Below are 57062 nucleotides of genomic sequence, written 5' to 3'. Positions count from 1 at the left end.
GATCCGGGCAGAGACGATGAGATAATCCGCCCAGGGTGCGGCGATCACAGCTGTCTTCTCGCCACTCAAGACGTAGTCGCCGTCGTCGTGGCGCGCGGTAGTCGTCACCGTCGCCAGATCGAAGCGCGAGCCCTTTTCGGCCCAGGCCAGAGCCCAGATCTTCTTCCCCGCGATGATGTCGGGGATAAAGCCCTTCTTCTGCGTGTCGGATCCCGCCTGCTCGATCAGGCCGCCGGCAAGCACGACCGTTTCAACGAACGGCTCGACCACGAGGTGGCGGCCGAACTCCTGCATGATGATCATGGTCGACAGCGGTCCACCACCGAGACCGCCGACGTCCTCGGAGAACGGCGCCGCGAACAGACCGAGTTCGGCGAAGTCAGCCCATTGTTCGCGGCTAGCGCCTTCTTCGCTTGCGACGATCTTGCGACGCGCGTCAAAATCATACTGGTCGCGCAGCAGACGCTGGACGCTCGATCGCAATAATTCCTGCTCTTCCGTGAACTGGATATCCATCCGATCCTCTTGTGGCGCTGTTGCTAGAGACCGAGCACTGCCTTGGCGATGATGTTGCGCTGGATCTCGTTCGACCCGCCGTAGATGCTGAGCTTTCGCGAGTTCAGGTACTTTTCCGACGCGGTGTGTCCATAGTCCGGCCCAGGCATGAAATGGTTCGCGCTGACCGGATGCTCTCGGATCGCCAGACCATAATTGCCGGTGGCACGGTGAGTCAGCTCGGTGATGTTCTGAAAGATCTCGGTGCCGCGGATCTTGAACAGCGAGGCCGCCGGCCCCGGATCGATCCCGCGCGCCATCTGCGCCACGACCCGCAACTCGGTCGCTTCCAGCGCCAGCACGTCGACCTCAACGCGGGCGATATCCCTGATGAATTCGAGATGGGCCGGATCCTCCTCCCATATCTCGGCCTTCACGATCCGCTTCAGCCGCTCGATGTAGCGCGTCGAGCGGCCGATCCCGGCCATGCTGGTGCGTTCATTGCCGAGCAGGAATTTCGCGTAGCTCCAGCCCTTGTTCTCCTCGCCAATGAGGTTCTCTACGGGAACGCGAACGTCTTCCAGGAAGACATCGTTGACCTCGTGGGAGCCGTCGATGGTGATGATCGGCCGGACCGTAACACCGGGCGACTTCATGTCGATCAGCAGGAACGAGATGCCGGACTGCGGTTTGGCGGCAGGATCGGTCCGCACCAGGCAAAAGATCCAGTCGGCGTGCTGGGCCAGCGTGGTCCAGGTCTTGTGGCCGTTGACGATGTAGTGGTCACCGTCACGTACGGCCTTGGTGCGGACCGTGGCAAGATCGGAGCCGGAGCCCGGCTCGGAATAGCCCTGGCACCACCAGTCCTCACCGGACAGGATGCGCGGCAGAAACTTCTTCTTCTGCGCTTCGTTGCCGAACGTATAGATGACCGGGCCAACCATAGTGACGCTGAACGCCAACGGCGGCATCGTGCCGGCGCGCGTGGTCTCCTGCTCGAAGATGAAGCGGCGCGTGATCGACCAGCCGGGCCCGCCATATTCCTTCGGCCAGAGCGGCGCGATCCAGCCCTTCTTGTGCAGGATGCGATGCCAGAGGAGCATCTGCTCCTTGGAAAGATCAGTCTCCGGATTCGGAACGCGCATCTCCGCCGGATAATTCCCGGCGATGAAGGCGCGCACCTCGTCGCGGAAGGCGGCATCCTCCGGTGACAATGCGAGCTCCATCGGACCTACTCCTACCACTTCTCGCCAAAGGGTCTGATTTCCAGCTCAAACGTCCAGGCGCTCTTCGGCTGCTGATAGAGCTGCCAGTAGGACGCCGCGACCGACGACGGCGGCATCAGGAGGTCGGGGTTGTCGAGCGCATTGGGACCGAGCGCCTCGATGCGGCGCTGCCGCACCCATTCGGTATCGACACCGGAGTCGATGATGAGATGCGCGACGTGGATGTTCTTCGGTCCGAGCTCGCGCGCCATCGCCTGCGCCACGGCGCGCAAGCCAAACTTGGCGCCGGCGAAGGCGGCAAAGCCGCTGCCGCCGCGCAACGACGCGGTCGCGCCGGTGAAGAAAATGTTGCCCGCACCGCGCGCCGTCATCAGCCGCGCCGCCTCACGCCCGGCCAGGAAGCCGGAGTAGCACGCCATTTCCCAGACCTTGCGGAACACGCGCTCGGTAGTCTCCAGGATCGGGAAATTTACGTTGGCGCCAATGTTGAAGATGCAAACTTCCAGCGGCGCATGCTTGTCGGCGTCGTTGAGGAAGGCAGTGATTTCCTCCTCCTTGCGCGCATCGAGCGAGCGGGCATGGATTTCGCCGCCGGCGGCTTCGATCTCCTTGACGAGTGGCGCAAGCTTATCGCCGTTGCGGCGACCGGCGAAGATGGTGAAGCCCTCGGAGGCGAACTTCTTGGCGATCTCGCCGCCGATGAAATCACCGGCACCAATGACGGCAACCGTCTTGTTTCTCTTTTGCATGGTGTTCTCCGGTCTCTTGCTTGAGTGAGTTGTTCTGCGGACGGCGCGTCAGCCTCAGCTGCGCAGCGATTCCGCGAGCTTGTGCTTCAATAGCTTGCCCGTTGATGTCGCGGGCAGCGCGTCCATCAGGATAATCTCGGACGGGCGCTTGTACGAGGTCAGTTGCGGAGCAACATGGGCCATCAGATCCTGTACCGTGACGGTCGAGCCCTTGATCAGCTGCACAAAGGCCACGATCTCTTCATTGCCCTCGACTGGCCGTCCGACCACGGCGCACTGCACCACCGCATCGTGCGTACTCAACACTGCTTCTATCTCAGCCGGATAGACGTTAAATCCGGAGCGGATGATCATCTCCTTGGTCCTGCCAACGATGAAGAGGCAGTCGCCCTCGAAGCGCGCTAGGTCGCCGGTGTTGAACCAACCGTCGGCATCGATCGCCTTCGCGGTCAAGTCGGGAGCGCGGTAGTAGCCACGCATCACATTCGGGCCACGAACATGGAGCTCACCGACCTCAGCGTTGGCAACGGTCTTGCCGTTCCGAGCGACGAGCTTTGCCTCAAGGCCTGGGAGAACCGTTCCTACGGCGTGGTCGGCCCTCGGGTTATCGAATCGGACGCCGGAGATGCCCGGCGAGCACTCGGTAATGCCGTAGCCGTTAAGGAGCGGCAGGCCGAGTTCCTGCTCGACACGAGATTTGAGATCCAGATCGAGCGGCGCTCCCGCCACTGCAATCAGGCGAAGCGCACCACGATTGAACTTCGGCAAGCCTGCGTTGCGCCGGTATTCAACCAGCCGCTGGTAAGTCGCCGGCACGCCATTGAGGATGGTAATACCCTCCTCCGCCATCGCTTTCGCGAGGGCGGCCGGATCGTACTTTGCGACCAGGCGCACGGTGCCGCCAACCATCAAAGTCATGGTGAGCAACGAAATGCCAACGATGTGCGAGATCGGCAGTACACAATATTGCACATCGGCCGACGTCATCTTCCGCCAATTGGCAGTGCCCTTTGCGCTGAACAGGAGATTGCGGTGAGTTAGCATCACGCCCTTGGGCGTGCCCGTGGTCCCCGATGTGTAGATGAGGACCGCAACCTGGTGCGAGCCTTCGGTCTCGACCGGCTCTGGCGCGGTCGTCTCATTCAGCGCGGTCACGCCGATGCCCTCGAGCGGGCCGACATCCTGTATGCTCGCGCCATACCGCGTGGCGTGGTCGGATGCTTCCTGCGAAACATCGGTGGTAAAGAAAGCCCGACGAGCGCCACTGTGATCCTTGATCTGGTCAATCTCGCGTGGCGACAGCCGCGGATTGACGACGATCGCCCATGCATCAAGCCGGCTTGCGGCGAGCAGCAGACAGGCGAGCGGAATGGAGTTTTCGCTGACGATCATCATGCGGTCGCCGGCGCGGATTCCCAGCGCCCGCAACGCCCTCGCGACGCCGCCCACGCTCCGATCCAGCTCGCGATAGGTCAAGCTTGCCTTGTCATCGATCAAGGCAAGACGATCCGGGGTCAAGTCGACATGCCGGTCGATCACCCCGTGGATCCGGTTTGGCAAGCCTTCAAGATGTTCTGCCACCGTCTGCGTCGAAGCCACCACTGAAACCTCCCTGCAATGGCCCTTTGGGCCCTATTCTTTCTTGCTTCCGGTCCGGATCAGGCGGTCTTGCGCCGCTCCGTGGCTAGTTGCGCGACGATCTCGTCCTCCACCTCGCGCAATTTGTCCTTGCCAAAGAAAATCTCGCTCCCGACGTAAAAGGTCGGCGATCCGAACGAGCCGCGAGCCACGGCATCACTGGTGTTCTCGATCAGCTTCTTCTTGACGTCGTCCTGCTGTGCGCGCACCGCAATGCGATCGATATCGAGTCCAGAGGACAGGAACGCCTCGCGGAAGACCTGCGGATCGTCCATCTTCTTGGGCTCGACCCACATGTGGTGATAGGCGGCGCGGAAATAGGGCTCGAACATTCCCTCGAACTGGGCCGCAACGACGCCGCGCATCAGCGTTAGCGTGTTCACCGGGAAGAACGGGTTCGACTTGAATTTCGTGATGTTGTGGCGCCGTAGAAAGCGCTCAGTTTCCAGCGCGTTGTATCCGGGCTTGTTCTTGATGCCGTGCAGGGACTCGGCTGGCGACATATTGCCAGTCGCCTTGTAGACGCCACCGAGGAGCACGGGAACGTAGTCGAACTTCACGCCGATCCGCCGCTCGATCTCCGGCAGCACCAGTTCGGCGAGATAAGCGTTGGGACTACCGAAATCGAAATGAAACTCGACCTTAAGCGGAACAGCCATGGCACGCCTTTCCTTTTCGACTGGCAGCCCCCGCAGACCGCCCCGTTAATCGCATCGAGATGCTACGTTCTATTTTAGAACTGTCAATATGATACTCATCATATGATCTAAGGTTTGTAGCGGTTAGTGAGGTATCGTATTGAAATCATGTCCGTTCTAATTTAGAATTTATTTTGAAATGCTGTGGCGAATTGCTGGAGACGCGAATGAAATGGGACGCTCTCGAGGAGGAGCCTTGTTCGCTCGCCCGCACAGTGGCCGTGATCGGCGACCGCTGGAGCCTGCTCATCCTGCGCGAATGCTTTCTGCGCATCCGCAGGTTCGATGAATTTCAGGCGTCGCTGGGAGTTACCCGGCATCTTCTCGCCGATCGGCTGAAGAAGCTGGTGCGCTTCGGCGTGCTTCGCCGGATTCCCTACCAGGACTCGCCAAAGCGCTACGAATACATCCTGACGCAGAAGGGTCTCGACCTTTATCCGATCATCATGTCCATCGTGCACTGGGGCAACATCCACATGGTCGACGCGCGCGGGAGGCCGATGCTGCATGAGCACAAGAACTGCGGAAAGTTGTTCGACCCAGTCATGGTCTGTTCGGAATGCGGTGAGCCGCTCACGGCCAAGGCAGTTCACGTGCATCCTGGCCCCGGCGCGCGACAATCGTCGCCGGTACGTGCGAACACGCTAACAGGCTCCAGGAGAACCGTTCGATCTGGTTAGGTCACTAATAAACATCAGGCCCTCTCTGCAACAATGCAAAATCGCGACCCCTGCAATGGTGTGGACGTGATCTCCAGGTGATGCCCGAGCATCCCAGCGGCTTGTCGCACAATGTAGAGGCCTACCCCATCGCTACCGCTCGAGAAGTCCGTGCAAGCGAACAAATCAAAGACTTGCGGAATCTCGTCGCCGGGATATGCCGATAGCGGCGTCATAGACTTCGATGAGGACGTTCTTGCCGGCAGCACGGCATCAACGAGAACGCGACCGCCAGGGTGAGTGTACTTGACCAAGTTACGCACCAGATTTCGCAGGATCGCACCGAAGAGCAACCTATCGCTCTGAATCCGCTACCGGGCAACGAGACCAATCGGATCGTGTGGGCCACCGCATGGCCACCCATGACCGGCGTCGGACGACCTGCAAAACTACCGTCGCTCTCTGTCAGGCTCGGCGATCGGTGAAGCCTTGTGTGTTCAGTCAGGATGAACCATCCTGGCATTACCGAGCAGGACAGCCGAATAATCTTCCGCAGATCCGCCAATGTTCACTTGCTCGAAGTAGTTGTACCAACCAGACGCGGTGATCTGACGCTCGAACTCGCGCTGAAATTCGACGCTCGGCACGCGATAGACGCAAAAGAAGTCGCACGGCGCGCGGCGATCGGTCTCAGGCGCGTTCTTGCCGTAGGCGATGACGTCGACGCCGGCAGATTTCAATCCGTTTACGGCCTCGATGACCTTGTTGACGAATTCGGTTCGCTCGGTTTCGGAGCATTTGCTCCATGCGGGAGCGTAGTTGTAGAGCTCGACGAAAACCCTGCTGCATGATGACACCTTACGAGAGCGTGGGCCGGTTAGAGTTTTCCCATGGCCGAGCGGCGGGCTCTCACGCCCTCCAGCTGCTCGACCGGCATCAGATACTTCAGCGCGTCGGTCGTTTTGGCCAATGTCGCGGGATCGGCCAGTTCAGTTCGCCCGGTTCCGAAAGGGGGTTGCGGCGCATACTCGAAGGACAGCTCTGCCACTCGACCGACGGGCTCTCCCGCGAGGTGGCCGACTATGGCAAGACCGAAATCAACTCCCGCAGTCATGCCACCGCCGGTCGCACGATTTCGGTCGATCACATACCTGGCGTCGGTCGGGATCGCGCCGGCGGTCCCGCAATGTCTGCTCTCGCGACGCTGTTGGGGCTAATGAGGTAAGCCGCATCCCGGATGTTTGTGGTCCGTGGCAACGGGAGCGTCGCCGCGCCGCGGTGAGAAGACAAGTGTCACTAACTGGTACCTGCTCGCATTCGATCCCGGCTTCCCGGGGGCGACCAAGAGGGACGTACTCGTGGCGGCGCTGCCTGCCTGATGACCTAATCCCCGAGCCAGCAATATTGGTCGGTGGCGTCAATGGCATCTTGCCGTGGCCTGGAATCGTGAGTTCATTGCAGTGACCGGCGTGCGTCCCTCCTGCCGCCGCCGAACTGGAAAGGATACACCATGAGGAAAACGTTATTGGCTCTCGCTGCGGCCGCGACTTTGGCCGTCTCCGCAGCCTCGCCCGCGTTTGCTGGTCCGCGCTATGATTACGGACCCGGCGGCAATCCGTATCCGCGCACTTATCCCGGCCCCGGCGGCTATCCGTACTGGTCGGGCTATGTCGATGCCCCGGTTGGCGAACCAATGCCTCCTTGCTACTGGAAGACCCAACGCTTCTGGGACGGGCATGGCTGGCGGGAGCACCGCGTGCGGGTCTGCGGCTAATAAACGGCCGAGAGGCCCATGCGAATCCGACACGGTGCGGCGACATGGCTCAAATACGTTGCCGTAGGCGATATCGGCCGCGGGGGTCGTCACAGTAGGACGGTCCTTTCACCCGATCCAAGCTGGCCGCTTGCCGTGGTCGCGGCTTGCCGGCGCCGCAGACTCCTAACGTCTTCAGCGCGCCGGTCGTGCACTGCTCGAAACCAGCCGCAGGAGCGGATAGCGTGGCCGCCGCCAGCATGAGGGTGATCGTCGCCGCCGAAGATGCCCAGAATAGGCGAAGGTGCCCACGTCTAGGCGCGGGCAATGTTACGTCCGCGCGCGACCTCCGGCTTGGCGGCAGCATGCCGAGCGGCGCGCGCAAGGAGTTTTGCCGCCACTTCTCAGCTAATGACGCCTTTCGCGGCGCATGGTCTGGCGATCAAGTCGCACCACTTTTGTGTACTCGCCGGAATCGTTCGCCAATTTCGGCGAGCGACGACGCAGGAGGAAGGCAGCTCCGCAAAGCGTCTCCTTTCTCCACACAATGCGGCAGATGAAAATTGCGGGATGGCCATCGAACGACAGCACAAATTCGTTGGCAAATATGAAGTACGGCGCGGAGATGCAGGCCCCCAAGGCGCTGATATCGCGCACCACGCATGGATGAGTCCCACGAATTCCATCGAATGACAGCAGCGCCGCCCGGTTCATCGGTATGCGGCTCAGTGCGCGACGTTCCATCATGGCCAGATGCTCCAAATGAGAATGCAACTTCCCATCGGACGCGACCGCAGCGATTGCGATCGCGCTTTATGAAGTCGGTTTCCCGGTCCCGCCGACGCCCGGAAAACGGCAGCACCTGCAAAGCTGATCTGGTTGATTTAAGCTAACAAGCAGCATTGTTGTCTTATTAAAATTGGATCGAAGTTCGTGGTTAATTCAGACGCCGACTTTACAAACGGACGTTCGTGTTTCGAAGCGGAGGTCGGCTTCACGAGATCCATGGGCGAAATGCGCAGGGAGCGTCTGCCCCTCGATCGTCGGCGTCACGCCGACGCCCTCCAGGCGCTCGCCATCGACTCGGACATTTTCGAGAATCCGCGGCCGCTGCTCCTGGAGCAGCAGTGTTTACTGCCGAGCAAGAATTTCCGATGGGCGATGAGGTCTCGGTGAGCGTCGCTGGCACGATGCAGTCGGAGCGGAGAACACGGCCTTCGATCATTCAAGATACGAGCCGGGCCGCACGTCGCCGCCAGCTTAAATAGAGCCGTGACAGCCTCCTTTGTGACCCAAGCGTGACCCAGCGCTTACAAGCGACCTGTGTCTTCGCGAGGATCGGTCTAACCCACTGATATTTTTGGGAGATTGGTGGGCGCTCCAGGGCTCGAACCTGGGACCCGCTGATTAAGAGACACGCTGCCACTATTGATTTTTCAAGAGACTCTTTCCAACTGAGCCAAATTCTGTCCATTGCAGATCGACGGCTTACATCAAAAAATCCAACCGCAGGCGAGCAGGCAACCCGCCACAAGGAATGGCAGTCCTCATTGGCAATGGCCAAGATCATTCCTGCGCGCTTGTCCGCTTTGCACCAAAGCGGCCCTCTCCGCCAGGTCGCCGTTCCTTACCTGACCCCGCCGCGACTTGAACCTCAGTGACCGCATCGCAGACGTAAGAACGAGCGGGATTTTAGAAGCCGTCCAACTCGTCTGGAGTTGGTGCAACAACTGACCGGCACACATCGGGGAGCCCGCGCAGTTTGAAGTAACCTCATTTCGCAGCGCTAATCTCTTGTTTGTCTAGAGAAACTGCGATGACGAAGATGTCTTTAATGGCCGCCAACGCGGCGACGACAGCGATCGTGTTGCTGGCCTCGCATTTCGCAGCGCACGCGCACGATCATAACGGCCCCGAACTAGCAGTCGCCGACCCCGAATGGGACAGTAAGGATGGCTGTCTCTTATACACATTATTGAAGTACCAGTTCTCCGAGTTCGAGATCGACCTCAGCCAGCAGGAGCTGCGCAGGCGTGGTGAGTTCATCCATATCGAACCTCAGGTCTTCGACCTTATTGTTCATCTGGTGCGCAACCGTGATCGGATTGTAAGTAAGGATGAGTTGATTGAAACTATTTGGCACGGTCGAATCATTTCCGAAGCAGCGCTCAGCAGCCGAGTTAACGCAGCCAGGCGGGCGCTTGGTGATAACGGCAACGACCAGTCGCTCATTCGTACACAACACAAACGTGGCTTCCGATTCGTCGGACACGTTCAAACAGTCTCAGCGTCGGAAGCGGATGGTGAAAACGCTCAGCGTCCTAGCGAGCGAAGTATCGGTTCGGAAAGCAAATCCACCACTGTTTCCGTCGCGACCGAAGTGTCCAACCTCGACAACATCGTCTCGGAAACAGTTAGGGCCGAGGCTGTTGCGCGCTTATCAATCGCCGTAATGCCGTTCGGGAATATGTCTGATGACCCCGACAACGATTACTTTAGCTACGGTCTAACGGAAGATATCATTCGTCTCCTCGCTCGGAACAGGTGGCTCTCGGTCATTTCGCGACACTCAACCATCGGCTTCCAGGGGCGGATGGTCGACGCGCGGGAGATAGGCGAACAGCTGAGCGTAAGGTATGTGCTTCTCGGCAGCGTACGAAAAAATCGCGAGACGGTGAGGATAACGGCGGAGTTAGTCCGGGCAGCGGACGGGCAGCAACTGTGGTCGGACAAGTATGATCTGCAGCTTGAATGCATTTTTGATATTCAAGACGAGATGGCGAGACAGATTGCTGCAACGATCGAACCCGAGTTATCCAAGGTCGAGCAGCAACTCGCTGCTCGCAAGCCTCCCGAAAGCCTCGACGCATGGGACTGCTACCAGCGCGGTCTATGGAATTTGTGGCGCTTTACTACTCCGGGATTTGATTCTGCTGAAACGTATTTCAAGCGTGCCATCGCGGAGGATCCATACTTTGCTCGCGGGCATGGCGCTCTCAGCTACGTAAACATACAACGTGCGTTTCTAGACGAACCGAAAGACCGCTTAGCGCGACTTGAAACCGCTTTGCGGCAGGCGCAAACGGCAGTAGCCCTCGACGACCTTGATTGCTTTTGCCAATGCGCCCGTGGTCGAGTCCTGTGCCTAACTCGTCACAATGACGAAGCACTGGCGGCTCTCGACCTTTCCTTGGAGCTAAACCCGAGTTTTGCCCAGGCCTATTTTGCACAAGGCTTTAATTTGCTGTGGCATGGCCGAGAGACCGATGCTGAGACCTTACTCGACCGCGCGACCGTGCTCAGTCCACGGGACAACCATCTTTGGAGTTTCCATCACGTTCGCGCTTGGACCCACTTTTCCTTAGGCGAGTACGATATAGCAGTCGAGTTCGCGCGACGGGCAACTCGGCTAAGCAATGCTACATATCAAGCGTTCGCCCCACTGGCCGCCTCACTAGGCATTCTCGGTGATAAGACACAAGCGGAAGCTGTTGCTGCTGATCTGCTTCGGCGCAAGCCCGGCTACACTACTGAAACTGCTCGTCAGGAACTTTTTTATTGCAATGATCCGGACCTTATCGATCGTTTTATTCGCGGTCTAAGTAATGCAGGCATTTCGCAGCCCCGAGCTTAGAAACGCACGCCCGCGTAGCCACCTCGAGTTTTGACCCATCCGCCCGCATCACGAGCCTTGGCTTAAGTCCCATAACGTCCCTGGCTGTGTGAAAAGCCACGAGCCGCCTGCAATGATTGGCGACCACGGCCGCGTGCCGACCTATCCGTTTGCACACTGCGAGGTCCCTGGAAGGCGGCTCCTTTTAAAGGAGCCGCTGAGTTTCGAAGTCGAACTATCGATCGAATCGCAAGCAGCGCGGCTGCTTGGAAGCGATTTGCTCTCTCTCCCCGTATCTTCACGCGATTGAGAGCGCTGCGTGATCGCCCCGCTGCCCTTTGCCTGCCTCAGCAAAAAATCCACGGCATCTAAAGAAATTCCGGATGCGGGCGTCAAGCATGCGCGGGCAAGGGCGCGTAAATCGATCTGACATTTGGCGAGCGCAAAGCCAGCAAGAGCCGAGTGAGAGGAAGATTTACGAATCTTAACTCGGGTTTGTCACCAGAGGAGAACAAGATGACGACGACGAGTGCAAGCGCGAAAATCAATAATGGCGTCAACGTCGAGGCGTTGTTAGGTGCCCGTATGGCACTTGAGCAAGCGCCTGAGGCGGCTCAGTTCAAGTGGCGAGCGAGCTGCGAATGGGTGAATGGCACGCACAGCCGCTCCGCTATTGGCAGTTTTTTTGGGCTCGGAGCCGAGCAGTCCCGCAACAAGACGTTCACCGTCGAGGCAGATCACCCGCAGGTCTTTGCCGCCGAAGACAGTGCCCCGACTCCTGTCGAGCTTGTCCTTTCCGGGCTCGCGAGCTGTCTCACGGCAGGTGTTGCTGCGATTGCCCAGCGCCGCGGCATACAGCTCCATTCGGTCAGGGCATCGCTCGAGGCCGACATGGATATTCAGGGAATCCTGGGCATCGACGACGAGGTGCGCAATGGCTTCGGCGCCATCCGCGTCCACTTCGATATTCGCGCCGATGCGAGCGAAGACGACATCAAGGCGTTGGTAGCTCAATCGCAGAAGCGGTCCGCCGTATTCGACATCGTGACCAATCCAACGAACATCTTCGTAACCGCTAACTGAGGACGACGGTTGGAAAAAAAGGAGCGAGTGCTTTGGAGTTCGCGACCGCCATCATTATCGGCGCCGGCCAATCCGGATTGGCCATGAGCTGGCATCTGAGCACGCGTTCGATCGACCACGTGGTCCTTGAGCGCGGCGAGGTAGCCAACTCATGGCTGACGGAGCGGTGGAACTCGCTGCGCCTTCTGACGCCCAACTGGCAAACTCGACTGCCAGGATATGCCTACCGCGGTGATGATCCCGACGGATTCATGACGATGTCGGAGGTCGTCAGTTTCCTGCAGGGATACGCCAGGCTTTCGTGTGCTCCAATTGTGACGGGAGCGCGCGTCACCCGGGTAAGGCAGCAGGAGGTCGGTTACGAGGTCGAAACCAACCTTGGTCCATGGCGCTGCCGCAAGCTCGTGATCGCAACCGGCGCCTGCAACCTTGCCTCGATCCCGTCGCTCGCTGCGGGTTTGCCTGCCGCCGTGACCAGCCTCACCCCACTGCAATACAACAATCCCGCTCTCCTACCTAATGGCGGCGTGATGATCGTCGGTGCCTCAGCAAGCGGCATTCAGCTCGCCCGGGAGATCCGAGCGGCCGGCCGCAGAGTCTTACTTTGCGTCGGAGAGCACGTCCGGCTGCCGCGGACCTACCGCGGACGGGATATCCAGTGGTGGATGGACACCATCGGTGCCATGGATGTTCGGTACGACACCATGGTCGAGGATATCGAAAGAGCGCGGCGACTGCCGTCGCTTCAGCTCATCGGAACGCCTGAGCGCGTCACGATCGATCTCAATAGCCTGCGCAAGGCGGGCGTCGAGCTCGTGGGTCGCCTTGTCGGACTTTGCGACGGCAAGGCGCAGTTTTCGGGATCGCTCGCCAATCATTGCGCGCTGGCCGACCTAAAAATGAACCGTCTTCTCGCCAGCATCGATGATTGGGTGAACACGAGCGGACTGGCGCAGCAGTTTGCCCCGCCTCATCGCTTTGAGCCGACGGATGTCGGGTCGGAAACCAGGCTCTGCCTGGACCTAATCCGTGGCGGTATCGGTACGGTGATCTGGGCGACGGGCTATCGCCCCGACTACTCCTGGCTGGACGTCCCCGTGCTCGACGGCAAGGGACGCATCCGTCACGACGGCGGGATTGTTTCTGCGCCGGGAATGTACGTCATGGGCCTGCCATTCATGCGCCGGCGCAAATCGTCTTTCATCGATGGAGCGGGCGCCGATGCTGCCGATCTCGCCGCCCATCTGAGCCAGAACCTCAATCGCGTTGCTGCCTGAGAGCAATTGCCATGAACGGTCTCCACGGTCTCAACTCACATTATGACGCGGTAGTTATCGGCGGACGCTGCGCGGGCGCGGCCACCGGCCTCCTGCTGGCCCGGGCGGGTGCAAAAGTCCTGATGGTCGATCGGCAGCCCTATGGCGCCGATACGATGTCGACGCACGCCCTGATGCGGTCCGCTGTTATGCAGCTCGAACGATGGGGATTGATTCCGAAGTTTGCAGCGGCGGGAACGCCTGAGATTCGATCGACCACGTTTCACTATGGCGACGAGATCGTTCGAGTGGATATCAAGCGGGATCACGGCGTCGATTTTCTGTTGGCGCCGCGACGCACCGTGCTCGATCCGTTGCTCGCCGATGCAGCCCGCGAAGCCGGCGCGGCGGTTCGCTATGGCACCGCTCTTTCCGAGTTGCAATTTGCATCGAACGGCCGGGTTATTGGCGCCTCACTGAGAGATGGAAGCGGTGCGTGCACAACCGTCCGCTCGGATATCGTCATTGGCGCGGACGGCCGCCAGTCGACCGTTGCGCGGCTCGTCAATTCAAAAACACTGGTCGAAGGCTTCAATGCCTGTGGCATCGTTTTTGGCTACTTTGCAGACTTGAACAGCGATGGCCTGCATTGGCATTTCGCAAGGAATGCCGCGGCAGGAGTGATTCCAACGAACGCTGCTCACTGCGTCTTCGCGGCGGTTCCGGCTTCTCAATTTGTCGCGACATTTCGCGGCGATGTGATGCGCGGATTCCTCCAGGTGCTGGCAACGAGCTTTCCCGAGCTGCGCGCCGACGTTGGCAGAGCCACGCTGGTCGGCCGTCTGCGGAGCTTTGCGGGCGCAACGAGCTACCTTCGACAATGTCATGGTGCAGGGTGGGCTCTGGTCGGCGATGCCGGCTATTTCAAGGACCCCTTGACCGCGCACGGAATCACGGACGCTCTTCGCGATGCGCAATTGCTATCGCGAGGGATCATCGACGGCGGCAACCGCGGCCTTGAGAGCTACCAGCGCGAGCGCGACGAACTGTCCTTGCCGCTTATTCGCGCCACCGATGCAATTGCCTCGTTCTCGTGGGACTTCGACGAAGTCAAGCAACTTCATGCCGATCTGAGCGCGGCAATGAAAGCGGAAGCCAATCACATCGCGAACTTGTCTCAACAACCGTCCCTCGCAGCATAGGAGCACGAGAAATGTCGACCGACTCACCCTGGACCCGAACGCTGGCCGGCCGACCCGTGCCAGGTCGCCGCGCTGAAAGGAGCCGCACGACCTCGATGCGCGATATCGAAATGTTCACCGAGATGACGGGCGACAAGAACCCTATCCATTATGACGTGGAACTGGCGACCGCGTCACCCTTTGGCGGACTTATCGTACAGGGCGGGGTCACGACCGGTCTCATGAACGCCGTCGTTGCCGAAGATCTCCCGGGACCGGGCACGGTATTTCTCGAAACAAACTGGCGTTTCGTCAAGGCCGTACGGATCGGAGAGACGATTACCGCAAGCGTCAAAGTCGAGCACGTCCGGGACGACAAGCCGATCTGCAAGTTGGAGACCGTCGTCCGCAACGCAAGCGGAGAAGATTGCGTGGTCGGAACCGCGATAACCTACACGATGCCGTTGTCGCGGCGCGTGGCTCGCTAGGCGAAGCGTGCCGTAGCCAGGTGATGGGTCGGTCGTGCGGACTCAATGCAACAATTGCAGTGACACCGGCGCAGATCGGTCCTGCGGTCTCGCTTAGGTGAATGACGAATGCAGCGGCCTCGTATCACAATCGGGACAATTGCCTTGACCGGTTTGGCGATGGCTGGGTTTGCCGCAAATTCGTTGCTTTGCAGGTTAGCCCTATCTCAGGCCGCGATCGATCCTGCCACCTTCACCCTTGTTCGGCTCGCGTCAGGCACGTGCGTACTGTGCCTCATCTTGTCGCTTCGCCGGAAGCCTGAACAGCCGGCGGGATCGTGGCCAGCATCTGTTACGTTATTCGTTTATGCGGCTGCGTTCTCCTTTGCATATGTCTCCCTACCAGCCGGTACGGGATCGCTCCTTTTGTTTGGCGCGGTTCAGACTACAATGGTCGGCTATGGGCTCGTTCGCGGTGAACGTCTATCCACCTTGCAGTCGTTCGGACTGACAATTGCCGTCGCCGGACTGGCGGCGCTCGTAGCTCCCGGTGCATCGGCACCGTCTGTAATGGGCGCCTCCCTCATGCTGACTGCCGGCGTTGCATGGGGCGCTTACTCCTTGCTCGGCCGTGGTGTTGCGGATCCCATTGGCGTGACGGGTGGCAATTTTCTGCGCTCCCTTCCAATCGCAATCTGTCTTTCCCTGTGCGCCCTTTCGTTTGGCACGCACATCACAGCCATCGGGCTCGCCTGCGCAATCCTATCTGGCGCGGTTGCGTCCGGGCTTGGCTATACGGTCTGGTACGCGGTGCTCCCGGGGCTCACGCCCGCGCAAGGCGCCTCGGTGCAGCTGAGCGTTCCAGTCATTGCGGCATTGGCAGGCGCCTTGGTGCTAGGAGAAGCAATCTCCCTTCGCCTTTCCATATCTTCGCTTGCAATACTTGGCGGAATTGCACTGGTGTTCGGCAGTCAAGAACGCGCGCCATCTCGTAGCAGATAAAATACGCCCAAGTCTGCTCAACCTCCGAACTAAAGGAGCTTGGAACCGATAACGCCGCTCGCCCAGCTAAAAAAATAAGACTTCCGCATTCGCCCGCGGCCGAGGCGGACGAATTGGCCCGCTCACGCAAAGCGTGGAGGGGTAGCCGCGCGACTGCCTGCACCTACACATTACGGACCAAATGACGAAGCGGTCGTAGGCGCCAGGATCCCGGGCAGGAAAATGCCGACGAGGCCAAGCGCCGGCCCGGCGAGTGAAGCCCAGATGGCGGCGAGCAGAATTGATCTGTCCACTGTTGGATCTCCAGGTGAATTCTTTTGGGCGCGGTCGGCTCAGGCGCCAAAGACGACGAACGAGCTTGCTATCGGGTATTGCCGCGGTCAATGCGGGTCCCGAGGTGATGCGCCACCGAACTCCGAAGCGGATGACTTTTGCGGTGCACGCTGGCGCCCTACCGTCACCGAGCCACTAGCGGCACGTAGTGTTCGAGCTCGGGATCCGGAAAATGTACGCTCCGACCGAGCTCCGCAGAGCGATAGAGGCCCATGAGCATTTCCATAACCCCGACACCGTCATCGAAGGTCTCACTAGGACTGGCACCGAGCCTAAACGCTTCGACCATATGACGGTTTTCGTCCGTATAACCGTAGATGCCAGCTTCGTCCTCGACCACCGGCATCAGGCCTTGTTCGGCATTCTGCTTCTCGACGAAATCCTCGCCTTCCGACCCGGCGAGCGTGCGCGACAGGAAGACCTTGAGCCCGGTCGAAAGTGACGAGAACTCCATTGAATACTCGGGGCCGAGCAATTCGAGCTGGATGCGCAGGCCAGCGCCGACATAGGCCCAAGAAGTCGTCGCCTCGATCATCAATTGATGCCCATCGGCATCTTCCATCGTGAGGATTCCGCGTGCGAAATCCTCGACAGGACGCTTCGCAAAATCGACGCCCATTCGCGTCTTGAGATCGGCGGCATAGCGAGGCCGCGTCCATTTGAGATTGGCCGTCGTGGCACTGGCGCTGATCAGACGCAAGGACTCGCGCTTTGCACCGGGCGCGGTCAACATGAAGCGTGCGACTTCGACCGAATGGCACATCATATCGGAAAGCACGCCGCCGCCCTGCTTTTCGCCTTGCCAGAACCATGGCTCGTGCGGCCCGGAATGCTCCTCTGCCGCACGAGCGAGATAAGGGCGACCGCTCCCAGGCACGGCCCGCCGCCATATGATGTCCTTGCCGCGCATAACCGCAGTCGAAAATATCTGGTTCTCTAGATAACCGTGGAGCAAGCCGGCATCTTCGGCAAGCCTGCGCATTTCCCGCGCTTCAGCAAGGGTACGAGCCAACGGCTTTTCGCAGGCAACGGCCCGCAGAGGAGCTCCCGCCTTGGTCACACGGTGAATCTCGCGCATGATGTCGAGACGAGTGTCGTTCGGCGTCAGCAGCCAGAGCGCATCGATCTCGCCGGACAGGGCCATCGTCTCGATGCTGCCGAACACATGCGCCTGTCCAAGGCCAAGACTGCGCGCCGTGTCTGCGATGCGCGCACGACGCTCAGCAGAGCGGCTGTACACGCCGCCGACGCAGACATTGCGTACGCCGAGCATGGACTGCAGATGGAACGCGGCGATAAAGCCACTGCCGATGAGCCCGACACGCAGTATCGGAAGTTCGGTGAGCTTCTGCATATCAGACCTCCTTCAATGATGGCATGGGCTGGATCAGTTCGGCGCTTTCGGTTGCCGCCCCGGAATCGCGGCCAGCAGTGCCTGCGTATAAGGATGCTCCGGCCGATTGAGCAGGTCTGCGGTCGGTCTGATCTCGACGATTTCGCCAAGGCGCATGACGGCGATCCGATCGCAGACCTGGGCCGCGACATTGAGATCGTGGGTGATGAACAGCACCGCCAACCGCAGCTTCTCCTTCAGCGTCTCGAGCAGGGCGAGCACTTGCGCCTGGACCGAGACGTCGAGCGCCGACACAGGTTCGTCCGCGACCAAGACCTCTGGGTCGAGCGCCAGCGCGCGCGCGATGCCGATCCGCTGGCGCTGCCCACCGGAAAATTCATGCGGAAAGCGGCGCGCTGCGGCCGGATCGAGCCCGACGAGGGTCAAAAGCTCCTCGGCACGAGCGAAGGCCTGTGCTGCCGGAACCCCGTGCGCCATTGGACCGTCGGCGATGATCCGTCCGACGCGGCGGCGCGGATTGAGCGAGGAAAACGGATCCTGGAAAACCATTTGTATGTGCTTGCGGGCGGCCCGCAGACGCGCTCCGCGAGCCTCGAAGAAATCAAGTTCGCCGATGCGGACCACCCCTGCATCGGCGTCGGTGAGACGCATCACCAAGCGTCCAATCGTGCTCTTGCCTGAGCCCGATTCTCCGACCAGGCCGAGCGTTTCGCCTCGCCGGATTTCGAAGCTCACGCCCTTGACGGCCGCGACCTCGGTCTGCACTCCGAACCACGCACCACCTCGATACGTCTTTGCAAGCCCGGTCGTGGCGCAGGCAATTGGTTCGTCCGTGACTTGCGCCCGAACTGGCGGAACCCCGCCGGGTACGGCCGCGAGCAGCCGACGTGTATAGGGATCCTTTGGGCGCCTTAAAACGTCTTCGACCGGCCCCTCTTCCACGACCCGCCCCTTCTCCATGACCGCGACGCGGTCTGCTATGTCGGCGACGACGCCGAAATCATGAGTGATGAAAAGCACCGCCATGCCACGCCGCTGCTGGATGTCGCGGATGAGCCGAAGGATTTGCGCTTGTGTGGTGACGTCTAGCGCCGTTGTCGGCTCGTCTGCCACCAGAACCGACGGCTCGAGCGCCAGCGCCATTGCGATCATGGCGCGCTGACGTTGCCCGCCCGACAACTGATGCGGATAGCTGCGGATGATGCGGTCCAGATCGCGCAAGCCCACCTCCTCGAGGAGTGCGCGCATACGCACCTGCCGTTCACGCGGCGTGAGCTGCTCGTGCGCCTCGAACGCCTCCATGATTTGTTCACCGATCTTGATAACAGGATTGAGCGCCGTCATCGGCTCCTGGAAGACCATCGCAATACGCCGCCCACGCAACGTCCGCCATTCTTTGGGCGCCAGCCTCAGCAAATCGCGCCCTTCGAACCGAATGGCCCCTGCGACTGGGCGAATGACTTGCGGCAGCAGGCCCATCGCGGCAGAGGCGCAGACCGATTTGCCGGAGCCGGACTCGCCGACAACACAGAGTATCTGTCGCGCGTGCAAGGCAAGGGAGACGTCTTCGACGGCGAAGCTACGATCAGCGCCGGCGGGGAGCGCCAGTGTCAGCTGTTCGATAGATAGGATCGGTTCGACTATGTCGTTCATTTTGTCCGATCCAACATTGCGATCCATCCTCGTCCCGATCACGCCGCCAACGCGATGCCATCCTTGCGATGATCCGACGCCCCGAACATGACGCCCCGCGACACATCGATGTGCACGGCCTGGCAGCCTCCCAAGGGTTCGTCGACCCAGATCACACGATGGCCGCGACCGATTAAATCATCAGCGACCGAGGCAGGAACCGTGGGTTCGAGCGCCACCGCACCGTCGAATGCAAAGCTGCGCGGTGCATCCGAGGACTTCTGAATGTCCCAACCTCGGTCGAGCATGCCGCTCAGGATCTGCATATGTCCTGTCGCCTGATATTGTCCGCCCATTACGCCAAAAGCCATGACCGGCTTGTCGCGCCTTGCCAATAGACCAGGAATAATAGTGTGGAATGGACGCTTTCGTGGCGCAATGGCATTGGGGTGCCCATCGACGAGCGCGAAATCCCGAGCCTCGATTCTGCAATAGCACGCCCGAGCGAGGAGCGTAGATGCCGCTTCCGAAAGCAAAAAACAGCGAATTGATAAGAGATACCATGTTGCCGTCGCGATCGGCGACTGCGACGTAGGCTGTATCACGATGAACGGGCATGTCGAAGTCCGTCGGTGCGCTCGCACATTCGCGCCTGATGCGGGAGCGTAAGGTCGCGACCGATCCCTCCGAGAGTAGGGCGTCGATATCGAACGGGCGGAAAGAGGGATCCGCGACGAGCGCATCGCGCTGCCGGTAAGCCGCCTTGGTCGCCTCGGCCAGAAGATGGATGCGGTCCGCTTCGCCGAGCGCGGGATCGGCCATATCGAAGCCGGCTAGGATTCGGGCGATCAACAGCGCTGCGACGCCTTGCCCGTTCGGCGGGCATTGCCAGATTTGGTGATCACGATAGTCGGCACTGATAGGCGTCACGTATTCCGACCGGGCACTCACCAGATCCTCGAGCTCCATCAGTCCGCCCAGCGCCTTCAAAATTGAGACGATTTCTTCAGCGACGGCACCCTCGTAAAATGCGGCCCGTCCCTTACGAGCGATCCGGCGCAACGTTGCGCCGAGGGCCGGATGGCTGAGCTTTCCGCCGACGACGGGCGCAGCGCCACCGGGCAGATATATAGGCCCACCGGTCTGATGCCGTTCGATGCGATTGGCATAGCGTGCCCAGTCCAGAGCAGCGCGCGGAGTCACCACGAAGCCTTTCTCGGCCGCGTGGATCGCGGGTGCCAAAATCTCGTCTAGACCTTTTGAAGCATAATCGCTCGAGAGTCGGCACCAGGCATCGACCGCCCCGGGAACTGTGACGGCATGGGGCGAGTCATCAGGAATCGACGCCAATCCCAATTGCCGGAACCAGCCCAGCTCTGCCTTCGCCGGCGCTCTGCCCGAACCATTGATGGCGACGGGTTTGCCTGAAGCGGGAGCATAAATCGCAAAACAGTCACCACCGATGCCGGTCATGTGCGGATCAATGACGCCCTGAAGGGCGATCGCAGCAATCGCGGCGTCGACGGCGTTGCCGCCGCTACGCAGGATTTCGACCGCAGCCAGCGTGACTGCGGGGTGAGAGGCCGCGACCATGCCCTGGTCGCCGACCGCCAGAGAGCGTCCCGGCACCATGAAATCGCGCTGTCCCCAGCTCATGCCCTTCTCCGTTCGTTGGTATGAGGCCGATTGAAGCTCGCTGCCGCGTGGAATGAGATCGGGCCGGCGCGTGTTGCAGCGACAACAAGGGCATAAAGCGGCGTCATTGATGCGCCGGTCGCAAGACCAAGAGTGACCGGCTGTCGAGCGCGCAGCTGGGCGACGACAATCGCGGCCGCGCGCTCCGCGACGGCATCCGCATTGCCGACAACCTCAATTCTCGACGGATATTCTGTCATGCCGCAACATCTGCCGCCACGGCGGGAAGTGCTAGCGGGCCCGCGTCCCTGCCGATGCCAAACAGCGAGCGGTGAACGAGGTCTATCGCACTGCCGATTGCGCCGATCAGCGTAGCGCGATTGCCGAGCGCGCTGAGCTCGATACGAACAGGCTCGCGCATGCATCGTTCGAGATACTCATCTATCCGCAGCTTCAACTCGGGCCGCGCGCCGATGCTACCACCAATAATGATGATTTCTGAATCGAGAATACTGTGCACGGCCAGAATCGCACTCGCAAGGATCCGACTGACCTCGTCGATTGTTATTCGTGCCGCCTCGTCGGTCTCGAGCCGATCGAAGACATCGCGCACCGTGCCGCCTGGGACACCACCAAGCCCGAGATAGCGCTCGACAATCCCGACGCTGCCGATGGCGGTTTCCAGCGTACCCAACCGAAGACCGCGCGTATCGTAGGGGTCGCCTCCGAGTGGCAGGTAAGCGATCTCGCCCGCCGCGCCACGCGCGCCGCGCACAAGATATCCGTCCGAAAAGATGCCCATGCCGATACCGGTGCCGACGGCGATGAAGGCGAAGCTGCGGGCCTTGCGGCTGCTGCCGCGCCAGTGCTCGCCGATCGCGGCAAGATTGACGTCGTTCTCGATCGCGACGTCGATGCCGAGACGCTCGCGCAATGCAGTCCGCACATCCAGACTATCCAGTCCGGGGATGTTGGGCGCGATGACGATGCTGCCCGAGGCCGGGTCGATGATGCCCGGACTCCCCATCACGCCACCACGCAAGCGCTGGGCCGGTACAGATGCACGCTGGAGAAGAGACTCTTGCATGCGCCCGATCTGAGCGACCACGGCAGCACCACCGTCGCCGGAGGTCGGTTCGATGCTCTCGGCGACGATCTCTCCCTGCAGATCGGCAAGCGCGACGTGCAGTTTCGTGCCGCCAAGGTCGACGCCCAGCACGAACGCAGCGTCGGGCCGCAGCGCGTAGGTAACTGCACTTCTACCCACGCTGCCCTGGATTTGCCCGTCCTCGCGCACCCAGCCGTCCCGTTCGAGATCGCGCATGACTTCGGAAATTGTTTGTTTGGACAGGCCTGTGCTGCGAGAGAGCTCGGCGCGCGAGACCGCTCGATCACGCAGCAGGCGCTCGACGACTAGGCGCACGGATTGCTGTCGCGCAACGGGCGATGACGGGGCGTCTGGCATATAAGCTCAATCCAATTCGTCAGCCTCTCGAACTAATGGCGACTCACGCCTTCCGTCAAGAGGGAACAGAAGCGTTATTCTCGCCGTCGACGGTGCATTTCGTACAACATTATTGCGCACCAAAGGTCAATTCGTTCGATATGTTTACAAATTGAGATTGGTGTGCTTGTCTTCTTCGAGAGCCTCGACAGAGAAGCCTTGGAAGAAAGGAATTCCGTATGAAGCGGATGGGCACGGCGTTGGCGGCAATTCTGATGATCGGATCGGGCCTTGTCGCGGCCAGTGCCGCAACACTGCGGGTCGGCATTCAGGACGATCCCGATGCGCTCGACCCGGCACTCAGCGGCACTTATTCGGGCCGGTTCGTGTTTGCGGCGCTGTGCGACAAACTTGTCGATATCTCCCCCGACCTCAAGATCGTGCCACAGCTCGCAGAGGCGTGGGAGTGGGCCGCGGACGGCAAGTCGATCACCTTTACTCTGCGCAAGAACGTCACGTTCCACGATGGCGCCACGTTTGATGCGGCGGCGGTCAAGTTCAACATCGAGCGCATGAAGACGATGCCGGATTCGAAGCGCAAGGCCGAACTGGCGCCGATCGTGAGCGTCGAGGCCCTTGCGGGCGACAAGGTCAAGTTCAACCTGTCGGAACCATTCGTGCCGCTGCTTGCCAATCTCAGCGATCGTGCCGGCATGATGGTATCGCCGAAGGCCGCCGCGGAGAAAGCCGGCGACTTTGCAGCCGCGCCAGTCTGTGCGGGTCCTTATCAATTTGTCGAGCGCAAGTCGCGTGACCTCATTCGCCTCAAGAAGTATCCTGGCTACTGGAACGCTGGAGCGGTCGGCTACGACGAAGTCGTCTACTACTACGTGCCTGACTCAACCGTGCGATTGTCGCGGGTGCGAGCGGGCGATCTTGAGCTCGCGGAACGCGTCGCGCCCACCGATCTCAAGACCGTGCGCGACGATCCCAACCTCACTCTGCATTCCGGAAAGGGGCTTGCGGTTTCGCATCTGATGTTCAATGTCGGCGCAGGCGCCAAGGCCGATACACCACTCGGCAAGAACGCGACGCTACGGCAGGCCTTTGAGCTTGTGATCGATCGCAATGTCATCAATCGCGTTGCCTTCAACGGCGAGTTCCTGGCGGATAATCAGATGATCCCCCCGTCATCTCCGTTCTACGATACAGCCCACAAGGCGCCGGCTCGCGACGTTGCCAAAGCCAAGGCATTGATTGCATCGGCCGGAATGACCCGCGTCCCTATCGAAATTCAGTACGAGAATACGGCCGGCGACTCCCGGGTCGCACAGATCATGCAGTCGATGGCGGCCGAGGCCGGTTTCGACGTGAAACTGCTGCCTATGGAAACGACCACCGCTATCGAGCGCTACATGAACGGCAATTTCGAAGCCTACATCGGCAACTGGAGCGGCCGTGCTGACCCGGACCCAACACTGGTCGCATTCTTCAGTTGCGCAGGCTCTCAGAACGTCAACAAATACTGCAACAAGGATCTCGATGCGATCCTGACCGAGGCGCGAGGCGAGGCCGACGAAGCCAAGCGCAAGACTCTCTATGCGAAAGCGACTGACATTTACCTAACGGCACTCTCGTCAATTCCCCTCTATCACCCTAACTGGTTCTTTGCTGCCCGCAAATCGGTCGGTGGGATCGTCATGGTACCAGACGGGCTCTTGCGCCTGGTGGGTGTCAAGCCAGTGAATTGATGCGCAACGTCTCGCGCTTTCCTCAGGTGAGGACCAATCTGCTCCAATGAAGACCCTGCTTCTGCGCCGCCTTGCCGTCCTACTACCGACCTTATTGCTCGTGTCGATGATGGTGTTCGGTCTGCAGAAGCTGCTACCCGGCGACCCGGCGCTGGCGCTCGCCGGGGAAGAGCGCAATCCCGAGGTCGTAGAATATCTTCGGCAGAAGTATCGCTTCAATGATCCGATTCCGGTGCAATATGCCATCTGGCTAAAAGCCCTGGCGCACGGCGATTTCGGCACTTCAGTCCGCACCCGACTGCCGATCGGCACCATGCTGGTGGAAAAACTGCCGGTGACCATTGAGCTCGCGATCCTGTCGATGCTGGTCGCGCTACTCGTCGGGCTGCCGATCGGGATCTTCGCGGCGCTGGGACGCGGGACGCCCCTCGACTATGGTGCCAGTCTTTTCGGACTCGCTGGACTTTCCATTCCGCATTTCTGGCTGGGGATCATGTTGATCCTTCTATTCTCGGTGAACCTCGGCTGGCTGCCGGCCGGAGGTTTTGTTCCGCCTTCTGAAAGTGTCGGCCGCAACCTGATTTCGATGCTTATGCCTGCTTTGGTGCTCGGCACGGGCACAGCGGCGATCATGATGCGCCATGTCCGCAGCGCAATGATCGAGGCGATGAAGCAGGATTATGTCCGCACCGCTCGCGCGAAAGGCGTCCGCGAAAGCACCATCGTGCTGCACCATGCACTGCCGAATGCGCTGATCCCGGTGGTCACGCTGGGCACGTTGCAATTTGGCGAGTTACTGGCCGGCGCGGTGTTGACCGAGCAGGTCTTTTCGATCCCCGGTTTCGGCAAAATGGTCGTCGATGGGGTATTCAGCCGCGATTATGCTGTGGTTCAGGCGGTCGTTCTCTGCACGGCGGCAGTATTTCTCCTGATGAGCCTGATTGCCGATGTGGCCTATGTGCTGCTCAATCCGAGGCTCAGGTCGTGAGCACGATTGAGACGGCGCCGGTCTCCGCTCAGATGCGCGCAGGCAAGCGCTCGGAAATTCGTCGCTTGCTGCGCGAGCCATCCGCCATGATCGGTGGCGCGATCATCCTGTTCTTCGTCGTGCTGGCGGTGTTCGCAACATGGATCTCGCCCTATGATCCGAATGCGCCGGACTGGATGGCGATTCGTGCCGCCCCGAATACACAGCATTGGTTTGGCACGGATGACCTCGGCCGCGATGTGCTGTCTCGGGTGATTTTCGGAACACAGGCATCGCTCGCCGCCGGCATGGTTTCCGTGACTGTTGCGGTGCTGATCGGCCTTCCGTTCGGTCTCATTGCTGGCTATTTCGGTGGTGTCGCCGATATGGTGATCTCGCGCATTGCAGATGCTCTCCTCGCGTGCCCGTTTCTCGTGCTCGCGATTGCGCTGGCCGCATTCCTGGGTCCTAGCCTCCAGAATGCGATGATCGCAATCGGCATTTCCGCGATCCCAGTCTTCGTCCGCGTTGCACGCGCCGAGACACTGGTTGTCCGCACCGAGGACTATATCGCGGCAGCTCGCGCTCAAGGGCTCGGTCATTTCGCTATCCTGACTGGGCAGGTATTGCCGAATGTGCTCGCACCGACAATCGTCCAGGCAACCCTCACGATGGCGATTGCAGTGTTGGCCGAGGCGAGCCTCGCCTTTCTTGGACTTGGTCAATTGCCTCCGGCTCCCTCTTGGGGCGCCATGCTCGATGTAGCCAGGCAGTTCCTCAGCGAGGCGCCATGGATGGCATTCTGGCCCGGTCTCGCAATCATCGCTCTTGTAATCGGCTTCAACCTGATCGGTGATGGCCTGAATAGTGTACTGAACCCCAGGCAGTAGATTATCAACGCAACCGGGCGCCGCATCGGCCTCATGTACTCGCCCGCCAGCCGCCGAGGTCAGCGAGGGGGACTGCCACCCGCTCTCCATTTCCGGAGCTGCTCGGAATAGCCGATACAGAATTTATTGGTCTTCCGGTGCACACACCCCACCTAACTAGTTGAAAAATTTGAACTCTCGCTCTCATCCATCAAAGGAAGTTTAAGTTAGCTCCAGCCAAGAAGATCGAGGCTGATCAATCGGCAACTGCTTTACGCCAATAACTACCCTTCTATGGGGTCCTGCCGTGCATCGGTTATAACGCATGCCGCCTTGATGCAAAAACTAGATCGCCACTGGTGTAAGCAAGCGAGAGCGAACTTAGCGAGCGCATGCCACCTGATTGTTAGCTACGAAGATCTCCCTCAGCGTGAGCAGCAATGGACCTCCGACAGCTCGAATATTTTCTCCGAGTCGCGCAACGCAAGAACATCTCGCTTGCCGCAGCCGAGCTCAATATTGCACAACCCACACTAACCAAGAGCATTAAGTTGCTCGAGGAGCAGCTCGGCGTCAAATTGTTCGAGCGTCTGCCGCGTGGCGTCGTGCTGACATCGTTCGGGACCACGCTGCTGCGCCACGCCGAGGCTGTGCATGTCCAGATGAAGGATGCCGGTCACGAGATTGCCGCGCAGCGTTCTGGCGCCGTCGGGACCGTCGCGATCGGCGCCGGCCCGACATGGCTCCGACGATATCTTCCGGCGGCGCTCGCACGCACGATCTCGTCACATCCGTCGATCCGCGTCCGCGTCGAGGCCGGCTTCGACGAGTCGCTATTCCGTGCGCTGAGGCAAGGCGAATTCGACTTCGTCGAATTCCGCAGCCCTTATCTGCACCATCCCGAGGAGGATGACGGGCGCGGCTACGGCTTGATTGGCGGAACTATCGATGCGGTCGCTTCGTTGCTGCACGGACTGCGCATCTTGCGCGCGCATACTTTTCTTCATTTCATGCTTCTTCGACGACGGTATGTCCCGGCCAAACAGTCAAATTGAAAGCGCAAAATGGCGCACCGCGAACCCGTGGGCTCGTGTCGGAGTGGCACCGCCTCAACTCTGGCCGGGCTACGTAATCCGGACCCCGCTCGGTTGTTTGTTTGTGACCGGGCATCCTATATAATGATCCGTAAGGCAGCTTGTTTGGAGGATCGCGATGAGGGCTTTCATCCTTGCCTGCGTTGCGACGATCGTAATCGCTGCGATTGGAGTTGCCGTGCTCGACAGCTTACAGCAACCCGTCGCAGAAGCCTTTGCAACGAGTGGCGTGCGTCTGTAGGCAGACGCCGCCAGCCCTATTCGGCTGCGGATGTAGCACGACGCGTTTGCCGCTGAGAATCGTTCGGGCCGCTCCGTGCCGATTGCTGCTCGAGCCACAGGCTGTGGTGCTCGCGCGCCCAATTGATATCCACCTCACCTGATCCCATCGCCTCGAATGCCCCTTCCATCCCGATCGTGCCGATGTAGATGTGAGCGAGCATCGCGGCGATAAACAGCACAGCCACGACGGAGTGAACGATCTGGGCAATCTGCATGCCCTCGATTCCCGTCAGGTAGAAGGGAAACATGAGCTGATACCCGGTCGCGGCGACGAGGCCGCCGCCGATCACAACGATCCAGTAGATCCCCTTTTGACCGGCGTTGAAGCGGCGTGCCGGCGGATGATCGTGTCCGAACAGCCCGCCTCCGCGCTTGATCCACTCCAGATCCACCTTGTTCGGGATGTTGCCGCCGATCCACATCAGAAAGATCAGCACGACGCCGATTGTGAAGGGGAAGCTCAGGTAGTTGTGGGCGAATTTCGCCCATTGCGACCATCCCGAGAAAGCGTCAAATCCAATCAGCGGAAGCAGCAGCGGCCGCCCGAACGTGATGTTCAGTCCCGAAATCGCAAGGATGACGAAGCAGGTCGCGGTCATCCAGTGCACGAAACGCTCAAATGAATTGAATCGCACGATGGTTCGGCCTGATCGTCCACTTTCGAGGCGAACCATGCCGCGCGTCAAATAGAAGATCACGAGCACCGCCAGCATGCCAAGCATGGCAACGCCACCGATCCACCGCAGCGCGACGTCGCGGAATTCACGCCACTCGCGGCCGGCCGGTTGCATCAGCACGCTGGAGCGCTGGTCGGGAATGCTGACGCGCCCCTGGATCCGGTCCATCTCTTGAAGCAACTGGCGTTCGTTGACCGAGTTCGCCGTCGGATTGATCTGCTGGGCCGCCGACGGCGCCGGAACTGCCATGATCAACAGAAGCAACGCCCACGCACCGACGGCTGGACCAATGAACCTTGCAAATGAGGACATGAGCTCCTCCTCGGCATTTGTACCGCGTCGCCCGCGGCGTGCTTCAGGACTCGATCGTCTCGCGATAGGCGGTCTTCCAGCCCCACGCGCCCGAGCCATAGCCACGCTTCAGCACACGCTCCTTATAGATCTGGGCAATGATCTCGCCGTCACCGGCGAGCAGCGACTTGGTCGAGCACATCTCGGCGCACAGCGGCAGCTTGCCCTCAGCGAGGCGGTTCGCACCGTATTTTTCGTATTGCTCCTTGCTGCCATCGGCCTCGGGGCCGCCGGCGCAATAGGTACATTTGTCCATCTTGCCGCGCGAGCCGAAATTACCGATCTTCGGATATTGCGGCGCGCCAAACGGACAGGCGTAGAAGCAGTAGCCGCAGCCGATGCAAAGGTCCTTGGAGTGCAGCACCACGCCGTCGGCGGTGGTGTAGAAGCAGTTCACCGGACACACTGCCGCACAAGGCGCATCCGTGCAGTGCATACAGGCCATCGAGACCGACCGCTCGCCCGGCTTGCCGTCGGCGATGGTGACGACCCGGCGCCGATTGATGCCCCAGGGGACCTCGTGCTCGTTCTTGCAGGCCGTCACGCAGGCGTTGCACTCGATGCAACGGTCGGCGTCGCAGAGAAATTTCATACGTGCCATCGTCGTTGCTCCCTAAGCCGCCGCGATCTGGCAGAGTGTGACCTTGGGCTCCTGCATGCCCGTCGCGGGGTCGTAGCCGTAGGTGGTGATCGTGTTGGCGCTCTCGCCGAGCACGATCGGGTCGGTGCCCTTCGGGTAGTTGCCGCGAAGATCCTTTCCCGCAAACCAGCCACCGAAGTGGAAGGGCATCCAAGCGACGCCCTTGCCGACACGCTCGGTGACGAGCGCTTTCATCCTCGCCCTCGAATTGTTCTCGGCGCCAGTGACCCAGACCCAACCGCCGTCCTTGATGCCGCGATCGGCGGCATCGCCAGGATTGATCTCGATGAACATGTCCTGCTGCAATTCGGCAAGCCAGGGGTTGGTGCGGGTCTCCTCACCGCCGCCCTCATATTCGACCAGACGGCCTGACGACAGGATGAGCGGGAACTGTTTTGCGATTCCCTTCTCCACCGCAGCCTTCTGCACGGAGAACCCGATATTTGGCACGCGGAACTGCTTGGCGTCGGGCAACGTCGGATATTTAGCCACAAGATCGACGCGCGGCGTGTAGATCGGCTCGCGGTGAACCGGAATCGGATCGGGCAAGCCGAACGCATTCATCCGCGCCTTGCCGTTGCCGTAGGGAACACAGCCATGCGCCAGCGCCACGCGCTGGATGCCGCCCGACAGATCGAGAGCCCAAGACACCGTGTCCGGATTGGCCGGATTGATCTTGTTGATTACGGCCATTTCCGCTTCGGTGAGGTCGGTGTCCCAGCCGAGCTTCTTCAGGCTCGCCAGCGTGAATTCCGGATAACCGTCCTGAATACCTGACCCCAACGAGTACGAGCCGTCCGCGAGCAGGCTGACTTTCCGCGTCGTGCCGTCCGGCAGCTTCTCCTCACGCTCGATGCCGAATCGCGGCCGGAACGTGCCGCCCCCATCCATGACGTGCAGATGTGTGTTGTAGAGCAGCGGTGTGCCGGGGTGCTTCACCTCCGGAGATCCCCAGCACGGCCAGGGTAGACCGTAATAGTCGCCGCCGACCTCGGGATCGTCCTTCGGCGCCCGCATCGTCAGCATGTCGAACTTCGCTTGGTACTTCATGTGCGCCTTGAGCCGCTCGGGCGATTGCCCGCAATAGCCGGTCGACCAGCTGCCGCGGTTCATCTCGCGCAGGACATCCTCAGCTTCAGGAAGATTGTTCTCGACCTTGATTTTCTTGAACATCTGGTCCGCGAAGCCGAACTTTTTCGCCATCAAATAGATGATCTCGAGATCATCCTTCGATTCGAAGATCGGCTTCACAATCTGCTCGCCCCATTGCAGCGAGCGGTTCGAGGCGACGCGCGACCCCTTGCACTCGAATTGCGTGGCGACCGGGAGGATGTAGACGCCATCCTTGCGTCCGGCTTCGACTGCGAGGGAGGCCCAGGTCGTCGGATGCGGGTCGGCGATGACGAGCAGCTCGAGCGCCTTCAGGCCATTGAGGGATTCAGGAACGCGTGTGATGCTGTTGGAGGCGTGTCCCTGCACGAACACCGCCTTTACATTATCCTTCTGCGCGACCTGATCTTTCGGCAGCGTCACCGCCTCGAACCAGCGGGTCAGCGGGATGCCGGGGGTCTCCATGATCTGTTTGGTATCGAAGCGCGACTTCAGGAATTCGTAGTCGACCTCCCAAACCCGCGACCAGTGCTTCCAGATGTGTATAAGAGACAGATGCAGCTCGCCCGAACATTGGCGGTGCCGACGGTCTTCTGAGTCTGGCCCATGGCCCAGATCAGCGTCGCCGGCTTCTCGGTGGCGAACATCTTGGCGACGCGCTTGAGCTGCTCGCCGGGAATGCCGGTCACGCGCTCAACTTCTTCCGGAGGCCACTTCTCAACCTCCTTCTTGAGGTCGTCGAAACCGTAGACGCGCTGCCGGATGAATTCCTTGTCCTCCCAACTATTCTGGAGAATGTGCCACATCATGCCGTAGAGCACCGGGATGTCGGTGCCCGGCCGCATGCGCACATATTCCGTCGCGTGTGCGGCAGTGCGCGTCAGGCGCGGGTCGATGACGACAAAGTTGGCCTTTTGCAGCTCCTTTCCCTCAAGCAGGTGCTGCAGCGAGACCGGATGCGCCTCGGCCGGATTGCCGCCCAAGATGACCTGTGTCTTCGCGTTGCGGATATCATTGTAGCTGTTGGTCATCGCGCCGTAGCCCCAGGTGTTGGCGACGCCGGTGACGGTGGTTGAATGGCAGATGCGGGCCTGGTGATCGGTGTTGTTGGTGCCCCAGAACGCCCCGAGCTTGCGGAACAGATAGGCGCCTTCGTTGGTCATCTTGGCCGAGCCGAGCCAATAGACGGAATCGGGACCCGACTTCTCACGCACAGCTTGAAGTTTATCCCCGATCTCGTTGATCGCGGTATCCCAGGAGACGCGGGTCCACTGCCCGTCTACCAGCTTCATCGGATAGCGTAGCCGCCGCTCGCTATGCACGAGTTCGCGCACAGAGGCGCCCTTGGCGCAGTGCGAGCCGCGATTGATCGGGGAGTCCCAGCTCGGCTCCTGGCCGATCCATACCCCGTTCAAGACCTCAGCCGTCACCGTGCACCCAACCGAGCAGTGCGTGCAGATGCTCTTGCGGACGGTCGCGCCCGCGGTGAGCGGACCGGCCATCGCCGCCTCCGCCTTGCGCACATTACCGACCGGCAGGGTGCCAAGTGCGGCGAGCGCGCCGCCGGCAAGACCGGATTTGCGCAGGAAACTGCGGCGGTCGAGACCTCCGGCCTGACCTGCAATGGACTCCGCGACGGAGCCGTGGCGCAGCGAATGCTGGTGTGTTCGCTTGATCAGCACGGTCAGCCTCCCTTGGCCGGATAACGATTGACGCGGTAAAAGGCTTTGACGTGATCGGATTCCTTGTAGCGCGCCTTGCGCTTCTCATCGTTGGTTTCGCTGTCGGCCTCGGCGGACCCGACCAGCGGTGTCGCCAGCGTCGCGCCAGCGCCGACCGTGCCGATGCCGACCTTGCGCAGGAAGTCGCGACGCCCGCCTATGGTTTTCCGGTCTTCATTCATCGCATCTCTCCTGGATCCGCGCGTGCGGGTCAGTTGGCGAATGTGAATGCTTCCGTCTCGATCTCGATAAAGGCGCGACCAAGCGCGCCGACCGCACGATAAAAGGTGGCGCTCTCAGCGCTTTCGATATCGGCGAACAGCCGCCCCATCCAGGGCGCGACGTGCGTCTCGAAGAAGGCGCGCTGCACGTCGGAAGATGCCTCGAAGCGTTTTGAAGCAAAACCGGCCATGATCTCGCACAGGATCGACGCGTGGTCTTCCGGCTCCGAATTGCCCGCAACGCGCACGATCCCGAGCGCAGCGAGATCACCGCGCAGGCGTGACAGCGGCCGCTCGTTGAGAAAGCCGGTCAGGTAGTAGGAGGCATAAGGCAAAAGCTCGCCGCGGCCGAGACCGACGAACAAGTCGAAATATTCGCGTTCAACTTTCGCTGCGACCGCGTTGGCCGCGGCTTCGGCCAGCGCAATATGCGCGCACCCAAGCGACGTCGCGTCGCCGGCCAATGCCGCCAATTGATCAAGCAGCTTTTTTGACGGCGCTGCCGACAGAAGCGAAGCCAGCAGCAGATACTCCTGCGCCCGCGCCGCGTCGACGGGATCACTCGGGTCTTCGGCCACAGGCAGCTCTCTGTAAAGATCGGGCCGCAATTCGTTGCGCGATACGCCAGTCGCGGCTTCGACAGCAATTACCCGTTGTGCGGGCACCTTGCTCCAGTTTGAAACGGAGGGCTGGCTGATGCCGATTTTGCGCGCAAGCCTGGCAACGCCGCCAACGGCGTCAATGGCGCGATCAAGGCCGTCATCACGCACGTGGACCTCCCATCCAAGTCCCAGGTGCTTGATTTCGCTTTGGTTGCAAAGCGCTGGACGAATTGTACTTCCATTGCTGCGGGGGTTCCATAGCCTGAGGCTATTTCTTTCGTTGGGGCCACTAGCGCGGCAGCGCACCGCCATGGGCGCGGCGCCGAACGGGTTCGCGGCCGCTCTCGGCGCTTTCAGCCACTGTCGATTGCGTTGCAGCAGGAACTGAGGCAATTTCGGTCGTCGCGGATTCCGCGGCTATGACCTCGACCGTTGAAGTCTTGGCCTGGCACAATTCTCGCGAAGAATCCGTGGCTTCAACCCGAGTCTCAAGCTGAGCCTCGGCCGACTTGCGCAGGCCACTAAGGATCCGGTCAACCAGCGTGGCCAGATCTCCCTCGGAATAATCCAGCGGACCGAAACCGGGCATCGCAGAGGGATCGTTGAAGTCCCAGGCGTTCTCCGCGAGCCCGACGAAGTCGCGAATGGCAGGATCGGCGCTCCAGGCGCGACGAAGCGCCGCACGGGCCAGCTCCTGCGGAATCCCTTTGCGCAGAAAGGCCTTGATGTCTGTCGCGGACGTGATCGAGTCGATCGAAGGCAGACTCGACAGATCGACTTTCGCCTCGTCGTCCTTGGCGGGGGGCTTTGGTGCAGATTGCACATCATCGTGCGTTGCCGCGGTCGGCGACGTGGCGTTCGCTCTTGTCTCCCGCTTGCGGCGGGACCAACGCACCAGAAACTTGTCCTCACTCAGCTCGTCCTCGCTCACTCGACTTGCCTCGCTCATTCCTGTCCGCCTTCATGCTAGCGGCGGGCTAGCGCCTCCGGATCGGCCTGACGCCGCTCGCGCTTGAAGAACTCACGTTCGACGTGGTGCTCGGCAACAAAACTTTCAATCGCCTCGCGCAGCACCTCCGGCATCGGCACCGCCTCGACGAGGTTGGCACCGGCCTCAGTGAACGCCTCACCCTCCGCAGGATCGGCGGTGACGGCCGCCACTGAATAGGACCAGACGCCTTCCGCGGGCGACAGCACGGTCCAGATGCTCGGACCGCCCGAGGCGAGATTGTCGCGGTAGCGTGCAGTCTCGGACGGATAGAGATCAACCGTCGCACTGCCCGCATAGAACAGGGTTTTGCCGTCCTCTTCGCGGAGCACTGTCCAGGGTTTTGTCTCGGGCTCATCGGGCAGCACGGCGACGCAACGCCAGACGAAGTCGGCCCATGGCGAGTCCGCCTTGCGCCGCTCCACCACGATACCGACGGAAATGCGCAGGAGTGGCAGCGCGGCGGGGTTCACGTCACCATCTCCAGGCGTTTGATCGGCAGCCCCGTCAGCAGATTCTGCGGCTTCAACCGGAGCTTCTGGTCCGGCGTCATCGCCAGGATGAGATAGACCGGCTCGCCCTGCATATCCTCTGTGGCCGCGCCGCTGTCCGCAAACGTCAGGCGAAACAACGCGAGCACGCGGCCGGCGCTGCGTTCATCGAGCCGCTCGCCATGCCAGAGACGGTCGCCGAAACTCGTGGCGTCCGTATCGAGCCCGACATACCAGCTGAGCTGCGCATCCTGCAACGCGGGCAGCGGCTCGATGGCGACGTCGACCGCCAGCAGATGGGAAATCCAGCGCGCCATCGCATGCGCCAGCGCATGCGGGCCCCGGCCACCCGAGGTGAAGTCGAAGGCCATGTCAAAATGATCGCTGCGCTGCCAATACGCGTCGGCATTCTCTCCGCTCAGCACGTCGAGCTGGGCGTCGGTTACAGCTCCCAGCATCGACATCAACGAGAGCACCGGCGTCGGACTCTGCCCACCGACCACCTCTTCGTCGCCGAGCAGCAAGGCCTGCTCATGCGGCAAGACGCGCTGCTGGCGGAAGAACAGTTCCGCGGCACGCGCTACGAACGGATCATCGCGGCCGTCCAGCGCATTGCGCAGGATCACGTGCACGAGCTGATTGACGAACAGCGGCGGCAGATCGCTCGTCCGCGATCGGATGGCTGCAAGGTAGGCAGCCTCGAGCGTCGGATGCCGCAGCAGGAGATCGCGAAAGGCGAGCACGAACCGCCAGTTTTCGCGTGCGTCCTGATCGGCGATCGCAGCGATCTCGTCATCGCTCACCGGCTGGCGCGGACCAGCGAGCAGCTCGCAGTGCAGCCTTCTTTCGACCCGGCATGCGTCGTCCGGCGGCAGCAGCTCGGGACGGGCAAAATAGGCCTTCAGGAATTCATCCGTGACGCAGAGCCGGCCGCTCTCGTCGCGATCGAGCAGATGGTGGCCAGACGCGATCCAGAAATCCTTCATCGGCGTTGCGGCTCCTGGCCGAGATCGGCAAGATGGAGATCATGATCTGGCTCGACATCGTCCCCCACCTCCATGAATGAAAATGCCTTGCCATGCCTCTGCCCTTTGCGCAGTTGCAGCCTGCGGAAGGCCTCGCGGACCTCGCCATCGCTCACCGAGCGGTGGACCGCAATCAGCGAACTTACCGGATGGATACAGAGCGATTGAACAAAGGCGACTTCCTCCTCCGCCGCAGTTCTCGCAGTTGCAATGTCCGGCGCCCCGAAGCGTTCGACGAGTTGCCCGGCAAGCAATTCGACTAAGGCCCGGCAATCGTCCTGCGTCGCCGGGACGATCTGCGCCAGCGTCGACCAGCCCCAGGATTGTAAGCCGAGGAAGCCGCTGCGGAAGGCGGCGCGCTCCTTGCCGCTCAGATTCGCCGGGTTCTGATCGCAGAAGCGGAAGGCGCCGGAAACCGCCCATTCGCCTGATTCGGCCGCAACGTCGAACACGAAGGTGTCGGAGGGATCGAGCGCGATGGTGCGCAAGAGTTTCACAGGCGCAGCCCTCCGAGTTTCGGATCGAGCCAGGACGGCGTGCCGAGGTGGGCGACGAGCTCACTCCGCTCGGTCCCAGCTGTGCCGACGCGGCGCGTGAGAAGATCACCGCAATAGTCGAGCCGCTGAACCATTTGCCGCTCGCGGGCTACGCGGTTGAGATAATCACGCGCGACGCCGTCAAAGCCATCGACTTGCCAACTATCGATCGCCCGCATGAGGTGCCGGGCAAAGCTCTCGGTCACCTGCACGGCGCCCGTCTCGCCAAACCCCTCCTCGTCCAGCGCAGACGCCAGCGGATAAACACCAGGCCCCGGGTCGCTCATGGCGACTGTCCGGATCATGGCGCCAAACACGAGCCAGGCCGGAGGCTCGTCCTCGCGCGCAGACGACGGCCATCCCAACCGCCCACCACCGACCAGTCCGCCGTCGATGCGGATCGCGTCGGGCCAGTCGATTGCCACCGTCTTGTTCGGCGGCGCATAGACGCGGAGCGCGTCGGTGAGCGCAACCATGCAGGCGTAGAAGGCGCGCCGCGCGGTGCTCAGGGGCTCGCCCGGCTCGAGCACTACGGCGAATTCAGCGAGATCGAACCGTCCGACATAGACCAGCGTGCCGGCACCGCCCTCGGGTGCAATGCGGCAAGCGTGAGCAAAGGCGTCTCCGCTCTCGCGCAACCGGACGAGCGCGAATGGCGGCGGTAGATGGATCGGTTCCGCCAGGGAAACATGGGTGGTAGGGGTCGACGGCAAGGCCGTCCTCCACTTTCCTTTTCTTCCCGATAGTGAAAATCTATACGAAGCAAGGGATCGGCGCGAGTCCGGTCCCGCGCCGCACTGACGGAGGAATTCACCTGGATCAGCCAGCGAAGACCGTTCTGATCTGCTCGTGCGAAGACACGATGCGCCTCGACACGGCCGCGATCCGGCGTGGATGCCCCAACTGTGAGATCAGGAGCTTTCGACATCTCTGCGGCGCGGAGCTCGATCATTTCCGCAACGCCGCAACGGCAGAGGGTTCGCTGACGGTTGCCTGCACGCAGCGGGCGGCGCAGTTCACCGATGAGGCCGGCGAACGCCCAGACGGGATCACTTTCGTCAACATCCGCGAGACGGCGGGCTGGTCGCGCGACGGTGCGAACGCAGCTGCGAAGATGGCCGCGCTGCTTGCGGCGGCTGCGATTCCGAGACCGGACTATCCGTTCGTCACGCTGTTGAGCGACGGCATCATCCTTATCTATGGACGCGACGAGGACGCAATCGAGGCCGGACGGCTGCTCGCGGACCATCTCGATGTCACCGTCATGCTCAAGCGGCCAACAGACGTCGCCCCGCCTGCGGCGACGGACTTCCCGATCGTGAAGGGTACAATCCGCAACGCCAAGGGACATTTCGGCGCCTTCGAGCTCACGATCGACGACTACGCGCAGCCCAGACCGTCTTCGCGCGATCGCTTCGTGTTCGGAGCCACGCGCAACGGGGCGACCTCGCGCTGCAATCTCGTGCTCGACCTCTCCGGCGAGATGCCGCTGTTTCCCGCGCACGATCTGCGCGACGGCTACCTGCGAGCAGATCCCAAAGATCCCGCTGCCGTGCTGCGCGCGGTGCTCGCCGCGCGCGATCTCGTCGGCGGCTTTGACAAGCCGAGATATGTCGACTTCACGCCCGGCCTCTGCGCCCACTCGCGCTCGAATCTGACCGGATGCCATCGCTGCCTCGATCTGTGCCCGAGCGGTGCGATCACGCCCGCCGGCAATCATGTCGCTGTCAACGCGGAAGTCTGCGCAGGCTGCGGGCAATGCGCTGCCGCCTGTCCGACGGGGGCTGCCTCCTACGCGCTGCCGCCCGCCGACACCCAGTTGCAGATCATGCGTGCCATGCTGCTCGCCTATCACGAGGCTGGCGGCAGGCATCCCGTGCTGATGCTGCATGACAGCCCTCACGGCACGCCGCTGATCGACGCGCTCGCCCGTCACGGCGACGGGCTGCCGGCCAACGTGCTTCCCCTCGCCTTGAACGAGGTGACGCAGGTCGGGCTGGAAGCGGTCATCGGCGCATTCGCCTATGGCGCGTCCGCCGTGCGCCTTCTGCTGCGCGCAAAACCGCGGCACGAGGTGACGGGGCTGTCGCAGACGATTGCCATGGCCGAGGCCATTCTGGCCGGGCTCGGATTTGACGGGCAGCGCGCGGCCACCATTGAAACCGACGATCCCGACGTGCTGGGTGCGCAATTGAGCGCGATCGACATGCTTCCGGCGGTCGCGACGCCCGCAACCTTCAAAACGGTCGGCAAACGGCGCGATTTGCTTCGCTTTGCGTTGAGCGAATTGCACCGCCTGGCGCCGAGGCCGGTCGACATGATCGCCCTGCCGCAAGGCGCGCCGATCGGCGCGATCAGCGTCAATACGGATGGTTGCACGCTATGCCTGTCCTGCGTCTCGGCCTGCCCAACCGGTGCGCTTCGCGACGATCCCGAGCGTCCCGTGCTCAAATTCGTCGAAGATGCCTGCGTGCAGTGCGGTCTGTGCCAGAGCACCTGCCCCGAAAAGGTGATCACGCTCAAGCCGCAGATCGATTTCCGCGCGGCGCGCGCGGCTGCCGTCGTGATCAAGGAGGAAGAGCCCGCGCTGTGCATCCGCTGCGGCACCCCGTTCGGCGTGAAGAGCACGATCGATCGGATTGCGGCAAAGCTTGAGGGTCGGCACTGGATGTATCCCGCTGGTGACAAGAGGCTGGAAACCTTGCGGATGTGCGCCGACTGTCGCGTCATCGTTATGAGTGAACAGCAGTTCGATCCGTTCCAGGACGTGCCGCAACGCGCGCCGCCGCGGACGACTGATGATTACCTGCGCCAACGCGAGAACAAGGATTAGCCGCATGTCTCGTTACATGGTGGTTTTGTGGACGTGCTTTATCGCCACAATCCTTGCCGCTGGCGCGGCCGAGGCTCCCGCCCCACCAAGGCGGAGAAGGTTGCGCTCAAGCAGGCGATCGTCGCTTGCAAGGCCGAGGCCAAGGGCAGGAAGGTCAACTGGCTGTCGCGGCGGAAATACGTGAATCAGTGGTGGCAGCGCTGAAGGAAGATCCAAGCGTCGACGTCGATCGCATGCCTAGGGAGCGCCCGGAGCTAGCGAATATTCCTGTGGAGCAATGGCCGGAATATTAGCGCCCTACTTCGACGTCGCACGCGCCAGAAAGTCCGTGAGTGCGCGGCGGTCTGCGGCCGAGCTGATGTGCTGTTCTGGCATCTTCGTGCCCGGCGTATAGGCGTTCGGCCCGATCTCGAACAGTTTTGACACCGTCTCTGGTGTCCAGACGATGTCCATCCTCTTGAGCGCGTCGGAGAAGCGGTAGCCCGGCAGCGATGCGATCTTCCGGCCGTAGAGTCCGGCAAGCGTCGGGCCGGCGCGCTGCACCTCCGTCTCCGACAGCGTGTGGCAAGCGACGCAGGCCCGGAAGATTTCGGCGCCGTGATCGCCGGCATAGGCGGCGAGCGGGTCGGCTGGCGTGCCCAAGAGGTTGGAGCCGATGGCATCGCCGGTCAGTACATTCCATCGCCTGATCCTACCGTCGGCGCCGCCGGTCAGAAGCGTCGCGCCATCGGGCAGGAACGCAACCGACCAGACCGGCATGCCGGGCCCAGCGAGCGTGCGCAGCACGCTGCGCGCCTTGCGATCGACGATCGCCACGGTGTCGCCAACGCCGGCTGCGGCAATCAAGGCACCGTCATGCGAGATCGCCAGCGCCACGATCGGCGTGGTGCCTGCAGCAACGTCACCGCTTTCCTTGCCATCTGAGGTCATCATGCGCAGCCTGCCGTCTGCTGCGCCCGTGACGATTTCGCCATCCGGTGCGACCGCAACTGCGTTCAATGGCGCCGGCAAGGTCACAATCTCGGACGTCCCATCCGCCAAATGCCAGACCCGCGCCGTAAGATCGTAGCCGACACTCACGAGCGATTGTCCGTCTGGCGTAAAGGTAACGCCGTTGACGTTTTGCGAATGCCCCTCCAGCACGCGCAACGTGCCATCCGACAGCGACCAAAGCCGCACGGTATGGTCCCACGAGGCTGATGCGAGCTTCGATGCATCGGGCGAAACGGCGAGCCCGACAATGGGTCCCGTATGACCTTCGAAAACCCGGTCGGGCTGCGGCCGGCCTGGCGTCCAAATAGCAATCTGGCTATCCGCACCTGCCGTTGCCACTCTTCCTTCTCCAAGGAAGGCAACCGCGTTCACCGCATCCGAATGGAAGCGAAGGACTTGCTCGGCGGACTCTGTTGCTAGCGACCATTGGATAGCTGCGGTGTCGAAGCTACCTGACAGAACCGTCTGGCCATCGACCGAAACAGCGATCGCACGGACAGGCCCGCCGTGTCCCGCTAGTTGCGCTTGCGCGGGCTGTAGCGCCGAGAACAGTTGTGCTGTCAGAAGCGCGGCGGCGAGACGCAAGGTCAAATCCAAGGGCCGTCGGGCTTCCGGCAAAACATCCCCCGTTCGATTGAGCTCAATAAAGGGAGCTCTATCCGCTTCCAGGGTGCGACAAGCGGCGCCTTGAAAGGCGACCGATGTGATCGCAGACTTGGGAAAGGCGCCTCAAAGACCGAGGCCGAACATGCAAATCCATCCGAAAGCGTATCTGCAGCTGATCTCGCGGTTGTGGCACTTTCGCGTCTTGCCATCGCGAAATCGCGATCCTGCCACCCGAGAAGCGTCGCCGCCGCTCATTTACATCGTCGTCGTGCTAGCACTACTATTGACTGTCCTCGAAATTGACCTCCACCGTGGGCAGCTTCAATCCTTCGGAATGCTCGCCGCTCCAACCGAGATCAACCCGATCTTCATGAGCCCTTGAAATAGAGTTTGCGGCACCGCGGCTCGCGCGAGCGGACAATCCGCCTATCGAGCTGCGACAGCGGTATTCTATTCTCTCTGCTGCTGCGCTCCCCTCGGGAACACCAGAGATCGATCCTCGAAATCCTCAAGCGGCAACTTACCCTGTTGCGCCATCTTGTGCATCTCTTGCACAGTGGGCATCCCCGCTACAGACGGTCTATTCACCGATGATGGATGCGATCGCAGCATATTCGTCGCCGCCGCGACAAGCGCGAGGGCAGTCAGGCCAGAGATCATCAAGAGCTTCATCCGAACGTCCGTGGGTTTTGAGAGAGTCGAAGCTCTCATTAGTGCAAGACCGAACGCCGCTGTGTGATATCCCTCACATCTCTCCTTTTCTTGATCATTGCTGGAGTTGTTGCGCTCGCTCCGGTCACTGGTCGAAACCTTGCCCCGAGATGTCTATTCCGGAGAGGATGGACCATCATGAAACGACGCCGGTTCAAGCAGGAAAAACCGCTAATCGAACGGCTGACGAGAGCAGCCGAACTAGCGCGCGAGAAAGCAAATCCGAACGTCGCCTGACAAGCAGAACAAATGCCACCCGGAGCCGAGCGCGACGACCTCTTGAGGAAGGCTCGGCAAGCTGACGTTACCGCTGACATTGATATGGTGGTTAAGTTCGCCGGAGCTGAAACCTCCGACATAACGGCAGCGGTCCTGAGTTCGGTGCCGGGATCAAGACGGCCGTCGAGCGCGGCTGGCTCGAGCTGCCCGAGAGCGGGGCGTATGTGCGGTTGCTGAAAGACGTCGGACCTAGGAGCCGCCGGTCCCGGCGTCGCACCCGGATATTGGCCAGCGGTCCTTTTAGGCTGAACGCACGCGCTTCGCGGTCGTTCTGCGCCTTTGCCGCCAATCGTCCATGCTTCTCCGTAGCCGCACCGCGGGCACTGGAAATTAATTTCATGATGGCCAGTCCGCCTGGATCCGATGAAGTTCGCAGCCATCGGCCAAGCCCGACAATTCGGACAAACAACTAAAACATGATCAGGGTCGAGCACGGGCAATCGTTCCCATTATCCAGGGGAACCGGGTCGTCGCCTAACTGTGCGTTTTTTCGATCGTTCCTTGGGCGCGAGCATGAGGCTCTAAAGCAGGGAAGCCGGCGCCTTCTTTCGATCTAGGAACAGTGAAGGGTCGCCAGAGTTGGACCGCGGCGGCTGGAGACTTTGCAGTGATCCGCTACTTTTTCGACATCCGGGACGGAGCCGAGCTTTACCCGGACGAAGAAGGTCTAGAATTGGCGAACGAAAGGGTCGCTGAGATAGAGGCCGCACACACCTTGGCTGCTATGGCGAGGGATGCGCCTGGTATGGGCGATCGACGCGACATCGCTATCGAGGTCCGCACCGAAGTCGGTCCGGTCTTTCAGCTTGCCCTCGTATTCGAAGCCGACCGGTTGAAGAATTAGGCTTGCCTAGGAACCGAGGGTAATGATCCACTGTTGGTTTTGCGATATTTCCCGAGGACTTTTCCATGGCCAAGAAGAACTGTTTGATTGTACGAGCTGTCGGAAGCCAACTCGATCAGCTGCGCGGAGAGGCATCGCGCATTTCGCGAGGAAATAAAATCGAATGGTGGGTCGAGCGTGGTGACGCTGGGACGCAGTTTTGCTTTGAGACGGTCGAAGCAAAACAAGCATTTGCCTCAATCTGCGAAAACTTCGCAGTTGCGTGCAGGGAAGCTTAGCGAACAGAAGCAGGCCCGCGCCGTGAGAAACAGAGAGGCCGCCAAATGAGGCGGCCTTCTTTTAGATGGGCGGTTTAAGACTTGGCGAATTTAACCATTCATCATAGGCCCGGGTAACGGAAACGGCGTGACGCGCCACCGCGGCCATAGCGGCTGCGAGCGCCGCCAGAGACAGAGAGAATAGCGCAATGGTCGCGATATCGTTCATAGCCACGTTCTAACGACTGAGGTCGTGAGCGAGTTCCGACTGCGTGTATCTCCAAACGGAACACCTAGGAAAAAGGCGTTCGTCCAAGAGCATCGTGGAATATTTTTACAAGATCTTCGGCAAAGACCTTCGGGCGATCGTGCCTCATATGGCTATGTCCGCTGGCACGATGATCGCCGTCATTAAGAAGCGAGTCCGCCGCCGCGCGCCCGAGCCAGTCCATGCTCCCCGTGATGAAAATAATTGCCACTCACTCTGCCTCTCATGGACTTGAAGATCGCCTCCCTCTGGCCCGCCTTGCGCGCGTTCATGCGCGCTCAGACCAGCACCCCGGCTCCGACAATGGCGGTGTGCCTCAGCCCTGGTCGGCCACCCGGCTCAGGAGACGGGCGTTCCGGAAGATCCGAAGACGAAAGCGCAAACACACTGCCTTCATGACATTGCTGCCCTCGAGCGTCATCGCTGTGACGGGCGGCTCTGACCGGCCGAAGCGCCCCGATCTGTTCGGAAAAAGGGCATGCCCACTTGAAACAGAGCATTACCATCCATATACCATCTATCCAGATGGTATATGGATGGGAAAACAATGACCAGCAGCAACGTCCACGAAATCCGACCAAAACCCTCCGACAGCGAAAAAATCACGATCAATCTCGGTTTTGTCGATCTCGGTCAGGTCGACTTGATGGTGCAGGAAGGATTCTACTCGAACCGCACCGATTTCATCCGGACCGCAATCCGCAACCAGCTCGAACGTCATGCCGACGTGGTCAAGCAGTCCACGGCCCGAAAGAGCCTCGACCTCGGGCTGCGAAACTACGGCCGCGAGGATCTCGAGGCGGCGCGGCGTGCCGGCGAGATGGTGCACATCAATGTTCTGGGCCTCGCCACCATCGCCCAAGACGTCACGCCCGAGCTTGCTCGCGCCACGATTGCATCGGTCTCCGTGCTGGGCGCCCTGCATGCCAGTCCGGCGGTCAAATCCGCTCTCGCTGACAGGACGGGGTAAGGCCATGCTGAAACTGGACATGGTTCGCGAAGCCACACGCCTCACGCGCTCGGGCCAGCTCGTCGAGGCCACCGCGCTGCTCCAACGCATGCTTCGGGGTGAGAATGCACCAGACGTCACCGCCCCCAGCGCCCACCGCTTCGCCTCTACACTAGGAGAGCCGCCGACAATCGACGCCAAGGCACTTGCCGCAGAGACGAGGAGTCCGCGACTGACGGCGGTGGATCTAGCCAAGAACCTCCCCGGGCTCGGACTGAGAGGATCGCTGAGGCGCGCCCCGCCGTCTATGGCGGACACCGTGCCGGATGGCGCCATGTTCGTCGAAGGCAGCTACCGCAACGCCGCGGGAAGCCGCGCCTACCGGCTCTTCATCCCCAGCGGCTATCATGGACAGGCCATTCCGCTGGTGATCATGCTCCACGGCTGCACGCAGTCGCCGGAGGATTTCGCCGCCGGCACCCGGATGAACTTCATCGCCGAAGAACAGACTTGCTTCGTGGCCTATCCCGCGCAGCGGGCCGAAGCGAACCAGGCGAAATGCTGGAATTGGTTTCGTCCGGGCGACCAGCAACGCGGCGGAGGCGAGCCCTCGCTGATCGCCGGGATCACCCGCCAGATCATGCGTGACCATTCCGTCGATCCAAATCGCGTTTACGTCGCCGGACTGTCGGCCGGGGCCGCGGCCGCGGCCATCATGGGATCGACGTACGGCGATCTGTACGCAGCGATCGGCATACATTCCGGACTAGCTTGCAGGGCCGCCACCGACCTTCCTTCCGCGCTGATCGCCATGAAGCAAGGCGGCGGGTCCGAGGCAATGCCGAGCGACGGCCCGCCCATTCCGACGATCGTCTTCCACGGCGATTGCGACACCACTGTGCATTCGAAAAACGGGGGTCGCATTGTCCGGCAGTCAATCGGCGGGACGAACACGACGGTGAAGGCGCATCGCGGACGGGTACCGGGAGGGCATGCCTATACCCGCACAGTCCATACTGACCTCGGCGGCCGGAGAATCCTCGAGCACTGGGAAATCCACGGAGCCGGACACGCATGGTCGGGAGGTAGCCCCGCCGGCTCCTACACCGATCCGGACGGACCGGATGCGACGAGAGAAATGCTGCGTTTCTTCCTCGAGCATTCGCTCTCACAGAGGCGAAACTAGCCCAACTTGCGCAGTTGGAGGTCGGTTTTGGTGATTTCACAAGAATCGGCGTGAGTCGGATCAATGGGTTAGTCGTCGCGGAAGGCTCATTTGAGAGTGTAGTGACGACCTTGGGTATTTTCTTTCGCGGCGGTTCTGGTTGTGATGGCGCATGTATCTGCGCCACACGATTCGCAAGAAGGACGGCAAGGTTCATCGTTATTGGTGCTTGGTTCGCAGCGTTCGCGTGGGGCGGCGCGTTATTCAGCAGACAGTCGCGCAGCTTGGCGAGCTTGATGAACGCGGTCGTATTGAGGCACGGACGCTGGCGCGCCGGCTGATAGGCGCTCCCGAGCAAGCGCAGCTGTTCCAGGACGGCAGCGAAGATTTAACAGTGCCGGTGCGTCTGAAGGGCATTCGCATCGAACGCTCGCGTCAGTTCGGCGATGTGTACCTGGCGCTCGCACTCTGGTGCGGAACTGGCCTTGAGGAGCTGTGCAGGCAACTGCTGCCGGTGGGCCAGGAACGTATCGCCTGGGCGAAGATGGCGGCTGTTCTGGTGACGGCACGGTTCTGCGAGCCGTCAAGCGAGTTGCACATTGCCGAGGATTGGTACCGTCGGACGGCGCTTTGCGAGCTGCTGCAGCTCGGCGACGAGGAGGTCAACAAGGACCGCCTGTACCGCGCCCTTGACCATCTGCTCGCGCACAAGGCCGCCCTCGAAGCGCATTTGTCGAAGCGCTGCGGAGAGCTGTTTGCAGTCCAGAACGAGGTGTGCAATTCATCCAGGCTCTTCAAGTAAGCGACTGCCGCTATTTGCAAGAGATCGAAATCATGTCGGCCAGTCTTTCTCTGAGGTTTGGGAGTAGCCCATGACTTCTCAGGCTATAGAAGGCGCGTGCGCGTTCGCTTGGCGGAACTACTTGCTGCTCCATAGCGGTGTCAGCGAGGAGGACATAAGGCGTTCGGCTCTCTATCGCTACGTCACTAATCTTGGTGATACCCGATGGTCGCGGGAATAGCCACGTTGGGCCTGCGGATTGCCTTCCGCCTGGCCCTCAAAATAGGTGCTCGTGACGTCGTAAAGCAGCACAAGTTCTGGCCGAGCGTTTAGAGTCGCAAGGTGCGCTAACCGACGCTTAGTTTGGCCATAGCACCGCAGCTAAGGAGCGAACAGCATGACAGACAAGAACCCTACGAGCGACCCACAAAGGCGAATTGCCGCAGCGACAGCAATCGGCGTGAATGCCCTGAAACCAATGCTTCGCTTTCAGGTTTCATTGCTGAGGATGTGGGCCGATAGTGTTGAGAGGTTGGTCGGCAATTACGAAAAACAGGTGCAAGAAGCCGCCGACCGCCGAACGTTTAGACAAGGAACGCGCTGCCTAGATTAACGCGAACGGCTGGGTGATGCGCCATAGTTCACCAAATGGGTGATGCGCCATAGTTCACCAAAAGGGCCTTGAACGATCTCGGGATTGCACATCGCGAGCCCGTCTACGGGTCAGGGTCCGCGAGCCTAGCCAGGGCTGATGCGGGGTACCCTCGACGGAATGAAAAGGAGGAGGCTCCGCTGTAAATTGTGACCTCCAGGTGGCTGCATTGCTCGCCATACACGGGGTGGGTGATGAAACTGCTGGCCTTGGCCAGGATGTGAAGCGCGGCCAGCCGCTATTCATTCTTGAGGCTACCGACACAGTCCAAGGACTTAACGACCTCGTTGCAGCGCTCGGCGCGATGAACACGGCGCGAGGCTTGCGCGACGAGCACGCAGCGCTCCAGCCTGCTGTCCGGATTTCGTCGCGACACCAATTTAAGCCGCGGCGCGCGTTCGATGAATTTTACCGATGGGCACACGCGCACCAAGCGGACCAGAGCACAGATCGCAGCTGATACCACCCCCAAGGCTCATAGCCGGACGGCCGGCGCCAAGGCGGCGTAGGTCAAGCCGACGGGCCTCTCGGAGAGCTACCGGCGGCGCCTGGACCGACGCCGTTGCCTATGCCGGCAGCACTATCACCTTCGTCTTGACGGGCGTTCGCGAATAGAGGTCGAGCATGTCCTGGCTGAGGAGGCCGGTACAGCCGCTCGTAATGCCGTTCCCGATCGTTTCAGGGTCGCTAGTGCTATAGATCGTGTAAAGCGTGTACGCCCCATTTTGATAGAGGTAGAGCACGCGGGCACCAAGCGGATTGTCAAGACCTCCCGGCATACCACGAGCATATTTGCCCGCCTCCGGCTGTCGCGCGATCATCTCCTTGGGTGGCGTCCAGGTAGGCCATTCGGCTTTGCGCCCGACATATGCCTCCCCGCTCCACCGGAACCCATCGCGGCCGACATTGGCGCCATAGCGCGTCGCGTTTCCCTCGCCTTCAATGCGGTAAACATAGTACTTGCTGGGATCGACGATAATCGTACCAGGCGCCTCATTGCTGTCATAGCGCACTGTCTTGCGAAAATATTTCGGATTGATCTTACTTACATCGACCGCAGGGATCGGGAATTTCTCGTTGGGCACAGGCCCGTAGACTTTCTCCGCCTCGGCCAGGCTCATGTAGTCGGATGCGCAACCGGCCAGGCCCAGTGCGGCGAGACCGGCAGCGGAGCCGAACACAAAGGCCCGTCGGTTGACAAGCCGCGACCGATGACCAGGCAGAGTCCCCTCACCCATCGCGCCGGCGTCGGCAATTCCACGGTCCATAAACATGATTTCGGATTTTCCTTGTCCCGTTGTACGGCCCGAGAAGACTTTGGCATACAGTAGCAGGGTCGAGAAGGTTCTTCGTCAGTCGAGCTTGAAATCTCTTGACCAGCGACGGCCTTGTGAGTCTCTCCCGAGAACAATGCGAGAACTCTCTTCTTGAATGCGGCTGGCCTATCGCTACAAACCAAAGCCATCCAGGGCGCAGTCTGCGGGGTCTCACCACCATCTGCGAGGCGCAATGACTGCGTTACAACGCAGCGCCTAGCGTAAAGCAGGTATGGGCGTGCAAACTCTGCTCGAGCGACGCCTCATGGGCGCCGCATTCGCTCCCGATCACGTCAGCCTGACCTATTCTGAAGCCGATGGTTTAGGGCTGCCCGCGGATTCGATCGGATGTCCGGTACATTTCGAGCGCCGGCTCAACCGCATCGTTTTTCGTTCGGATTGGCTGGACCAGGCCGCCCATCTCGGAAACAACACGAGCTATCCGATGGTCGTTGCACTTTGCGATAATCTGCTGGACGAACTGAAATTACGAGTTGGGATCGCCGGGGAAATCCGCGCACTTCTGCTGCGTGATATCGCCAACCCTCCAACCCTTGCCGATGTGGCGAAAGTGCTCGACATCAGCGACCGCCCGCTGCGGCGTCAGCTTCGGCAGCAAGGCATCTCTTTTCGCGGCCTCCTGGATGAGCTCCGGACACACACGGCGCTGAAATATCTGCGCACGACCAAGCTCGCCAACGCGGACATTGCGCTGGCGCTGGGCTTCACGACGCCGCAAATTTTTCGCCGTGCATTTCATCATCGATTGGTCGTCTCAAGTTGACGAGCCTCACCTCAGCACCGGATCCTGATCGCGGCTCTACAGCCTGCGCGCCGTCCAATTGTTCGGCCTGCCAACCGACGTTCAGGCCAAGCTGTCCTGCCGCCATCAACGCAGCACGAGCCAGGATCCCTCCAAAGGTCGGATAGGCCGGCGGGATCTGGGCCAGATCGTCGACGCGCATCATCTTCCCGGCGATCGAGGAGTAAAGAATGGAAGCTGCCTCAGATCCTCGACGTCATCTCGATGGCTTGTCACCGTCTTCGGTACTTTGCGTGCCCAGAACCGCGACCGGAAGCTTCCAGCCTCGCTTCATCGCGACGATTCGGAGACCGAAGCACAGCGCCGCCCCCACCAGCACGGCAGGTCCAGAAGGAAGTTGGAGTTTTGCGGCAATCACGACGACCGCCGCGCCAAGCAGCGCCGCCACGGCGTAAAGCTCTGCGCGCAGCACGACCGGAATCTCGGCCAGCAGAACGTCCCGGGCCACGCCGCCGCCGATTCCCGTCAGCATGCCGAGCAAGGTCGCCATGACAGGGTTCAGTCCGTGCGCGAGCGCCTTGTGCGCTCCGGACACCGCGAACAGCGCCAGGCCCGCGGCGTCGAACAGCAGCACGGGATTCCAACGCCGCACGACAACCAACGGGAAGAAGAATGTAATGGCCCCGGCCGCGAGCGACACGCCCAAATAATGCCAGTCGTCGATAGCTCCGGGCGGAACGGCTCCGATCAGGACATCGCGGGTTATTCCACCCGTGTTCGCTGCCACGAACGACAGCACCAGCACGCCGAATAGGTCCAGCTTGTGCCTGACGCCCGCCATCGCCCCGCTCAATGCAAAGACGAACGTGCCCGCAAGATCAAGCAGATACGGAAGCGACTCCACAACGTTGTGTCCCCGAATTGCCGATCTCCATCAACTGCGACGGCATCACGATGCCAACCAGGCCCGCGCCGCGACGACCAGCGCTTCAACGCCAGTTCTTAGCGTGGGATGGAGAACGGGCGCAAATTTCGGACTGTGGTTCACCGGAAGTTCGTTGATTTTGTTCGCCCCTTTGGCCTTAGCATAGACTTCCGGATCGGTGCCGCCAACGAACCAGAACACCGAGGGCGAATGCCACTCGGTCCCGAACGATCCGAAGTCCTCGCTCGCCGGCGCAGGCCCCGTCTCCCGCACCCTCTCGCTCCCGAAATACGCCCGGAACGCATCAACCACCCGTTTGCTCGCGTCCTGATCGTTCAAATTCAGAGGATAATGGTCCAAGGCGGTGATCTCTGGCTTACGTGGCGCGCCCGAAGCCTCGGCTTCGGCGTTGACGATCCGCTCGATCGCGGCCAACACTCGCTTGCGCACGCCTTCATCGAAGGTCCGCACGTTGAGCTTGATGATGGCCTCGTCGGGAATGACGTTCTCCTTGGTGCCCGCCTGCAGCGCTCCGACGGTGACGACCGCCGCCTCGGCAGCGGCCACCTCGCGCGAAACGATGGTCTGCAGCCGCATCACCGTCGCAGCCGCCATGACCACGGGGTCGATGCTTGCCTGCGGCATCGAGCCATGCGCACCGCGGCCGAAGAGACGGATCTGCAGACTGTCTGCGGCGGAGGTAATGGCGCCCGGACGTCCGGCGACAGTCCCAGACGGCCCTACCATGACGTGCTGGCCAAGGACCACATCCGGCTTGGTAAAACGCTTGAACAGCCCGTCGTCGATCATGGCTTGCGCCCCTTCCGCCGTCTCTTCGCCGGGTTGAAAGACCGCCATCAACGTGCCGCGCCAGGTCGGCCGCGCCTCGGCGAGCAGCTTTGCGGCGCCCGCGAGCCAAGTGACGTGCATGTCGTGGCCGCACATATGCGCGACGGGAACGGTTTCACCGTCCCGATTGATCATGGTTACCTTGCTCTGGTACGGCAGGCCGGTCGCCTCCTGGACAGGTAGCGCATCCATGTCGGCCCGCAGCATAACGGTAGGCCCATCGCCGTTGCGCAGGATGCCCACGACACCCGTCTTGCCGATCTCCGTTGTCACTTCGTAGCCGGCGTCGCGAAGCCGGTCGGCCGCCAGGCCCGCCGTCCGCGTCTCCTGCATCGACAGCTCGGGATGCGAGTGCACGTCCTTGTAGAGAGCCTCAAGATCTGGAAGCAGGCCATCGAGCTTTCGCAGAGCCGCGTCGGATGAACTCGCCTTCGTCTTGCTCATAACCCGATCCTTCTATAGCAGCATTGCGGGCCCGCAGCCGATGGTTCGTCGGCTACGACCTGGCGTTGGCCTTAATCCAAGCCGCATAAGCCTGCATGAATCCAGATGCTGTGGACGGCTCCTCCGCCCGGCACGCGAGTGCCATGGAGTTGGGGCCCTGTTAGGGCTCCCACGATCTTGAGGAGCTACCCACGCAAACACTAGCAGACATCGAGTGAGCGGTGTCCTCGATAGGGAGATGGTTGAGGGCTGCAGGTACACTGGAACCCAGCTTAGGGCGCGAGCGTTTGTGCCTTCGGATGGTCGCGCTCATCTCGCCACCTTCCTAATAAACAGTCAATGCCGCAGCCGCGGGGTGCTTTGCGCCAGGCGTCTCCGTTTCCGCCGACCAGCCCGCTCGCTCGCGGCCGGCCGAGCGTATGACAGTGTGGAAAAAGGCAGCAAGGATCGGACAATAGAGTGTCGCAACGGATCGAGCGTCAAGCAAGGACAGGCATCGAGGGGCTGGATGACGTGCTGGGAGGAGGACTTCAGCGTGGACGCGCATTCCTTCTCGAAGGTGCCCCGGGCACCGGCAAGACGACAGTCGCGACGCAGTTCCTGATCGCGGGAGCGGAGGCTGACGAGTGCTGCCTCTACATCACTCTCTCCGAGACCGAGGATGAGTTGCGCGCCGGCGCCACCTCGCACGGGTGGGAGTTGTCGGCCATTGAAGTCTTCGAGCTGATTCCGCCCGAGAACTTGCTCGACGAGAACCAGCAACAGAGCCTGCTCTATTCCTCCGACTTGGAGCTCGGCGAGACGACGAAGCGCATCTTCGAGGCCGTCGAGCGCGTGAAGCCGCAGAGGGTCGTGCTCGACAGCCTCTCCGAGATCAGGCTGCTCGCCCAGAGCTCGCTGCGCTACCGGCGCCAGATCCTGAGTCTCAAGCACTATTTTGCAAAGGCCAACGCGACCGTTCTCCTGCTCGACGACCTCACTACCGACCTAATTGACAAGACGGTGCACTCGGTTGCGCATGGCGTGATCCGCCTGGAAGAAACCGCGCCCGAGTACGGTGCCGAGCGGCGGCGGGTGCGCGTCGTCAAATATCGTGGGCGGAGGTTTCGGGGCGGCTTTCACGACTACACCATTGCGACGGGCGGCGTTCAGGTCTTCCCACGACTCGTCTCGGCCGAGCACAAGGCAGATTACTCGCGTGACGTTCTCAGGACCGAGACCGGCGAACTAGACGCGCTCCTTGGCGGCGGTGTCGAGCGTGCCTCGAGCGTCCTTGTTCTCGGCCCGGCGGGAACGGGCAAGTCGCTATTTGCGCTCACCTTCATCCAAGGCGCAGCAAATCGCGGCGAGCGCGCGGCCATGTTCGTCTTCGACGAGGAGTTGGGCATCCTATTCGAGCGCGCGAAGGGCCTGAAGATCGATCTTCAGGCGATGGTCGATGCCGGGCAGCTCATCATCGAGCAAATCGACGCAGCTGAGCTGACGCCTGGTGAATTTTCCTCGCGCGTGCGACGCTGCGTCGAGACTCACGGCGCTCAGACGGTGGTGATCGATAGCCTCAACGGTTACCAAGCCGCCATGCGTGGCGAGCACGCCTTGGTGCTCCACATGCATGAGCTCTTGCAGTACCTAAACAGGCGAGGTGCCACAACGTTTCTCATCGTCGCCCAGCATGGGCTCGTCGGCGACATGAAGGCGCCCGTAGACGTCACCTATCTCGCCGACACCGTGATCCTGCTGCGGTACTTCGAGGCGCTAGGCCGCGTGCGCCGGGCGATTTCGGTTGTCAAGAAGCGGACCGGCCCGCATGAGGACACGATCCGAGAGTTCCGCATCGGCGGGCGCGGAATCACCCTCGGGGCGCCGCTCACGAACTTCCAAGGTGTCCTGGCCGGCGTACCCGCGCTGGTCGGCGAGGGGCCGGACCTGCTCAAGGCGGAGGAAGCGTGAAGCGCAGCACGGTCTCGGAGCGAGCTCTCGTCCTCGCGCCGCGAGGTCGCGACGCTCTTCTTGCGTCCGCGATCCTGCGCGAGGCGGGTCTCACTGCTGATCCCTGCCCGTCCCTCCCTGCCCTAATCGTGGGACTCAATGTGGGCGCCGCCTTGGTCGTGGTCACCGAGGAAGCGCTCGCCACGACTAATCTCGCGCCGCTCAGTGCCTGGCTCACCAATCAGGAAGACTGGTCGGACATGCCCTTCGTGCTGCTCACGACGGGGGGCGGCGGACTGGAGCGCAATCCGACTGCGCATCGCTTTCTCGACATGCTGGGCAACGTCACGTTTCTTGAGCGCCCCTTTCACCCGACGACCCTGGTCAGCCTCGCGCGTTCGGCGCTGCGCAGCCGGCTCCGTCAGTACGAGGCCCGCGCCAGACTCGAAGCGCTACGGGCGAGTGAAGAGAGACTGCGGCTCGTCGTCGAGAGCGCCGCAGACTACGCCATCATTGCCACTGACCCGGAGCGCCGCGTCACAAGCTGGTCGGTGGGTGCCGAAGCGATCTTCGGCTGGACGGCCGCCGATATGACGGGTCGTTCGGCCGACGCGATCTTCATACCCGAGGACCGCGCATCTGGGCAGCCCGAGGCTGAGGCTTTCAAGGCGCGCAACGAGGGCTTCGCCCCTGACGAGCGCTGGCATGAGCGCGCGGACGGGTCGCGTGTGTTCCTGAGCGGGTCGATGCGGTCCCTGCCGCCGGATGACCAGGGCCGTGGGCGGGGCTTCATCAAGATCGCGCGTGACGAGACAGACCGTCGGTTGGCCGAGGCGCGCCGCATCGCTCTCGTCGACCTTTCCGATCGCATTCGCGACATCGACGACCCAGCCGAACTTTCCTACGCCGCGGCCGAGATCCTCGGGCGCACACTGGGGGTAAGCCGGGCCGGCTATGGCACGATCGACAAGGCGGCCGAGACGATCACCATCGAGCGGGACTGGAACGCGCCGGGCATCAGGAGCCTTGCCGGCGTGCTGCACTTTCGCGACTACGGCTCTTATATCGAGGACCTCAAGCGTGGCGAGACGGTGGTATTTCCCGATGCCGAAAAGGACCCCCGAACAGCCGCGACGGCCGATGCCCTGAAAGCGATCAGCGCGCAGTCCATCGTAAACATGCCCGTGACGGAACAGGGCGGCTTCGTTGCGCTGCTTTACCTCAACCACGCAACGGCGCGCGAGTGGACGCCCGACGAACTCGAGCTGATCCGCGAGGTCGCTGATCGCACCCGAACGGCCGTCGAGCGCAGGCGAGCGGAGCAGGAGATCCGGGAACTTGCAGCTTCGCTGGAACGCCGCGTCGTAGAGCGCACCGCCGAGCTGATGGAGGCCGAGGAAGCTTTGCGCCAAGCACAGAAGATGGAGGCGGTGGGCCAGCTCACAGGGGGCGTGGCGCACGACTTCAACAACTTGCTCACCATCATCAAGAGCTCCACTGACCTCTTGCGCCGGCCCGGTCTCCCTGAGGAGCGCCGGCGCCGCTACGTGGACGCGATCTCCGATACCGTAGATCGAGCCTCGAGGCTGACCGGTCAGCTTCTCGCGTTCGCGCGGCGCCAGGCGCTCAAGCCCGTGGTGTTCGACGCGTCCGAACGCGTGCAGGCCATCAGCGACATGCTCCGCACCATCGTGGGATCGCGCATTCGAATCAGGACGGAGATCTCTTGCGAGAGCTGCCTCATCGAAGCGGATGTCAGTCAGTTCGAGACGGCGCTGGTCAACATGGCTGTGAACGCGCGCGACGCGATGGGTGGCGAGGGTTCGCTGCACATCCGCATTGAGGAGATCGCTGGCATGCCGCCCGTCCGCGGGCACGCGGGCAATCGCAGCCCTTTCGTGGCCGTCTCGCTGACCGACACAGGCTCAGGCATCCCGGTGGACAAGCTCGCGCATGTCTTCGAGCCGTTCTTCACCACGAAGGAAGTGGGTAAGGGCACGGGCCTGGGCCTTAGCCAGGTCTACGGCTTTGCCAAACAATCGAGTGGTGACGTCGCGGTTAAAAGCGAGGTGGGCCGGGGGACCACCTTTACGCTCTACCTTCCGCGCGCCGCGGGCGAGGCAGCCTCGAATAAAGACCGGCTCGAGATCGACGTTAATCCAGCCGACGCGCTGTCCGAGAACGACCGGGGTCCCCGTGTTCTCGTAGTGGAAGACAACATAGAAGTTGGACGGTCCTCGACCCAGATCCTGGCAGACCTCGGCTACGACACGACCCTAGCGACGAATGCGACCGAGGCGCTCAAACTTCTCGACGAGGCCAACAGATTCGACGTGGTGTTCTCCGACGTGATCATGCCTGGAATGAACGGGGTTGACCTTGGTCGGGAGATCCGGCGTCGCCATCCCAAAGTGCCGGTGGTGCTGACCTCGGGTTACAGCGAAGTCCTCGCTGAAGAGGGTCGGCATGGATTCTACCTCGTTCAGAAGCCTTATGCGGCCGAGGAGCTGTCGCGCGTGCTGCGGCGCGTGGCACGGGCTAAGCGTATTCCAGATCCCCGGTAGCCTGAATGACCTCTCGTGCCGATGACAAGATTGGAAGCTGCCCGACGTCGCTTTTGGGTCCAATTCGCGACCGGGTTGGCCAGCGGCAAGTCCGGGTATGGTCCACTATGCCGCCGAAAGCCGAAGTGAGCTATCCTGCGGCAATCCGACAGGAATGACACTGGCCGTCGCACCCGTCGCCGAGCCTGTCCCTCGACCCCGATCCAGAAAGCCGCTACTGTCGGCGCGTCGGCACTAGCGCTGCACCTCGATTGCAGCATGGGCGTACTTGGCAAGGCCGGCTAGCCGTTGGGACAGCCGAGGGGATAGACGGCCGTCACAGTTCGGTGTCTACCTGCCAAAGGCCGAGGAAGCGCCTCTCTGTGTGGGCCGGGAAGCAGCGGCGCACACTCAATTGACGTCACGGTTTGCTGGGCGTGAGGAAGTTGCCCGCTATCCGCTCTTCGTTTTCCGCCAGCGCATCGTACGCGCCCGCAAGTCTGAGGTATTGAGCGCGCGTCTCGGCATCGGACATCAGGCCGGCCTTGGCGCGAAATTCTTCGGCTTGATGCCGGCGCCTTTGCGCCTCTCCAAGCTGGTCGGTCATCGGATCACTGCCTTTGCGAAGCAGCCGGCCTATTTTCAGATTGCCACCACGGTCGCTCGATATCCTGAGTGAGTCGCTCCCGTGGTGGTCCTTTCCACGGGATGGTGCTTCCATCCCCGTCACCCAATTTGCAGACTTTCCGCGGACATTTTGGCCGAGCGCCCCGCCCTCAGCTCATAGCTGATACGTGCGCCTTCGGCCAAGGTTGTATAGCCGGCTTTCTCGACAGCACTGATGTGGACGAAGACATCTGGGCCGCCATCATAAGGTTGAATGAAGCCATAGCCTTTGGTTGCGTTGAACCACTTCACTTTGCCATTGCCAATGTCGCATTCTCCGTATCAACCGGCAGGCTAGCCTAAACACAGACGCCTGACTGTTTGATTCCGGACACAGAAGCGGCTGGGGAAAACAGCCGCTACGACAGCAGCCCTGCATTTTCCGAATCAACGAAGCGATCCCTTCTCTCAAGGGGCCGGTTCAGGTCGGATGCCTAATGCAGTTCACCCGCGTCGTTAGTCCCATAAAGGATCTGGAAGTCTGGAGCGCAAGCAGCCGCGGCTTTTCGTTTGTGATCAGCTTCGAGAGCCATAACGGTCCCGGGCTTCACGGGAAGCCCGGCTTTTTGGCCTCGTGGCGACCCATCTATCCGAGCAGACCCGCCATCAAGGTAATCGGGTCCCCCTTCGAAACGCTTTCTGAAGCCGAGGAAGCCTGCGAGTCCTTCTTGGCGCACTTAATCAGATGAGACGCCGGATAAAGACGCTCAGCCAGTAGGCGAACAAGCCTGATGCGACGGGTAAAGGCTGGCCATGGCCCACCCATCAGTACTGATCGAGCAGAGGCCGGTATCGAGGATAGCCAATTCATCCGGAACGGGGGTGGACAAACCGCGGCCCCCTTATCTGCGAATCTCTGCCGTGTGTTAGGCCTTCGGAACCATGAGCGCACGTATGGCAGGAGCGGTTTCGATGCTGATGATGAAGGAGCGGCGGCCGGCCATTCGCACGATTGAGGGGTGGGCGCGAAGTATTCTTCTCGAAGCGGGAGCGATCCGCGAATGTGAGGAGCACGGTTGGATGCAGGACCGCGCCGATCCACACGCCAGGGACTGCGCTTTCAATATTGCCCGTCGGCACCCCCCGGTCGAAGGTCTCCCCAGAGGCGGGCACCGTCGCGGTCGCCGAGTTGCTGGAGTCGATCGACGACACATGCCCGGAGTGTCCGCCTGCGGATTGAAGCCGAGTTCGCTGTTAGCTCCCTCGGGTCAGCCTAGTTCAGTGAAGGTGGATGTCCGCTTCATCCTTGGAGCGGCACTGAAGCAGATCTCACAACAGGCCAGAGACGGGCCAATGCACGAAGTCGCTGCGCTCCAGCCCGCTGCGCGGGGGCAAGAGCCGAGAGGCCGGTAGCCGGTTGAGAGTGTATAATAGTGGTAGCAGTGGAGAGCCCCTGTCCTGAGAATCGAGGTGTTCTCAGCCTCAATCAGGAAGGAGCTCTCCATGAGCGATACTAACACCGTCAGTCCGCTGCGTCAGCGTATGATTGAAGACATGGCTGCGCGCAAGCTCAACCCGCACACGCAGCGTGCCCACATTTACAGTTGCAAGCGGTTCGCCGCCTGGCTGAAGCGTTCGCCCGATACGGCAACGCCCGACGAGGTGCGCCGCTTTCAGCTGCACCTCGTCGAGAGCGGGATGAGCATCTGCAACCGCAATCGGATCATGCCCGGGGTGCGGTTCCTGTTTCGCGTCACGCTGCGTCGCCACGATCTGGCGGCCGAGGTCTGGCACCTCAAGGAGCCC

Annotated in this window: 56 protein-coding genes and 3 pseudogenes (1 of these 59 running past the window's edge); 27 read left to right on the top strand and 32 right to left on the bottom strand. The window is 61.3% G+C overall.

The annotated features are described in order from the left end of the window. The 5 genes in view from SO180_RS25645 to SO180_RS25625 are tightly spaced (at most 59 nt apart) and all read right to left on the bottom strand, a layout consistent with a single transcriptional unit that may run on beyond the window. Nucleotides 1-516, bottom strand: the 5' end (the start) of a protein-coding gene (locus SO180_RS25645) for an acyl-CoA dehydrogenase family protein (protein WP_449381615.1). The gene continues 606 nt to the left of window position 1, outside the view; 516 of the gene's 1122 nt are visible here — the first part of the coding sequence; its start codon is at nucleotides 514-516; the stop codon falls past the left edge of the window. A 23-nt stretch (nucleotides 517-539) separates the two neighbouring features. Then, a complete protein-coding gene (locus tag SO180_RS25640; RefSeq protein WP_449381614.1) occupies nucleotides 540-1721 on the bottom strand; it encodes an acyl-CoA dehydrogenase family protein in 1182 nt (393 codons plus the stop codon). 11 nt (nucleotides 1722-1732) lie between these two features. After that, the gene (locus tag SO180_RS25635) at nucleotides 1733-2470 is read right to left on the bottom strand and encodes an SDR family oxidoreductase (RefSeq protein WP_449381613.1); all 738 of its coding nucleotides are present in this window, start codon (nucleotides 2468-2470) and stop codon (nucleotides 1733-1735) included. 54 nt (nucleotides 2471-2524) lie between these two features. Beyond that, nucleotides 2525-4069 carry a class I adenylate-forming enzyme family protein gene (locus tag SO180_RS25630; protein ID WP_449381612.1) on the bottom strand — a complete coding sequence of 515 codons (1545 nt, stop codon included), beginning with the start codon at nucleotides 4067-4069 and terminating at the stop codon, nucleotides 2525-2527. Between the two features lie 59 nt (nucleotides 4070-4128). Further along, on the bottom strand, nucleotides 4129-4767 hold the full coding sequence (locus SO180_RS25625) for a 2-hydroxychromene-2-carboxylate isomerase (RefSeq protein WP_449381611.1): 639 nt from the start codon (nucleotides 4765-4767) through the stop codon (nucleotides 4129-4131). Between the two features lie 206 nt (nucleotides 4768-4973). Between SO180_RS25625 and SO180_RS25620 the strand changes: the two genes are divergently transcribed. Then, nucleotides 4974-5486, top strand: coding sequence for a winged helix-turn-helix transcriptional regulator (locus tag SO180_RS25620; RefSeq protein WP_449381610.1), 513 nt, complete (start codon nucleotides 4974-4976; stop codon nucleotides 5484-5486). A gap of 14 nt (nucleotides 5487-5500) precedes the next feature. On the opposite strand, the gene SO180_RS25615 is transcribed toward SO180_RS25620, so the two are convergent. The 3 genes from SO180_RS25615 to SO180_RS25605 all read right to left on the bottom strand — a co-directional run bounded on the left by SO180_RS25615 (nucleotide 5501) and on the right by SO180_RS25605 (nucleotide 6513). Beyond that, the gene (locus SO180_RS25615; RefSeq protein ID WP_449381609.1) at nucleotides 5501-5818 is read right to left on the bottom strand and encodes a sensor histidine kinase; all 318 of its coding nucleotides are present in this window, start codon (nucleotides 5816-5818) and stop codon (nucleotides 5501-5503) included. Nucleotides 5819-5962: 144 nt separating this feature from the next. Continuing rightward, a complete protein-coding gene (locus SO180_RS25610) occupies nucleotides 5963-6322 on the bottom strand; it encodes a DUF6616 family protein (protein WP_449381608.1) in 360 nt (119 codons plus the stop codon). A gap of 20 nt (nucleotides 6323-6342) precedes the next feature. Further along, the gene (locus SO180_RS25605) at nucleotides 6343-6513 is read right to left on the bottom strand and encodes a hypothetical protein (protein WP_449381607.1); all 171 of its coding nucleotides are present in this window, start codon (nucleotides 6511-6513) and stop codon (nucleotides 6343-6345) included. 462 nt (nucleotides 6514-6975) lie between these two features. Between SO180_RS25605 and SO180_RS25600 the strand changes: the two genes are divergently transcribed. Further along, nucleotides 6976-7239: a hypothetical protein gene (locus tag SO180_RS25600; RefSeq protein WP_449381606.1), complete on the top strand. Its 264-nt coding sequence runs from the start codon at nucleotides 6976-6978 to the stop codon at nucleotides 7237-7239. Nucleotides 7240-7626: 387 nt separating this feature from the next. Here the strand turns inward: SO180_RS25600 and SO180_RS25595 are convergent, their stop codons facing one another. Continuing rightward, nucleotides 7627-7965 (bottom strand): PilZ domain-containing protein, encoded by a 339-nt coding sequence (locus tag SO180_RS25595; RefSeq protein WP_449381605.1) that lies wholly within the window; start codon nucleotides 7963-7965, stop codon nucleotides 7627-7629. Between the two features lie 1069 nt (nucleotides 7966-9034). Here SO180_RS25595 and SO180_RS25590 point away from each other — a divergent pair. The 6 genes from SO180_RS25590 (at nucleotide 9035) to SO180_RS25565 (ending at nucleotide 15820) form a co-directional block, all read left to right on the top strand. Further along, complete coding sequence (locus SO180_RS25590) at nucleotides 9035-10852, top strand: winged helix-turn-helix domain-containing tetratricopeptide repeat protein (protein WP_449381604.1); 1818 nt, start codon at nucleotides 9035-9037, stop codon at nucleotides 10850-10852. Nucleotides 10853-11347: 495 nt separating this feature from the next. Beyond that, nucleotides 11348-11914 (top strand): OsmC family protein, encoded by a 567-nt coding sequence (locus SO180_RS25585; RefSeq protein ID WP_449381603.1) that lies wholly within the window; start codon nucleotides 11348-11350, stop codon nucleotides 11912-11914. 32 nt (nucleotides 11915-11946) lie between these two features. Next, nucleotides 11947-13191, top strand: coding sequence for a flavin-containing monooxygenase (locus tag SO180_RS25580; RefSeq protein WP_449381602.1), 1245 nt, complete (start codon nucleotides 11947-11949; stop codon nucleotides 13189-13191). A gap of 11 nt (nucleotides 13192-13202) precedes the next feature. Further along, a complete protein-coding gene (locus SO180_RS25575) occupies nucleotides 13203-14372 on the top strand; it encodes an FAD-dependent oxidoreductase (RefSeq protein ID WP_449381601.1) in 1170 nt (389 codons plus the stop codon). Between the two features lie 11 nt (nucleotides 14373-14383). Beyond that, nucleotides 14384-14839 carry a MaoC family dehydratase gene (locus SO180_RS25570; RefSeq protein ID WP_449381600.1) on the top strand — a complete coding sequence of 152 codons (456 nt, stop codon included), beginning with the start codon at nucleotides 14384-14386 and terminating at the stop codon, nucleotides 14837-14839. A 108-nt stretch (nucleotides 14840-14947) separates the two neighbouring features. Then, nucleotides 14948-15820 (top strand): DMT family transporter, encoded by an 873-nt coding sequence (locus SO180_RS25565; RefSeq protein ID WP_449381599.1) that lies wholly within the window; start codon nucleotides 14948-14950, stop codon nucleotides 15818-15820. Nucleotides 15821-15990: 170 nt separating this feature from the next. Here the strand turns inward: SO180_RS25565 and SO180_RS25560 are convergent, their stop codons facing one another. The 5 genes and pseudogenes from SO180_RS25560 to SO180_RS25540 form a co-directional block, all read right to left on the bottom strand. Continuing rightward, nucleotides 15991-16113, bottom strand: coding sequence for a hypothetical protein (locus SO180_RS25560; protein ID WP_449381598.1), 123 nt, complete (start codon nucleotides 16111-16113; stop codon nucleotides 15991-15993). 164 nt (nucleotides 16114-16277) lie between these two features. Further along, nucleotides 16278-17507, bottom strand: a complete 1230-nt coding sequence (locus tag SO180_RS25555) for a Gfo/Idh/MocA family protein (RefSeq protein WP_449381597.1) — start codon at nucleotides 17505-17507, stop codon at nucleotides 16278-16280. Between the two features lie 33 nt (nucleotides 17508-17540). Beyond that, nucleotides 17541-19187: an ABC transporter ATP-binding protein gene (locus tag SO180_RS25550; RefSeq protein ID WP_449381596.1), complete on the bottom strand. Its 1647-nt coding sequence runs from the start codon at nucleotides 19185-19187 to the stop codon at nucleotides 17541-17543. A gap of 11 nt (nucleotides 19188-19198) precedes the next feature. Further along, nucleotides 19199-20795: pseudogene (gene ggt, locus SO180_RS25545) on the bottom strand (gamma-glutamyltransferase). Nucleotides 20796-21030: 235 nt separating this feature from the next. Then, a complete protein-coding gene (locus tag SO180_RS25540) occupies nucleotides 21031-22197 on the bottom strand; it encodes an ROK family protein (RefSeq protein ID WP_449381595.1) in 1167 nt (388 codons plus the stop codon). Nucleotides 22198-22457: 260 nt separating this feature from the next. Here SO180_RS25540 and SO180_RS25535 point away from each other — a divergent pair, with 260 nt between their 5' ends. The 5 genes from SO180_RS25535 to SO180_RS25515 all read left to right on the top strand — a co-directional run bounded on the left by SO180_RS25535 (nucleotide 22458) and on the right by SO180_RS25515 (nucleotide 27140). Then, nucleotides 22458-23969 carry an ABC transporter substrate-binding protein gene (locus tag SO180_RS25535; protein ID WP_449381594.1) on the top strand — a complete coding sequence of 504 codons (1512 nt, stop codon included), beginning with the start codon at nucleotides 22458-22460 and terminating at the stop codon, nucleotides 23967-23969. A gap of 46 nt (nucleotides 23970-24015) precedes the next feature. Further along, a complete protein-coding gene (locus tag SO180_RS25530) occupies nucleotides 24016-24957 on the top strand; it encodes an ABC transporter permease (protein ID WP_449381593.1) in 942 nt (313 codons plus the stop codon). 32 nt (nucleotides 24958-24989) lie between these two features. After that, nucleotides 24990-25826 (top strand): ABC transporter permease, encoded by an 837-nt coding sequence (locus SO180_RS25525; RefSeq protein ID WP_449381623.1) that lies wholly within the window; start codon nucleotides 24990-24992, stop codon nucleotides 25824-25826. A gap of 419 nt (nucleotides 25827-26245) precedes the next feature. Next, nucleotides 26246-26860, top strand: coding sequence for a LysR family transcriptional regulator (locus SO180_RS25520; protein WP_449381592.1), 615 nt, complete (start codon nucleotides 26246-26248; stop codon nucleotides 26858-26860). A 157-nt stretch (nucleotides 26861-27017) separates the two neighbouring features. Then, a complete protein-coding gene (locus SO180_RS25515; RefSeq protein ID WP_449381591.1) occupies nucleotides 27018-27140 on the top strand; it encodes a hypothetical protein in 123 nt (40 codons plus the stop codon). Between the two features lie 16 nt (nucleotides 27141-27156). Here SO180_RS25515 and SO180_RS25510 read toward each other — a convergent pair whose 3' ends face one another. The 10 genes and pseudogenes from SO180_RS25510 to SO180_RS25465 form a co-directional block, all read right to left on the bottom strand. After that, nucleotides 27157-28170, bottom strand: a complete 1014-nt coding sequence (locus SO180_RS25510; RefSeq protein WP_449381590.1) for a formate dehydrogenase subunit gamma — start codon at nucleotides 28168-28170, stop codon at nucleotides 27157-27159. A 43-nt stretch (nucleotides 28171-28213) separates the two neighbouring features. Continuing rightward, entirely contained in the window at nucleotides 28214-28810 is a 597-nt protein-coding gene (gene fdh3B, locus SO180_RS25505; RefSeq protein WP_449381589.1) for a formate dehydrogenase FDH3 subunit beta, read from the bottom strand. Between the two features lie 12 nt (nucleotides 28811-28822). Continuing rightward, a pseudogene (locus SO180_RS25500) lies at nucleotides 28823-31641 on the bottom strand (formate dehydrogenase subunit alpha). Between the two features lie 2 nt (nucleotides 31642-31643). Next, complete coding sequence (locus tag SO180_RS25495) at nucleotides 31644-31862, bottom strand: twin-arginine translocation signal domain-containing protein (RefSeq protein WP_449381588.1); 219 nt, start codon at nucleotides 31860-31862, stop codon at nucleotides 31644-31646. Between the two features lie 29 nt (nucleotides 31863-31891). Then, the gene (locus SO180_RS25490; RefSeq protein WP_449381587.1) at nucleotides 31892-32671 is read right to left on the bottom strand and encodes a Cro/CI family transcriptional regulator; all 780 of its coding nucleotides are present in this window, start codon (nucleotides 32669-32671) and stop codon (nucleotides 31892-31894) included. A 121-nt stretch (nucleotides 32672-32792) separates the two neighbouring features. Beyond that, nucleotides 32793-33419 carry a DUF3306 domain-containing protein gene (locus SO180_RS25485; protein WP_449381622.1) on the bottom strand — a complete coding sequence of 209 codons (627 nt, stop codon included), beginning with the start codon at nucleotides 33417-33419 and terminating at the stop codon, nucleotides 32793-32795. A gap of 50 nt (nucleotides 33420-33469) precedes the next feature. Then, nucleotides 33470-33964 carry a DUF3305 domain-containing protein gene (locus SO180_RS25480; RefSeq protein WP_449381586.1) on the bottom strand — a complete coding sequence of 165 codons (495 nt, stop codon included), beginning with the start codon at nucleotides 33962-33964 and terminating at the stop codon, nucleotides 33470-33472. Then, nucleotides 33961-34968, bottom strand: a complete 1008-nt coding sequence (locus SO180_RS25475; RefSeq protein WP_449381585.1) for a DUF6352 family protein — start codon at nucleotides 34966-34968, stop codon at nucleotides 33961-33963. Before SO180_RS25475 ends, SO180_RS25480 begins: the two co-directional genes overlap by 4 nt. Further along, complete coding sequence (locus SO180_RS25470) at nucleotides 34965-35504, bottom strand: DUF6505 family protein (protein WP_449381584.1); 540 nt, start codon at nucleotides 35502-35504, stop codon at nucleotides 34965-34967. The genes SO180_RS25475 and SO180_RS25470 overlap by 4 nt, the downstream gene beginning before the upstream one ends. After that, nucleotides 35501-36256 carry a biotin/lipoate--protein ligase family protein gene (locus tag SO180_RS25465; protein WP_449381583.1) on the bottom strand — a complete coding sequence of 252 codons (756 nt, stop codon included), beginning with the start codon at nucleotides 36254-36256 and terminating at the stop codon, nucleotides 35501-35503. The genes SO180_RS25470 and SO180_RS25465 overlap by 4 nt, the downstream gene beginning before the upstream one ends. Nucleotides 36257-36405: 149 nt before the next feature. Between SO180_RS25465 and SO180_RS25460 the strand changes: the two genes are divergently transcribed. Both SO180_RS25460 and SO180_RS25455 read left to right on the top strand, forming a co-directional pair. Beyond that, nucleotides 36406-38376, top strand: coding sequence for a 4Fe-4S binding protein (locus tag SO180_RS25460; RefSeq protein ID WP_449381582.1), 1971 nt, complete (start codon nucleotides 36406-36408; stop codon nucleotides 38374-38376). Nucleotides 38377-38403: 27 nt separating this feature from the next. Further along, nucleotides 38404-38580, top strand: coding sequence for a hypothetical protein (locus SO180_RS25455; RefSeq protein WP_449381581.1), 177 nt, complete (start codon nucleotides 38404-38406; stop codon nucleotides 38578-38580). Nucleotides 38581-38673: 93 nt separating this feature from the next. Here SO180_RS25455 and SO180_RS25450 read toward each other — a convergent pair whose 3' ends face one another. Continuing rightward, nucleotides 38674-39966: a c-type cytochrome gene (locus SO180_RS25450; protein WP_449381580.1), complete on the bottom strand. Its 1293-nt coding sequence runs from the start codon at nucleotides 39964-39966 to the stop codon at nucleotides 38674-38676. A gap of 151 nt (nucleotides 39967-40117) precedes the next feature. Between SO180_RS25450 and SO180_RS25445 the strand changes: the two genes are divergently transcribed. The 3 genes from SO180_RS25445 to SO180_RS25435 all read left to right on the top strand — a co-directional run bounded on the left by SO180_RS25445 (nucleotide 40118) and on the right by SO180_RS25435 (nucleotide 42087). Further along, complete coding sequence (locus SO180_RS25445; RefSeq protein WP_449381579.1) at nucleotides 40118-40357, top strand: hypothetical protein; 240 nt, start codon at nucleotides 40118-40120, stop codon at nucleotides 40355-40357. Between the two features lie 1215 nt (nucleotides 40358-41572). Beyond that, nucleotides 41573-41809: a DUF6894 family protein gene (locus SO180_RS25440; protein WP_449381578.1), complete on the top strand. Its 237-nt coding sequence runs from the start codon at nucleotides 41573-41575 to the stop codon at nucleotides 41807-41809. 65 nt (nucleotides 41810-41874) lie between these two features. After that, a complete protein-coding gene (locus SO180_RS25435) occupies nucleotides 41875-42087 on the top strand; it encodes a hypothetical protein (protein ID WP_449381577.1) in 213 nt (70 codons plus the stop codon). A gap of 61 nt (nucleotides 42088-42148) precedes the next feature. Here the strand turns inward: SO180_RS25435 and SO180_RS25430 are convergent, their stop codons facing one another. Beyond that, complete coding sequence (locus tag SO180_RS25430; protein ID WP_449381576.1) at nucleotides 42149-42295, bottom strand: hypothetical protein; 147 nt, start codon at nucleotides 42293-42295, stop codon at nucleotides 42149-42151. Nucleotides 42296-42359: 64 nt separating this feature from the next. Next, on the bottom strand, nucleotides 42360-42545 hold the full coding sequence (locus SO180_RS25425; protein WP_449381575.1) for a hypothetical protein: 186 nt from the start codon (nucleotides 42543-42545) through the stop codon (nucleotides 42360-42362). A gap of 336 nt (nucleotides 42546-42881) precedes the next feature. Between SO180_RS25425 and SO180_RS25420 the strand changes: the two genes are divergently transcribed. The 4 genes from SO180_RS25420 (at nucleotide 42882) to SO180_RS25405 (ending at nucleotide 45842) form a co-directional block, all read left to right on the top strand. Then, a complete protein-coding gene (locus SO180_RS25420) occupies nucleotides 42882-43304 on the top strand; it encodes a CopG family transcriptional regulator (protein ID WP_449381574.1) in 423 nt (140 codons plus the stop codon). Nucleotides 43305-43308: 4 nt separating this feature from the next. Next, nucleotides 43309-44469: an extracellular catalytic domain type 1 short-chain-length polyhydroxyalkanoate depolymerase gene (locus tag SO180_RS25415; protein WP_449381573.1), complete on the top strand. Its 1161-nt coding sequence runs from the start codon at nucleotides 43309-43311 to the stop codon at nucleotides 44467-44469. Between the two features lie 151 nt (nucleotides 44470-44620). Then, nucleotides 44621-45250 carry a hypothetical protein gene (locus tag SO180_RS25410; protein ID WP_449381572.1) on the top strand — a complete coding sequence of 210 codons (630 nt, stop codon included), beginning with the start codon at nucleotides 44621-44623 and terminating at the stop codon, nucleotides 45248-45250. Between the two features lie 376 nt (nucleotides 45251-45626). Further along, nucleotides 45627-45842 carry a hypothetical protein gene (locus SO180_RS25405; RefSeq protein WP_449381571.1) on the top strand — a complete coding sequence of 72 codons (216 nt, stop codon included), beginning with the start codon at nucleotides 45627-45629 and terminating at the stop codon, nucleotides 45840-45842. 605 nt (nucleotides 45843-46447) lie between these two features. Here the strand turns inward: SO180_RS25405 and SO180_RS25400 are convergent. Next, on the bottom strand, nucleotides 46448-47155 hold the full coding sequence (locus SO180_RS25400; protein ID WP_449381570.1) for a L,D-transpeptidase: 708 nt from the start codon (nucleotides 47153-47155) through the stop codon (nucleotides 46448-46450). 274 nt (nucleotides 47156-47429) lie between these two features. Between SO180_RS25400 and SO180_RS25395 the strand changes: the two genes are divergently transcribed. Then, the gene (locus tag SO180_RS25395; RefSeq protein ID WP_474804809.1) at nucleotides 47430-47981 is read left to right on the top strand and encodes a helix-turn-helix transcriptional regulator; all 552 of its coding nucleotides are present in this window, start codon (nucleotides 47430-47432) and stop codon (nucleotides 47979-47981) included. 235 nt (nucleotides 47982-48216) lie between these two features. Here the strand turns inward: SO180_RS25395 and SO180_RS25390 are convergent, their stop codons facing one another. Both SO180_RS25390 and SO180_RS25385 read right to left on the bottom strand, forming a co-directional pair. Beyond that, nucleotides 48217-48864, bottom strand: a complete 648-nt coding sequence (locus tag SO180_RS25390) for a trimeric intracellular cation channel family protein (RefSeq protein WP_449381568.1) — start codon at nucleotides 48862-48864, stop codon at nucleotides 48217-48219. 45 nt (nucleotides 48865-48909) lie between these two features. Then, nucleotides 48910-50178 carry a M20 family metallopeptidase gene (locus SO180_RS25385; protein WP_449381567.1) on the bottom strand — a complete coding sequence of 423 codons (1269 nt, stop codon included), beginning with the start codon at nucleotides 50176-50178 and terminating at the stop codon, nucleotides 48910-48912. A gap of 459 nt (nucleotides 50179-50637) precedes the next feature. Between SO180_RS25385 and SO180_RS25380 the strand changes: the two genes are divergently transcribed. Both SO180_RS25380 and SO180_RS25375 read left to right on the top strand, forming a co-directional pair. After that, nucleotides 50638-52128: an ATPase domain-containing protein gene (locus SO180_RS25380; protein WP_449381566.1), complete on the top strand. Its 1491-nt coding sequence runs from the start codon at nucleotides 50638-50640 to the stop codon at nucleotides 52126-52128. After that, nucleotides 52125-54671, top strand: coding sequence for an ATP-binding protein (locus tag SO180_RS25375; protein WP_449381565.1), 2547 nt, complete (start codon nucleotides 52125-52127; stop codon nucleotides 54669-54671). Before SO180_RS25380 ends, SO180_RS25375 begins: the two co-directional genes overlap by 4 nt. 400 nt (nucleotides 54672-55071) lie before the next feature. On the opposite strand, the gene SO180_RS25370 is transcribed toward SO180_RS25375, so the two are convergent. Both SO180_RS25370 and SO180_RS25365 read right to left on the bottom strand, forming a co-directional pair. Beyond that, nucleotides 55072-55257: a hypothetical protein gene (locus tag SO180_RS25370; RefSeq protein ID WP_449381564.1), complete on the bottom strand. Its 186-nt coding sequence runs from the start codon at nucleotides 55255-55257 to the stop codon at nucleotides 55072-55074. A 119-nt stretch (nucleotides 55258-55376) separates the two neighbouring features. Beyond that, the gene (locus tag SO180_RS25365) at nucleotides 55377-55583 is read right to left on the bottom strand and encodes a cold-shock protein (RefSeq protein WP_449381621.1); all 207 of its coding nucleotides are present in this window, start codon (nucleotides 55581-55583) and stop codon (nucleotides 55377-55379) included. Between the two features lie 645 nt (nucleotides 55584-56228). On the opposite strand from SO180_RS25365, the pseudogene SO180_RS25360 reads away from it, so the two are divergent. Next, nucleotides 56229-56496: pseudogene (locus tag SO180_RS25360) on the top strand (hypothetical protein). A gap of 263 nt (nucleotides 56497-56759) precedes the next feature. Beyond that, nucleotides 56760-57062, top strand: a 303-nt coding sequence (locus tag SO180_RS25355) for a phage integrase N-terminal SAM-like domain-containing protein (protein ID WP_449381563.1), incomplete at its 3' end; no start/stop codon positions are given.

It is taken from the genome of Bradyrhizobium sp. UFLA05-112 (assembly GCF_053572325.1).
Note: the sequence above shows the minus strand (reverse complement) of the source record. Positions and strands in the feature narration are given on the sequence as shown.

Excerpts from the sequence above, each read along its gene's own strand:
- SO180_RS25510 (WP_449381590.1), bottom strand. The coding sequence starts at position 28,170 with ATGTCCTCATTTGCAAGGTTCATTGGTCCAGCCGTCGGTGCGTGGGCG.
- SO180_RS25530 (WP_449381593.1), top strand. The coding sequence starts at position 24,016 with ATGAAGACCCTGCTTCTGCGCCGCCTTGCCGTCCTACTACCGACCTTA.
- SO180_RS25430 (WP_449381576.1), bottom strand. The coding sequence starts at position 42,295 with ATGAACGATATCGCGACCATTGCGCTATTCTCTCTGTCTCTGGCGGCG.
- SO180_RS25575 (WP_449381601.1), top strand. The coding sequence starts at position 13,203 with ATGAACGGTCTCCACGGTCTCAACTCACATTATGACGCGGTAGTTATC.
- SO180_RS25445 (WP_449381579.1), top strand. The coding sequence starts at position 40,118 with ATGCAAATCCATCCGAAAGCGTATCTGCAGCTGATCTCGCGGTTGTGG.
- SO180_RS25600 (WP_449381606.1), top strand. The coding sequence starts at position 6,976 with ATGAGGAAAACGTTATTGGCTCTCGCTGCGGCCGCGACTTTGGCCGTC.
- SO180_RS25410 (WP_449381572.1), top strand. The coding sequence starts at position 44,621 with ATGTATCTGCGCCACACGATTCGCAAGAAGGACGGCAAGGTTCATCGT.
- SO180_RS25385 (WP_449381567.1), bottom strand. The coding sequence starts at position 50,178 with ATGAGCAAGACGAAGGCGAGTTCATCCGACGCGGCTCTGCGAAAGCTC.
- SO180_RS25515 (WP_449381591.1), top strand. The coding sequence starts at position 27,018 with ATGAGGGCTTTCATCCTTGCCTGCGTTGCGACGATCGTAATCGCTGCG.
- SO180_RS25520 (WP_449381592.1), top strand. The coding sequence starts at position 26,246 with ATGGACCTCCGACAGCTCGAATATTTTCTCCGAGTCGCGCAACGCAAG.
- SO180_RS25415 (WP_449381573.1), top strand. The coding sequence starts at position 43,309 with ATGCTGAAACTGGACATGGTTCGCGAAGCCACACGCCTCACGCGCTCG.
- SO180_RS25550 (WP_449381596.1), bottom strand. The coding sequence starts at position 19,187 with ATGGATCGCAATGTTGGATCGGACAAAATGAACGACATAGTCGAACCG.
- SO180_RS25525 (WP_449381623.1), top strand. The coding sequence starts at position 24,990 with ATGCGCGCAGGCAAGCGCTCGGAAATTCGTCGCTTGCTGCGCGAGCCA.
- SO180_RS25400 (WP_449381570.1), bottom strand. The coding sequence starts at position 47,155 with ATGTTTATGGACCGTGGAATTGCCGACGCCGGCGCGATGGGTGAGGGG.
- SO180_RS25460 (WP_449381582.1), top strand. The coding sequence starts at position 36,406 with ATGCGCCTCGACACGGCCGCGATCCGGCGTGGATGCCCCAACTGTGAG.
- SO180_RS25370 (WP_449381564.1), bottom strand. The coding sequence starts at position 55,257 with ATGACCGACCAGCTTGGAGAGGCGCAAAGGCGCCGGCATCAAGCCGAA.
- SO180_RS25535 (WP_449381594.1), top strand. The coding sequence starts at position 22,458 with ATGAAGCGGATGGGCACGGCGTTGGCGGCAATTCTGATGATCGGATCG.
- SO180_RS25570 (WP_449381600.1), top strand. The coding sequence starts at position 14,384 with ATGTCGACCGACTCACCCTGGACCCGAACGCTGGCCGGCCGACCCGTG.
- SO180_RS25435 (WP_449381577.1), top strand. The coding sequence starts at position 41,875 with ATGGCCAAGAAGAACTGTTTGATTGTACGAGCTGTCGGAAGCCAACTC.
- SO180_RS25420 (WP_449381574.1), top strand. The coding sequence starts at position 42,882 with ATGACCAGCAGCAACGTCCACGAAATCCGACCAAAACCCTCCGACAGC.
- SO180_RS25640 (WP_449381614.1), bottom strand. The coding sequence starts at position 1,721 with ATGGAGCTCGCATTGTCACCGGAGGATGCCGCCTTCCGCGACGAGGTG.
- SO180_RS25620 (WP_449381610.1), top strand. The coding sequence starts at position 4,974 with ATGAAATGGGACGCTCTCGAGGAGGAGCCTTGTTCGCTCGCCCGCACA.
- SO180_RS25625 (WP_449381611.1), bottom strand. The coding sequence starts at position 4,767 with ATGGCTGTTCCGCTTAAGGTCGAGTTTCATTTCGATTTCGGTAGTCCC.
- SO180_RS25475 (WP_449381585.1), bottom strand. The coding sequence starts at position 34,968 with ATGAAGGATTTCTGGATCGCGTCTGGCCACCATCTGCTCGATCGCGAC.
- SO180_RS25395 (WP_474804809.1), top strand. The coding sequence starts at position 47,430 with ATGGGCGTGCAAACTCTGCTCGAGCGACGCCTCATGGGCGCCGCATTC.
- fdh3B (WP_449381589.1), bottom strand. The coding sequence starts at position 28,810 with ATGGCACGTATGAAATTTCTCTGCGACGCCGACCGTTGCATCGAGTGC.
- SO180_RS25595 (WP_449381605.1), bottom strand. The coding sequence starts at position 7,965 with ATGATGGAACGTCGCGCACTGAGCCGCATACCGATGAACCGGGCGGCG.
- SO180_RS25405 (WP_449381571.1), top strand. The coding sequence starts at position 45,627 with ATGACAGACAAGAACCCTACGAGCGACCCACAAAGGCGAATTGCCGCA.
- SO180_RS25585 (WP_449381603.1), top strand. The coding sequence starts at position 11,348 with ATGACGACGACGAGTGCAAGCGCGAAAATCAATAATGGCGTCAACGTC.
- SO180_RS25635 (WP_449381613.1), bottom strand. The coding sequence starts at position 2,470 with ATGCAAAAGAGAAACAAGACGGTTGCCGTCATTGGTGCCGGTGATTTC.
- SO180_RS25555 (WP_449381597.1), bottom strand. The coding sequence starts at position 17,507 with ATGCAGAAGCTCACCGAACTTCCGATACTGCGTGTCGGGCTCATCGGC.
- SO180_RS25590 (WP_449381604.1), top strand. The coding sequence starts at position 9,035 with ATGACGAAGATGTCTTTAATGGCCGCCAACGCGGCGACGACAGCGATC.
- SO180_RS25565 (WP_449381599.1), top strand. The coding sequence starts at position 14,948 with ATGCAGCGGCCTCGTATCACAATCGGGACAATTGCCTTGACCGGTTTG.
- SO180_RS25495 (WP_449381588.1), bottom strand. The coding sequence starts at position 31,862 with ATGAATGAAGACCGGAAAACCATAGGCGGGCGTCGCGACTTCCTGCGC.